We start from the raw sequence: 54,578 nt of genomic DNA, 5'->3' as shown, positions 1-54,578 counted from the left end.
TCCGGTCGGGAAAGCCCGTGCAGCCAACGGAAGTTGAACCGGTGCGCCGGCGAAACACCCTGCGCCCGGATGTCCGGCCCCAGGCCGAGCCGGGTGAGCAGCTCCATGCTGCGGCCGTTGAGGAAGTCCATCTTGGGATGCCGGGACGCGGTCGCGGTCCGCTCGACCACGACACTGTCCACTCCGGACGCGGCCAGCTGCAGCGCCATGACGGCGCCGACCGGGCCCGCGCCGACGATCACCACGGGTACGTCGTGCTCGGCCACGCTCATTCGTTTCCCCCCACGGGATTCGGTGTGCACACGGTGCCGATTCGACTGTGCCCGCCGATGATCCCCGGCCGCATCACGCCTTTGCGTGATCCTGGCCCATGGTGTGCTCCATGACCTTGCGGGTGAGCTCGACCCGCGTGGACACGCTCAGCTTGGCGAAGGCATGGCGCAGGTGGGTGTCCACGGTGTGCGGCGACAGGAACAGCTGCGCGGCGACCTTGCGGTTGGTCAGGCCCTGCGCGACCAGCCGCACGACCCGTTGCTCCGCCTCGGTCAGGCTGTCCCAGCCGGTCTTCCTGGCCGCCGGCCGGGTCACCTGGCCACGGCGGCCGCCGAGTGCTCGCAGCGCCTGCTCGACCCGGGCGTGATCGCGCTGGGCGCCGCAGCGTCCGTAGATGTCCAACGCCTCGTCCAGCAGCAGCTGGGCCGCGGGTTTGGCGCCGGCGGCCTGTTCGGCCCGCGCGGCGTCCTCGGCGGCAGCCGCCCGGGCCAGCACCCGTGGACTGGACCGGTAGGCGCGGACCGCCGCGGTGAGCAGCACCCGGTCGTCGCGCAGCAGGCCGTTGGCGTGGGCCTCGGCACCGGCCAGCGAGGCGATGTCGGGGTTGCGGGCGGCAAGCCGGGACATCGCCGTGGCCGCCCGCGAGGCCACCGCGGGCGCACCGGCAGCCAGGGCCAGTCGCACCAGCTGCGGGGCCACCCCGGGATCCTGGGTGAACAGCAGAAGACGGTCGGGCAGCGCGTCAGACACCGGGGCCAGCCGGGCCAGCGCGGCCGCATTGTCGCCCTCGGCGACGGTCACCGAGGCCAGCGCCCAGTTCAGGTCCTCCGGCGCCTCTCCGATGCCGGCGGAGGTCAGTGTCCTGGCCCGGTCCAGGAATCCGGTGGCCTCGGGCAGCCGGTCCCGGCGCAGCGCCACCTGGGCGAGCGTGCCCAGCAGTGCGATGGCCAGGGCGTGCGCCCCGAATCGCTCGGTGACCAACAGACCGGCCTCGGCCTCGACCTCGGCCTCGTCCAACCGCCCGGCGGCCAGCCGCAGTTCGGCACGGTAGAAGTGCCACAGCGGCAGCGACCAGACCACGCCGACCTGGCGCGCGTCGCGTTCCCCGGCCTCCAGCAACGCGTCGGCCTCGGTGAAGCGGTCCGCCGCGCCGAGCGCGCGGGCCAACCACAGCGTCGGCTGCTTGCGTTGCGCGGCACCACCCGCACGGGCCGCCAGCCCGACAGCGTCGCGCGCCAGCTGGATGGCGGTGTCCACCTCGCCTCGGCTCAGCGACACCATCGTGCGCGCGGCCAGCCCGAACACCACCGCGTCCTGCTGGTCGGTGGCCTGGCCTGCGGACATCGCCCCGGCGCCCGCGGCCTCGGCCTCGTCCATTCGGCCCGAGAACAGCAGCGCGTGCGCCCGCACGGCGAGCAGATGAGCCCGAGCCGGGCCGGGCACCGCGTCCCGGTCCAGCGCGCACCCGGTGATGTCCAGGACGGCGGCGTGCTCGCCGACGTGTTTGAGCGCCTCGGTCAGCCCGACCAGGATCGAGCCCTGGCTGGTGGGATCCAGTCCCGGGATGAGTGCGGTGCCGGCGAGTTCCCTGGCCTCGGCCAGCCGTCCGACCGAGGCGAGCAGCCGGACCGCGTCGGCCGACACCCGGATCCGCTCCTCGTCCTGCTCGTCCATCACCTCCAGGGCGCGCAGCAGCAGCCCGGCCGCGGTGTCGGGGGTCCGCTGCTCGATCGACGCGGCCGCGTCCAGCAGCACGCCGATCGCCCGGCGATCCCCCTTGCGCGCGCCGCGCACCACGTGTTTGGCCACCTCGGTGACCGGGCGGCTCTCGGCGAGCAGCACGGTCACGGCCTCGCGGTGCAACGCGTGCCGCACCGGACCCGGGAGCCGTTCGTACACCGCTTCCCGCACGATGTCGTGCCGGAACGCCAACTCGAAACCCGCGTGCACCAACACATCGGCGCGGACCGCTTCCTCGGCGGCGTCGAACAGCTGCACGGCCGGCACGCCGATGAGCCCGGCCGCCTCGTGCAGCGTGACCGGGCCGCCCACCACCGACACGGCGTCGACCAGCCGCCGCGCTTCCGGGCTCAGCGAACGCAGCCGCTGGTCGACGATGTTGAGGAAGACTCGCGGCAGCTCGGTGGCCGCCAGCTCGGCCCGGCCGCCGTCGATCGCCACCCGGCCGTCGTCGAGCAGCGCCCGCAGGAGTTGCTCGACCAGGAAAGGGTTTCCGCCGGACCGCCGGACCAGCTCCAACAGCGCGTCGTCCGGAACCGCGCCCAACGCCAGCTCGCACAGCCGCGCGATGCCGGCCTCGGCCAGCGGCGGCAGGGTCAGGGTGTCGGCGCCCTCGGCGGCCAGCCGGTCGACCGCCTGTCGCGTCGGCCCGTCCCCGGTGTCCAGCCGGCGCGCCAGCAGCCACAGCACCGGCGAGCTGCGCAGGGCCGGCACGAGGATCCGCAGCGCCAGCGCGCTGAGTTCGTCCGCCCAGTGGATGTCGTCGAGAATCACCAGCAGCGGCCGGGTCGCGGTGTACTCCTCGATCAGGTCGCCGAGCCGGTCGAGCACCCAGAACCGGCTGCTCTTCTCGTCGGCCAGCTCGGCGATGGCCGCGTCGTCCAGCACCGGCGGGTCGGCGGCGCGCAACGCCCGCAGCAGCGCGCTCAGCGGGGCGATCCGGTCCAGCTCGGCCGCGGCCGCCCTGGCCACCGCGAGGCCCTGCTCGCCGGCATGCACGGCGATCTCGGCCAGCAGCCGCGTCTTGCCGATGCCGGCCGGCCCGTCCACCAGGACGCAGCCACCCGTGCCGTCGGCCACCGCCGCCATCGCCACACGCAATCGCCGCACGGCGGCCTCGCGGCCGACCAACGGATTGCCAGGCACCATGCCCGCAGTCCTCCCCCGGATGCCGACAGAACGCATGAACGCCCTCGTGTCCTCCACCGAGCCTACCCGGCCGCTCCAGTGCAAATCCCGGATTCCGGTCAGCGCAGCACCGCCACCCGGGTCCAGGCCTCGACCAACCCGAGCGCCTGCTGGGTGTTCAACCTGGGGTCGCACAGCGTCGTGTACGGGCCGTTCGCATCGTCCTGTTCGGACTCAAGGCACTCACGCACCGGCAACGGCGTGGTCTCCAGATGCAGACCGCCCGCGTCGACACCCTGCGCGGCGAGCACCCGCTGGAACTCGGTGACCTCGTGGCGCAGCGCGGGCAGCAGCCGAGTCTTGCGGCCGCCGACGCTGATCGTGTTGCCGTGCATGGGATCGCACAGCCAGATCACCGGACGGCCGGCCGCCCGCATCGCGGCCACCAGGTCAGGCAGCCGGTCGGCGACCAGGTTCGCCCCCATCCGGGCGATGAACGTCAGCCTGCCCGGAATCCGGTCCGGGTCCAGGGCCGCGGCCAGCGCGACGGCCTCCGCGGGCGAGACGCCCGGGCCGATCTTGCAGGCGACCGGGTTTGCGACCGAGGCGAGCAGGCCGACGTGCGCGCCGTCCAGCCGCCGGGTGCGATCGCCGATCCACGGCCAGTGCGTCGAGGTCAGCAGCGGCCGGCCGGCGTGGTCCCGGTGGACCTGGGGCAGCTCGTAGTCCAGCACCAGCGCCTCGTGACTGGCCCACACCGCCGGCTCCCCCGGCACTACGGTGCCGCTGCGCAGGAAGTCCAGGGTCCGCGCGGCCGCGTGGTGACAGGTGAGCATGCGTCGCGGATCCGGTCGACGGCTGGCCCGGTCGAACTCCGGGCCGTTGACCAGCAGCCCCCGAAAGGCCGGCAGCTCGACGTCGCCCCGTCGTTCGGTCGGGTTCGACCGCGGCTTCGCGAACTGCCCGGCGATCCGCCCCACCCGGATGACCGGTTTCCCGGAGTTGGCCCGCATCAGTCCGGCCAGCGAATCCAGCAACCCGACCTTTCGGCTGACGAAATCCGGCTCGCACTCCCGGAGGTCCTCCGCGCAGTCGCCGGCCTGAATGACCTGGAGTTCGCCCGCCGCCACCTCGGCGAGCAGTTTTCCCAGCGTCGCGACCTCGTCCAGGCCGACAAGCGGCGGAAGGGCCGCGAGTTCGGCGCGCACGGCGGCGACGGCGGAATCCTCCTCCCATTCCGGCTGCTGTCCCGCCGATGAAGAAGATAATCTTCCGTCGACAACACCGGGTGGATCAGAAATATTGTTCGCAGTTTCCCGTGATAGGTCGCGGGCCACCGGTTCCCCCCTTGAATGCTCCGACCATGATCGTCGTGCATGCGCCGAATTCGGCCTGCATTACCAAACTAGCCGAAGCGGAGCGGGGGCCGCACTACTCGTGCGGGTAGTGCTGGATCGGCAGCGGGGCCGGCGTCGAGGTCGACGCCGGCCCCGGTCGGCCGAGCTCAGGACTTCGCCGCGTACTCCCACAGCCCGACCGTGTTGTTCTCGGTGTCGGTGAAGTAGGCGACGAAGCCGAAGTCGCCGACCGGCGTCTTCGCCTGAACCCGTCGGCCGCCGTGGGCCTCGACGCGCTCCAGGGTCTTCTCGATGTCGTCGACGCCGATCGTGACCACCGGCACGGTGATCGGCGCCTGCCGCGCGGCGAACGCGCCGTTGATGGCGCCGGCGTCGGTCGGCTGGCCGTACTCGTCGCTCGGCGCCGTCCGCGCCAGCGCGGACCCCGGCCCGGTCGGGATCAGGCCCCAGCCGAACACCTCGCCGTAGAAGCTCGTCGCCCGGGCCAGCTCGTCCGCCGGCAATTCGAAATGCACTACACGTCCGGTCACCGTCGTGCCTTTCCTCGTGTTCGTTGCTGCGCAGGCGAGCCCATTGTCGAGAACAACGGGCTCCTAACGGTCGATCAGCTGCTGGTTCAGCTCCGCGTACAGCAGCGTGGTGTTCACCGTCGCGCGGGCGGTGTCGTAGAACAGCAGGTCGTTCTCGGCGATGAAGCCGGGTTCCCGGCGGCTGCGCTCCAGACCGGCGGGGGACAGCACGGCGCCGAAGGTGAAGGTCAGCCGGCCGGCCTCGTCGGCGCCGATCTCGTTCGTGATGACGGCCAGATCCGGATTGTCCAGCTGCTCGAACACGATGCGGTTCGGGGGCTCCAGGCGAACCCGCTCCCGAACCGTGAAAGCACCCCGGAGCACGATTTCCCGAACGAACTCGTCCCCCCGGTCCTCGATCACTCGCGCCGCCGTGATGGACGGCACGTAGCGCACCGGATTTCTTGCCTTGCCGACCAGGATTTCCCAGAACGTGTCCGCCGAGAGCCGCACGCCCTCGGACTCCTCGACCAGGACGGTATGGTTGAACGACACCATACGAATCAGCCCTCCAGGGATATATGTTGCGGCGCCTACCGTCCCGGACCGGCCGAGCGAGGCGCGTCGCGCGTTTCCGATGTGATGGTGCCCAATTGACCCGGGATGCCGCATCACGGGAACACGTGATGTCGATGGCCTTCGACAGCTCCATTATCGATACGCGCGCGGCTTGTGAACGCGCAGGCCCACCCGACTTCGGAAGCGAGCTCACTCGAATGGACAGTCAGATCAATGGAGGGCGGCCCGCGACCGCGGAGCCCGCGCGGCCCGCCGCCGGCGGCGGGCCCTGGCGGGTCTTTTGGGTCCTGGCCCTGATCGAGTTCATGTCGGTGATGGACGCGTCGGTGGTCAACATCGCGCTGCCGTCCATCCAGCACAACCTCGGTTTCTCGCCCACCACCATCGCCTGGGTGGTCAACGGCTACGTGGTGGGCTTCGCCGGCTTCATGCTGCTGGCCGGCAAGGCCACCGACATCGTCGGCCGCAAGCGGCTGTTCGTGGCCGGCGTCGCGATGTTCGCCGTGTTCTCGCTGGCCTGCGCGGCGGCCCAACAGCCGTGGCAACTCGTGTTGTTCCGACTGCTGCAGGGCATCGGCGCGGCGCTGGTCACCCCGGCGGCGCTGGCCCTGATCACCGACATCTTTCCCGAAGGCCCCCAGCGCAACAAGGCGATCGGCATGTTCAGCGGCATGGCCGGCGTGGCCGCGCCGGTCGGCCTCGTGCTCGGCGGACTGCTGACCACGGCGGCCTGGCAGTGGATCTTCCTGATCAACGGGCCGATCGGCCTGATCGTGCTGGTGGCGGCGATCCGGCTGCTGCCATCGACGGTGCCGTCCGGCGGGGGTTCGCTCGACGTGATCGGCGCGGTGACCGCGACCGGCGGCCTGGTGCTGCTGATCCTGGCCACCGTCGGCGGCAGCGCGCAGGGCTGGACGTCGGCGGCGACGCTAGGCGAGTACGCCGGGGCGCTGGTGCTGCTGGTGGCGTTCGTGGTGCGGCAGCGGACGGCCGCCCGGCCGATGATCCCCACGGTGCTGCTGGGCAGGCGTTCCATCGTGTTCGGCAACACGATCTTCGCGCTGGTCGGCACCATCCTGATCGGGACGTTCTTCCTGATCACGCTGTTCCTGCAGAAGGTGGAGGGCTTCGGCTCGACCGAGGCGGCACTGATCTACCTGCCGGTGCCGATCGGCATGCTGCTCGGCACCCAGGTGGCGCCGCGGCTGCTGGGGCGCGGCCCGCACAACGTGCTGATGCTCGGTCTGCTGGTGCAGACGGTGGCGCTGGCCGCGTGGGCGTTGACGATCAGCGAGCACGGATCCGTCGTGATGACGTTCGTGGTGCCGGCGACGGTCTGGTCGTTCGGCCTCGGCATGTCGATCGTGTCGTCGTTCGTGGTGTGCACCATGGGGCTGGACGGCCCGATCGCCGGCGCCGCCTCGGGCCTGGCCACCACCACCTACCAGGCGGGCGGGGCACTCGGCCTGGCGGTCCTGGCCGTGGTCGCGGACAGCCGCACCGAGCACAACCTCGCGATCGGCGCGCCGGACGGTCCGTTGCACGCCTTGGTGGTCGGCTACTCGACCGCGTTGTGGTGCGCCGCGGGAGTGGCACTGGTCGGTGCGTTGCTCACGCGGCTGATCATGCGCCGCAGCGCCGCTGCCGCCTGATCGCGGAGTGGACGACCGACGATCGCGGCCGCCGGGCTCACACCCGGCGGCCGCGACGTCCGGTCAGGCCGTTTCGACCGACAGCGCGTGCCGGAACCGGTTGCCCGGGTCCCACTTGCTCTTCACCTGGCGCAGCCTCGGGTAGTTCCCGCCGTAGTACAGCGTCGACCAGGGCACGCCGGAGGTGTTCCAGGCCGGATCGGCCAGGTCGACGTCGGCGTAGTTGATGTACGCGCCGTCCTGCCGGTCGTTCGACACGGGCACGCCGCCGGTGCCGGCGAACACGTCGCGGTACAGCTCCCGCACCCACGCGATGTTGGCCGCGTCGTCCCCGTCGTTCCAGAACGTCACGAACTGCGGCTTGAGCACCGAGTCCCGCTGGACGACCGCGGTCGCGTCCGGCGCCACGGTGTTGACCTGTCCGCCGTAGGACGTGATCAGCAGCAGGGAGAACGGGTTCTGGTGGTCGGTGCGGGTCAGGTGGTGGTGTATCGCGGCGATCTGGCCGTCGGTGAAGCCGGTCTTCAGATAGGCCGACTTGATCTTGAACCGGAACGTCGGGTTGCGCCCGCCGGTGAAGCCGGGCCATTCCACCCCGTGCAGCCAGGGCAGGCGGCGGCGCTCGTTGACGATCGGGGTGGCGCCGGTGCCGGCCGACATCGCGGCCAGGAAGCCGTCGAGCGTCTGGTCGGCGTTCGGTCTGGAGCCGTCGACCAGGGTGGTCAGCGCGAACGAGCCGGCCACCTGGTGCTGGGGCTTGAGCTGGCTGAACAGTCCCTGGTCGGACGGGTCGAGTCCACTGTGGTCGGTCATCCAGTCGCCGTAGTTGCGCAGCAACCGCGCGAAACCCTGCTCGGTGAGCGAACTCCAGGGGAATGACACGTCCGACACGAGCACCTCGGCGGGCGGTCTGGGTAACAGCCCGCCGGGGTCACCGGTGCCGGCCCCGGGCGAGCGGAACCAGTACTTGGTGACGATGCCGAAGTTGCCACCGCCACCACCGGTGTGGGCCCACCACAGATCCCGGTTCGGATCGTTGTCCTCACGAGTGGCCACCACCGTCCGGACCGTCCCACCCTGATCCACCACGACAACCTCGACGGCGTACAGATGATCCACCGTCAGACCGTGCAACCGGGACAGCGCGCCATATCCGCCGCCCGCGATGTGGCCCCCCACTCCGACCGACGGGCAGGTGCCGCCGGGAATCGTCACCCCCCAGCCTCGGAACAACGCCTTGTACACCTTCTCCAACGTCGCGCCGGGCTGGGCGTAGAAGGCGCACCGCACCGGGTCGTAGCCGACGTCGGACAGCTGGGCGAGATCCAGCACCACCTGCACGGCCGGATCGGCCACGAAGTTCTCGTAGCAGTGCCCGCCACTGCGCACCGCCACCCGCTTGCCCACCGCCACGGCCTCGCGCACAACCGGCACGACCTGGTCGGCGCTCGTGACGATCCGCACGGACTGCGGCTGACCGGTGAACCTCAGGTTCGTGCCCCGCACCAGGTCCCCGTAGCGCGGATCGGTCGGGCCTACGGTCAGCGCGCTCGGCGCGACGGTGTCGCCGGTCGCCGCCTCGGCGACCGGCGACATCAGACCGTTGGCCAATGCCACACCACCCCCCGCCGCGAGTCCCGTCAGGAACCGGCGGCGTGTGACTCCGAACATGTGCAATTCCTCCCCTGAATCACATGAATGTCCGGCGGATTCCCTAGTTGAAGCCGCCGTCGACGTAGATGGTCTGGCCGGTGATCCAGCCGGCGTCCGCGCCGGTCAGGAAGGACACCACGCCGGCGACGTCGGCCGGCAGGCCGAGCCGGCCCAGCGGGGTGCCGTTCACGATCATGGCCAGGTTGGCCCGGGCGTCGGGACCGAGCATGTCGGTGTCCGTCGGGCCGGGTCCCACCGCGTTCACCGTGATGCCCCGGCCGCCCAGCTGGTGGGCCAGCGACCGGGTCAGCACCTCCACCCCGGCCTTGGTGGCGCCGTACACGCCCAGCATCGAGACGGCGGCGGCCGGCACCCTGGCGCCCACGTTCACGATCCGGCCGCCGTCGGCGAGGTGCCGGACGGCCTCCTGACCGGACAGGAACACACTGCGCAGGTTGACCGCCACCACGCGGTCGAACTCGGCTTCCGACATGTACTCGATCGGCCCGCCCGCACCCATCGCGGCGTTGTTGACGACGATGTCCACGCCGCCGAACTCGGTTCGGGCCGCCTCGTACACGGCGCGCACGTCGGCGGCCGACGAGACGTCGCCGGCCACCGACATCGCCCGCCCGCCGGCCTTCCGCACCGCCGCGACGACCTCCTCGGCGCCCTCCTTGTTCTTCTGGTAATGCACGACGAGCTGGGCGCCGTCACGGCCGAGCCGCTCGGCGATCGCGCGTCCGATGCCCCGTGAGGCGCCCGTGACGATCGCGGTCTTTCCCTCTGCCGACACGTTTCGTATCCTTTCGATCACACAGTGGTTTCCGCACACTTCGGCCGGCCAGAACATCCGGCATCCGATAATCTATTCAGTCTTGATCAGCAAGAAATCACGTGAACACGTGATGCCGGCGATGCGCGGCCCTGCGAGGCTCGTCACATGGCCGCCTCGTTGGGCTGATCCATGCTCGGCCACGGCGGCCCGTGACACATGATCGTCGCCAAGAAAGGCTGAAATCAGTGCGAAACCTGGTTTCAACGCTTCCCGTACAGCTCAGCGTGGAAGAACTGTGGACCGGCCTGCGGAACAAGGCAGAGAATCCGGTCGGCTACATTCCCGCGATCACCGCATGCTCCGTGCTCGAAAAGACCGAGGCCGGTTTCGTCCGCGAGATCACCATCGCGGACACCGTTCGACAACAGGAGCGCGTGACGTTCGAACCGAAGCGGAGGGTCGTTTTCGAACAGCTCACCGACCCAGACCTCGAAACGATCATCAATCAGATCTCCGTTGACGGACAAGGGGTTTCGCTCACCCTGACGATCGTGCTGTCCCCGGCCGGAGCGGAACGCGCGGAGCGTGAACCGGAATTCCTGTCGAAAACAGAGGCGTACTTCGCTGGTACACTGGTCACGATAGTCGACGAGCTGCACCGCACCGCGACCGAACAGAAAACGGTTACAGGCAAGACGGGGAACAAGGGGGACGCCGCGGTCGGCGGCGGTGAATGACCAGCTCGCACAAGGCTGTACCTGGGTGATTCTTGGGGGGGAATCATGTCCGATTCGACCGATCCTGCGCGTCCCGACGACAGTCCGGCCGCCGAGCGGGTCTCGAACCAATCCGGCCAATCTCCGGCGCTTTCCCTGGACTGCGAGTACTTCTTGCAGGTGGCCGCCGTCGTTGGCACGGCCTTCGTTCCGGGCGAGGTCGCCCTGCTGCTGCGACAACCGGTGGCAGCGCTGTTGCCGGTCATCAACGAGGCACTACGCAACCGGGTCCTGTGCCAGGGCGACGACACCCTGTTCTTCCGGGACGGGACGGCGCGGCAGGACATCCTGGAACGCATTCCGGTGTCCGTGCTGCGGCAGCTGCGCACCGAGGTCCGGACGATCCAGCTGCGGCTGCCAGCCCAGCGGGTCGGTCGACCCGGCCCGGCCCGCACCGGTTCGGACACCGCCCAGCTCGGCTGCCTCACCGACACCGAGCGGGTGATCGCCCAGCTGGTCGGCACGGGCATGACCAACCGGCAGGTGGCCACCCGGGTCAGCCTGTCGCCGCACACGGTGAACTACCACCTGCGGCGGATCTTCAGAAAGCTGGACATCCGGTCACGCGTCGAGCTGGCCCGGATCCTGCCCGGAGAGGAGTTGACCGCGTGAGCGGCCAGCAGATCAGCCGCCGCCGGATACTGGCGAGCGCACCAGCCACCGCCTTGTTGGCCGGCCTGCCCGGCCGGGCCGCGGCGGCCGAGCAACCGGGGGCCACCGCCGGGCCGGGTGACACCGTGGTCGTGCGTCCCGACGATTCCCGCTACCCGGCACTGGTGGTGGGCAACAACACCCGGTGGCAGGCCCGTCCGGACCAGGTCGTGCTGCCCACCACGACCGAGCAGGTGGCGCACGCCGTGCAGGACGCGGTGCGCGGCGGCCGGCGGCTCACCGTGCGCAGCGGCGGCCACTGCTACGAGAACTTCGTGTACGACGACAACACCCGAGTGATACTCGACCTGTCGCTGCTCGACCAGGTCGACTTCGACCCGGCCATGCGCGCGTTCGCCGTGCGGCCCGGGGCGAAGCTGTCCCAGGTGTACGACACCTTGCTGCGCCACTGGTCGGTGACCATCCCCGGAGGTTCGTGTCCCTCCGTGGGCGCGGGAGGTCACATCATGGGCGGCGGCTACGGCCTGCTGTCCCGGTTGCACGGTCTGACGGTGGATCATCTGTACGCCGTCGAAGTTGTTGTGGTCGATCAGAGCGGGACGGTCCGCACAGTGGTCGCCACTCGTGAGGACAACGACCCGAACCGGGATCTGTGGTGGGCCCACACCGGTGGTGGCGGCGGAAACTTCGGCATCGTCACCAAATACTGGATGCGGTCGCCCAACGCTGTCGGCAGCAGTCCGCAGTCGCTGCTTCCCCGACCCCCGGCGACCGTGTTGGTGAACATGGTCGGTCTGGACTGGGCGAGCATGGATCGCGCCACCTTCACCCGACTCCTGCGCAACTTCGGCCGCTGGCACGAGGCGAACAGCGAGCCGGACAGTCCTTCCCGTGTGGTGTCGTCGATCCTGGCGCTCAACCACCGCAACGCCGGCGCCCTCGGGATGCTGATCCTGGTGAACAGCGACGCACCGGACGCCGGCACCCGGCTGGCCGAGTTCCGCGCCGCCATCCTGGACGGCGTCGGCGCCTCGATTCCGGCCACCGGGCGGATCGGCGACATCGCCGCCTCCCCGGAACTGGCGCAGCCAAGGCGTTTGCCGTGGCTGCAGGCCACCCGGCTGCTCGGCGTCAGCACGCCGCCGCTGATCGATCCGACCCTGCGCGGCAAGCACAAGGCCGCGTACTTCCGCCGCGCCCTGCGCGACGAGCAGGCCGGTGCCCTCTACGACCAGCTCACCCGCACCGACGTCGCCAACCCCGCCTCCGGCGCCGTGCTGTTCGGTTACGGCGGCCAGGTCAACGCCGCCGGGCCGGACTCGACCGCCGCGGTCCAGCGCGACTCCGTGCAAAAACTGCTGATCCAGTCATTCTGGAGCGACCCCGCCGCCGACCCCGCGAACATCGGCTGGGTGCGCGACGCCTACTCCGGCGTCTTCCCCGACACCGGCGGCGTGCCCGTGGCCAACGAGCTCACCGACGGCTGCTACATCAACTACCCCGACGTCGACCTGGGCGACCCCACCTGGAACCGCTCCGGCGTGCCGTGGCCGACGTTGTACTACGGAGCGCACTACCCGCGCCTCCAGCAGGTCAAGGCCCGCTGGGATCCGCTGGACACCTTCCACCACGCCCAGTCGATCCGCCTACCCGGAAGCTGACCGCCCGCTCGTCAGCGGCTGTCCCCCTGGGTGATGGACGCAGTCACGAATGCCCCGCCCCGGAAACGGGCCACAAGATAAAACCCCCAGGTCATTGACCTGGGGGTTTGGCTCCTCCAGCTGGACTCGAACCAGCAACCCTGCGATTTGCCGTTTGATCTTGCTGACGTTTGCCATTGTCACCCACCCCCTTGCGGCACTTGGGAAATCTCTCTGCCGTCGTTGCTGACGCTTACCATCATCTGCGGGTGCCTGCCGCCCAATTACACGGGTAAAGCATGGCGTTGATCTTGATCCCGCTACTCCGACAGCCCCGCGGTCGGCCCCTCCGGCCCGTCCGGCTCCGGCAGCCGCCGCAGCACCTCCCCCACCATCTGCGTGAGGCTCCGCAACTGGGCGTCCACCGAGTCGAACCGCCCGGTGTGGGCCGCCAGCGTCTCCGTGTGCTCAGTCTGCGTCGCCGCGATCTCCGCCAGGTCCCGGTCCACCCGGCCCGTGTACCAGCGCGTCAGCCGGTGGTCGTGCTCCAGCTGCCGTACGCGCTGCTCAAGCTCGTCATCATCAGGCACGAGCCAACGGTACCGCCTTGCACTGATGGCTAGCTATCTTCAGCTGGGGAGCAGTTGCCGTAGGTTGACAAGGCGCGATCAGGGCGACATCACGATTCACTGCTATCGGCGATACTGACTACATTCCCCCAACGGCCTTCACGCCCCAAGGGATGAGATGACTCCTCACCCACCTCGACAGTGTAGCCGTCCGGCCAAATACGCTCCACCGTAGATGAAGTATCCAACCGAACGATCGCTTGGTCAAATTTGACATACTCGCCAAATGTTGCCCCGCCAAATTTAACGCCAGCGTCAAATTGAACATCATCAAAAAAGGCCACGTCGCCAAACTTCGCCTCACCAAACCCTACATAATCCCTAAACTGCGCTTCAGAAAAGTTCGCGCTTCCCTCAAATCTCGCACCAACAAACACCGCCATCCCATTGAACGCCGCCCCACCAAACCAAGCGTAACCGTCAACCTCTACGCCCCGAAACCACGTCGCGCCAACGAAAGTCGTCCCCGTGAAGTTGGCAGTGCGCACCCGACAATAGGCTAGATTGAAGTCCAGGAGTGTGGCCCCAGTTAGGTCCAAATCAACGCCCTCCCACAACGCTTCACCAGAGCGAGCGCCGAGATGCGCGGCAATGATACGCTGTGCGGTTAGCCGCACTTGCCGTTCTTGTTCGCACTCGGATTGCGTCGCCTGTGTCACATTGTCGCCAACAACGCTCCCCAGTCCAAATGTCAATGCACCACCGGAAACTACCTTCGCAGAATCGACCAAATTTTCCGAGAATGAGAAATCTGGCGGAGCATAAGGCATTCGCAGATATGCACACAACACATTAACAATGGTCTGACGTTGCGTTGACGCGCCCTGCGCCAGACCTTCTAGTGCATACATTCCCGCCAGCCGCACCGGAGCCTTGTCCGAACCCAATTGGTCGGCAGCTTTGGTAAATCGCTCTGCAAAGAGCTTTGCATCTTCACGACGCTCGGCAGCCTCACTAAGATGCTGCCTACGGTAGGCAACAACAAGGGCAACGACCGCTCCAATCCCGCCGGCAACGGAAAGTACAATCTTGGCGAGATCGAAACTGTTACTAGTCGTCCACGTACCGCTTTCCAGCAATGGCCGCCCCAGGGCGAACCATATAAGGATTCCAATGAACGCGGTAGAGGCCATAGCCACCACGAGCACGAGCGCTATGTGAATTCCCAGGGGCAGCAGGAAGACACTGTCTCGTTTACGGCGACGCATCAGTGAGTGGGGTAGGGGCATGACGGACAGTCCTACCGCACCATAGCGAAATCGAATGCGTCATTTGACACATTCACTCCAGGCATGCAAGATCCTTCTCCCTTACTCGTCGCCGTCCGCCGTCGTAAAGGCGCAGCCGCACGCGCCGCAGGTGATCGGGGCCTCGGCCAGCGTGGTGCGGGCGACACGGATCTTGCGGGAGCAGGCGCATACGGCGACGGCCAAGTTGGTGCTCTTCTTCTTGCCGGTCGCGTTCACCTCGGCGTAGCGCCAGGCGACAAGGGCAGCGCCCAGCTCGTCCAGTTCCGCCGCGTATGCGTTGGCGGTCGTCTCCGGGACGGTCGTGAGGCTCCACCCGATGGTCATGTCCTCGGCGAGCGTGAGGCCCAGCTCCTCGCCCAGCGCCTTGAACTTGGCGTTGTGGTACCGGCCCTGCCGGGAGGTGTCCTTGATCTCGCGAACGTGGGCCAGGCCGTGAGCGGCCTCGTGAAGCAGCGTTCCGAGCACCTCCAGCGCGCCCCGCTGCAAGCCCTCGCCGGAGATGAACAACTCCGGGAGTTGCTGCTCCCCGTGCTGCCAGCGCGCGGCCGCGAAGTGTCCGAGGCGGGTCTGGCCGGCCTTCATGCCCAGCGTCCCCGAGCCGAAGGTCACGACCACTTCGGGCACGTCGGGGTGGCGCTGCTGGATAGCGCGCCAGGCTGCTTCGAATGCGGACACGAGTTGCGTGGTAATGGTGGTGAGCGTAGCGGCTGGTGCGGACATCGCTGGCGCCTCCCCTACCTTGCTTGTTGTATCTCCATTCTAGCTCTTTGACACTTAATCGTCAAGATATATCCGCAGGTAAACCGCCATTTCCGAGAACTCCTCACCCACAAGGGAGGGCCTCCGTGCCATCCCGTCGACCTGGCGCAGCCCGATCACGCGTGTCAAGGGGGCACTTACCCGCTGTCCGGTGGCTTGGGCTGGGTCGGCCCCCTTGACGCGTGTGATTGCCCTCGGGGAGGTCGATGGGATGGCACGGTCAAGGTCACGCCCGAACCGCAGCCGGCTCTACTCCCCCGCCATCCTGTTGGCCTGCCTAGCGGCGAGCGTCCTCTTTGGACTGGACACCTTCCCGCGGCTTGCCGCTGCGGGCTCCTCGCGGGGGGATCTTCCGCTGGTCGTCTATGCCGGCCGCGTGCCCCCGGCCTACGCGGCGCGCCGGGGGCCGGAGGTCCCCTTGGCGCGACCGCAAAGTGACGAGGCCGGATAAGGGCTGAGCGGCCGGCTTGGGCATGGACGACCAGCGGCCCCCGTGAGGGGGCCGCCTTGATGGAGAAAAGAAACTATGAACGAGTGCCTAGGCACGTGACGTCCGCCTAGTCGCCAGCGACCGCGAGGGCAAGCGGTTCGAGCGTTGTGACCACGGCATCGGCACCGGCGTCGGCCAGCTTCTGGACCTTCTCCACACGATTGGCATAGCCGACGGACCGCGCGGAGACAGACTTCGCCGCGACCACATCCGTGACACTGTCACCTACCAGTAAGCAATCATGAGGCGACAAATTCAGGCCATCAGCGGCGACACACAGTGAATTCGGATGTGGTTTCATCAGATCCGGCCTAGCGAATTCACGCCCTGAAATTACTGCTACATACCGCAAAAGATCTCGGGATTCGAGGTATAGACGAATTGCACCCGCCGAGTTATTACTCACGATGGCAACCGGCCTGCCACTCCGAAAAGAAGACCTTATCAGAGCATCGGAATAGTTCGCAGGTTCGGCAGTACGTACCGCAGATTCTTCCGCAAGGCACAACCAGGTTTCAACCGACTCAACAAGGTCAGGATGCCGCTCGCCGATCCAAACAAGGATAGCGAGCGGATCCGATTCTACGTCTACAGGGCGTACATCCACGCCTTGCTTGGCGATACGGTCACGAAGGTGCGCAGCGACGTCACACGCTGCCCAGCCAGCAAAAACGGAGCAGACGGGTCCATCAAAGTCGAGAAGAAGACCTTGCGCCGCAAGCATGAGGTCGCCAGCTGATGTCATTCGGCGTACTCGCGACTGATCGTGTCCCACACAGAGTTGAACCAAGTTTGCGCTTCCTCCACATAGCTCTTGCCCGGCAAACCGCTGTCGTCGGCGACCGAGAAATGAAAGAGTGCAGCATCTTTGCCCATAGGATCGAAGATCGGCACGGGCTTTTTGTCGATGGTGACAGTGTGCTTAAGAACAGGATAGAAGCCAAAGAAGGCTTCTTCGCCATTAATGATGTAGAGCTTAAAAAGAGGCGAGGCACTGTGCACACGAACCTCAGCCTTGGTTGAATTCAGCAAGCCGAGGTCTTCAAGTTCCGCTACGGCTTCGACAATCCCTTCGACCGCCCGGCGCGTAATACGACCCGAACGCTTTCGAACAGCGGGGTCGTCTTCCTCAATATCGCTTCGCCGAGGCAGCGCAAGCGGCACGTTAGTGTCAGAAAGCAAGATTCGAACAGCAAGAGTTTGAGGAGTAAGACGCCCCGCACGAACCTTGTCGAGAATCTCAGCAATCGTGTTGTTCAGTGTCTCCCCTGAGAAGCCAGCGAAGTCAATCGTGACGTCCTCTCGCTCGAACGCCGCTTCGATGTGCGGCCGCAGACCTACCGGCTTCTGGGTCTGCGCACGGACGTAGGCCCCACTCCCCTGGCGACTGATGATCAGCCGTTCCGACTGGAGAGGCTCAAGCGAGCGCTTGACGGTCTCGCGTGCGACGCCGTACCGCTGAGCGAGGGCGGGCTGCGAAGGCAACTTGTCCCCCGGCTCGAACTTGCGCGTGAGGATCGCAGCCCGCAACAAGCTCGTGAGCTGCTCCGACACGGGACGCGTGTCGTCTGGGTCCAGGTCGTCCAGGTCGTCCACATCAGCAGGCATGCAGGTCAGAGTACACCTGACTAGCCAAGACGGGTGACTTTACAGTCCGGTGTTGACATGGCTAGCCAGGTAAGGCAGATTGGTCATCACACCGCCTGGCTAGCCAGGAAGTACAACTGAGGAGATGACATCCGATGCTGAAGAACATCCCCGCCATCCTGGACGGCTACCGCCTGATGATCGTGGAGGCGCCCGAGATGAAGATGCGCAAGACCAAGGAGAACGGCCGGGAGATCCTGATCCCGGACACGATCTTCGGCACCGACGACCCCAAGTACACGGTGACGCTGTTCTGCAAGAAGAAGGCCTCGGCGGACGGCTACCGACAGAAGGGCGAGGAAGTCAAGGTCACCCTGACCAGCGACCCCGGCTCGGACTTCGAGGAAGGCCAGTACGTGAGCCTGCGGAACCTGTCGGTGAGCATCACCGCGATGCCGCACCGCAACGCCCGCCGGGACACCGGCACCGAGGACGCGATCGGCTACGTCGGCTGGTCCTTCGTCGCCGAGGGCCTGACGCCCGAGTCCCCCCACATGGCGGCCCGCACCGCCGCCTGACAGCTTCGCCTGTGCCCCCAGGAGATCGCGGTGGGGCCGCCCCGTTCAAGTCGGGCCACAGGCACTAGCACAGCGTTGGAAGGCGTCTTCTCGCGATGACGCGCGCCGTAAACCGTTGCGCTTCTTGTTCTTTGAGAACTCCACAGTGGATAGAGCCATGCCTAAATCCGGCTGATCTCAGGCGCACGAAGTCGTTGTGCGCCGGGGGATTCGGTCGCCCCCGGACCACGTGTCTACACGAGCGTGTGCCCGGGGCCGGCCGTGTTTCCGCAACTGGAATGGAGAAAAAGGATGGCACGCACCACGTTGACGCTCGTCCGCATCACCCCGGCTGCGGGGGACGAGGACGCGCCCAACCCGTACCGGGTCGCCGGACTGCTCACCACGCGGACCGGCAACAAGGTTGTGGCCTTGTCGACCCGCCGCAACCCGAACCGGCCGCCGTACACCAACCCGACCGGAAAGGACGCGGCGTGAACATCGACAACCCTGACGAGGCGTTGCACTTCGCCCGGGGCTTCCTGCGGTCCGCGCTGCGGCGCGTGGTCGAGAACTGGCCCGAGCTCATGAGCACCAGCGACGGCAGGGACACGGTCCTGAACGAGGTGACGGTGGCCGTGTCGCTGCTGGAGATGGACGGCCCGTCGCTGGTCCTGTGGGCCAACGTCGTGGGCGACATGACGGGAGGTGACGGTCGTGAGTGAGGACCTGTTCGGCAACACGATCGAGGACACGTCGACCGCCAAGAAACCGCCGAAGGTGGTCAACAACATGGAGACCATCAAGAAGGTGTTGGAGTACGCGATCAGCTCGCGTCCGTACGTGCTGATCGGCCCGACCGGTCAGCCGCACCGCCTCGGCGAGGACGGCATCGTCCGGCCGCTGATCTTCTGGGAGGCCGACGCGCTGCACCAGCTGATCACCAAGAAGCTGGTCACGGTCGGTGGCAACCACCGGTTCCAGACCCGCTACGGCGAGAAGACCGGCCAGTCGGTCCTGGTGCCCAGGAACACCCGAATCATGCTCAGTCGATGGAACGCCCTCAAGCCGTTGCCCAGCAACGGAAACGCAACACGAAGGAGCGCATAGCACCATGCCGAAGAAGACCGTGAAACAGATGATGCTGCGGCGGGCCAAGCGCAAGTACGACACCATGCTGACCTGCGTTGAGGTCCTGGTGTCCACACTGCCGGTGGCGGAGCGCGAGATCCGGCGGATGAACCCTCGCGTCAAGGGCCGGACGTACCGCCTGGCCAGCCAGGACGACTTGCTCAAGCTCGTCAAGGGTGTCCGGGACAAGCTCGTCGGATTCTCCGAGGACTGCAAGAGGCACGAGACGACGCTGACGACCAAAGATTGGACGGTGTGACCGATGAACAGCATCGACCGGCTCACGACGGAGATGGACGAGGCCATGGCCCAGCTCAAGCGCTCGATGCGGGGAATCCCGGTCGCGGCGTTCGCTGGCAGCCACAAGGTTCTCGCTCGCGCGCTGGCCACGCTGCACACCGAGCTGCGCTGGGCCCGTCACGCGGCCATCGACGAGTAGCAGACCGCAGAACACTCCCACCGCTTGACGCTTAAGTGTCAGACGGTCGGTGTTGGCGCTGTCCCTGGACGCCCTCACGGTCACGTCCAGGTACGGCGGGAGCACCGTCCACACAGGAAGGAACGCCAGTGAGCAAGCTGACCACAAGCACGGAGAACAGGATCTCCATCCTGACCCAACAGATCCAGGCCGCGTACGAGCACGCGTTTCCGACCGCCGAAGACCGCAGCAACGGCGTCGGTCACTGGGTCACGATGGACATCGCTCACACCGTCGGTGAGCTGACCCGCTTGGCCATCTTGGTCGAGTACGGCCACTTCGACGACAAGTAGCTACGACTTCGGTTCCGGTGCTGGCGCTGTCCTTGGACACCCCCCACCGAACCGTTGGGCCTGTCCAGGGACGGCGGGATCACCGAGATCCGCAACCACCCGTTTGCCCTGGGAGGGAACGACAATGAGCAAGAACACCAACAACGGCTCGCGGCGGGGGATCGGTCCGGAGATCCGCGCGATCCGCTGGGCCATCCGCCACCCCAGCATGGTCGCCATGCCCACCATGTTCGGAACCGGCGAGCTGGAGTTGCTGAGCCACTTCGGCTCGATCGGGGCCGGCTCGGTGACCGGCGCATTGGCGCTGGGAGTCACGGCCTGGTACCGGGGACACCCGGACTCGTTCGACAGCATCGCCGCCCCGCGTGTCCGGGCCGCCTGGCGACGGTGGGCCGGGCCGTACATGGGCGTGAAGTGGCGGGACCTGTGCGACGCCACGGACCTGTCCAAGGAGCATCGCCGCAAGGGCATCACGATGTACCCGCGTGTGGTGAAGGTGCAGGCGTTCAGCCCGCACGTCGACCTCGTGCACGTCCACCCCGCCAAGGGCCAGTCCATCCGGGCGTTCGAGTCCCGTTTGGACGACATCACGGCGAGCCTGCGGGCGGAGCGGGTCGCACTGGAGCCGCTCACGCGGGGCCGGTTCGTGATGATCGTGCAGCGCACCGAGCCGTTCACCGAGGTCATCCCCGCACCAGAGATGCCACAGCACTCCAAAGAGGTCGACCCCGCCCGGCTGTACGTGGGTGAGGACGAGTTCGGCAACGAGTGGACCGAGTCGCTGGTGGGCACCTCGTCGTTCCTGCTCGTGGCCGGCGCGGTCGGCTCCGGCAAGAACTCCATCCCGCTCGCACTGCTGCGGGGCCTGGCCCCGATGATCCGCGACGGCCTGTGCAAGGTCTGGATCATCGACCCGAAACAGCTGGAGTTCGCCGCGCTCAAGCCGATCACGGTCAACGGCCACGCCTACGCCACCGTGGAGAAGGGCGGCGACGGCGGAGCGTGCCTTGAACTGTTGGACGACTACATCACCGACATGGAGCGCACCCAGCGCCGCATCATGGAGATGGGCGTGCGGTCGGTGCCAATCAGTGAGGAGTTTCCGCTCAACGTGCTGATCGTGGACGAGGTGGCGTCGCTGGTCGCGTTCACCGAGGACTCCAGCGCTCGGGGCATCAGCTCCAAGCTGGCCCGGATCGCGTCCATGGGCCGCACCACGCACCACTCCATGGTGGTGACCACGGTGGACCCGGGCAAAGACGTGATCGAGTTCCGGGACCTGTTCCCGTCGCGGATCTGCCTGCGGGTCTCCTCCCCGACGCAACCGAACATGGTGCTCGGTGAGGACGCCCGCGAGCGGGGCGCGGTGGCCGATGACATCCCGCTGGGTGATGAGTTCATCGGGATCGGCTACGCGCAAGGGGAGAAGACCAAGACCCCGCGCCGTGTCCGGGCCGCCTACACCAGCGACCGGGACATCACCGAGCTGATCGAGTTCGTCACCGGCAGCCGAGGCCACCTGCGCTCGGTTGCCTGACCTTCCCGCGGCTTACTGTCCCCGCCCCGTGATGAACGTGGTCGGGCCGTCCATTCGAGTTGGACCGGGGATACCAGAACCTGTTGCACACCAACCACTCTCACCCTCTGGAAGGGGGCTGATCGTCATGCGCGCACTTCTTGCCCATCAGTCGGGCACCCGGCACATGGACCGCCTGTTGTGGCGGCTGCGGTCGCACATCCGCTCGCAGAACCTGCCGCGCCCCAACACCATCACCCTGTCGGACATCGGGCCCACGGTCGCGATCGACTACGGCGCGGGTCAGGGACGCCAGCGCGTGCGCAACCTGATGGCCTGGATCCCGAACCTGGATGGCGTGTCACTGCGCTGGGTGCTGTGGCCCTCGGGCTACCTCGCGGTGATCCTGTCGGCCCGGATGGGCGCCGCAACCCTGGAGATCTCGGCCGGCGCGGACATCCGCGAGTTGGGCGGCACCATGGACTACCAGCGGCACACGGTGTCGGGTCACCTGGCCGGCCACCTGGTCCCGACCGAGGTCGTCAGCCCGGTCACCGAGACGGTCCTGAACGCGGTCCTGTCGGCCCCCAGCGTCTCCTCCCTGGGGGTGGCGGCATGAACAACGTGGACGCCCGTTACGCGGGCCACAAGGCCCTGATGATGGCGTTGTTCGGCCGCTCCGGACGGCAGCCCGCCTGGCGCACCGACGCCGCCTGCACCGGCACCGATCCGGAGATGTTCGAGGACCAGCACCGCATCGGCGAGGCCCAGCAGGTGTGCGCCGGCTGCCCCGTGCGAGACCTGTGCGGCACCGATCAGCTGGCCTGGGAGTCGCACACCGGCAACCGTCGCCGCTTCCCCTCCGGCGTCGTCGGCGGGCTGACCGCCGCCGCGCGGCACGCCATCCACTACCCGCCCAAGCCTGCGGCCGAGGCCGCGTGATGACCGCCCTGTTGAGCACTACCACCGTCACCCCGCATCCCCTGAGTTGATCGGAGAACCTGCCATGAAGTTGCTCCTGATGTTCGAGCTGTCCTGGCGCGCGGTCGGCCGGCTGATCGGGGTCGGCATGCTCGCGCTGGCCGCCCTCGGCGTGGTCGCCCTGATCGCGAGCCCCGGAATCGCCGTCGCTGCCGGCATCGTGCTGGTGATCCTCGTGACGGCTGTGGTCAAGGCGCTGAAGAGCGATGAGTGACACACCACCACTGCCGGCGACCCGCGACGAGATCGCGTTCGTCACCAACCGTCTGGTGTGGACGAACGCGGTCCGCTACTTCATCCCCACCTCGGCCACCGGCCCGCCGTACCTGCGGACCGACATCACCGCCACCCGCGCGCCCCGCACGCACGAGCAGTGCCTGGTGGAGCTCATGGCCAGCGGATGCGTCACCACCGACGCGCCCGACACCGAGTGCAGGCTGCCGGTCCCCGAACGCGGCCGGGTCGCCATGGTGCCGCTGAACCTGACCCCACGTGGCCGCCGCTACCTGCGGCAGCTGCTCGACGCGCAGTCCCTGGAAGGCCCACAAAGTGAACGCTCGTAAGGAGAAGAAGAACGCCATGCCGAACGTGTCGACGGTGTACGAACTGTCCAAGAAGGACTTCTGGCAGCACCAACGGAACCTGATCGCGCAAATCTCGCGGCACTGGCTGGGGCGCGGCAAGAACGGCCGAGACGCCGTGTACCGCATCGACGGCCAGCACCGCAAGGCCGTGCCCTGCTCCGCACTGGACGCCGAACAGGTGTCCATCATGATCAACCTCGGCTACATCACCGAGGAGACCGGGACGATCACCCGCTACCTGGACTTCAAGAAGACCGAGCCCGTCACCGTGCACCTGCTGACGGTCACCAAACAGGGCTACGACTTCATGCGCGACATCTACGCGCCCCGCAACCAGGGCTGAGCCCGCAACCAGTTGTCATCCCCGTCCACGTCACCAGGGAGGTGAAGCGTCATGTCCCACCGCACCAGCACCGAACAGTCCACACCGGACGAGACCGACCGGGTCCGCAAGCTCCGGGCCGAACTGCACGAGGCGCACGACTTGCACGCGCTGTCGGAGGACCCGCTCCGCCACATCGTCGCCCTGGAAAGGCTCCGCGTGTCCGTCACCCGCTCCATGTGGTGGGGCCTGGCGGCCGGGCTCGGGTTCACCACCGTCGGTGTCCACGACTTCCTGGCCGGCGACAAGCCGATCAGCGACCCGATGTGGTGGGGCTGCTGGCTGGTTGAACCCGCGCTCGCCGCGCTGCTGATTACCCTGCTGCGCTGGGAATCGGAGATGCTCAGCCGAGGCGTCGCGATCCCCACCGGCCGGCCGGACAAGACCACCGGCCCCGTGCAATGGCTCAAGCGGGTCCTGCTCGGGTCCACGCTGGTGATGAACGTCGTGCCCACCCTGTGGCCGAGGGCCGGCTCTGGGGAGCAGGTGACGCCCGGCTCGGTGTTCGTGCACATCGTGATTCCGATCGTGGTGTTCCTCGTCGCCGAGGTCATGCCCTTGATCCAGACGGGGTTCACCAAGGCCAAGGAACGCCACACCCCCAAGGCGGCTGCCGGAGTCACGGCCGCAGTGGTCCGGGAGAGCAATCCGCGCCTTCCCCAGACGACCACCTCGCCCGCCATCGAACCGGTGTCGGCCACCACGCCCGCGCCCGCACGACCGGCCGTGGCTGCTGCGGCTACGCCGTCGCGGTCTGCGATCCCGGACGCGATGCGAACCAAGCTGGTCGACCTTCGCGCTGACCTCGGCCGGTCCCTCACGCCTGAGGACATCCGGTCCGCGTTGCGGGTTCCCGAGGGTTACGCGGCCCAACTCGCGGCGTCTCTGGCCGACGCGGCCTGATCGGTCCACATCAGACATACCAGCGGGGCGCAGCCACACCCGGTTGCGCCCCGCCTTCCTCGACGACAGAAAAGGAATGGTAATGGCACTGAAACTGGCACTGTCCAGCGCCTTGATCGCACTCGCGGTCGGCGGCACGGCCCACGCCTGCAACGCCATCGGCACCACGAGCCCGACCGGACCTGGCGCGCAGGTCCCGCTGACCTCAGGGCAGGCCGTGTACGACGGCGACGGCATTCACGTGGAGTGCAGGGGCGCGACACCCATGGTCGTGAAGCCGCTCAGCAACGCCAACGTCACCCGAGCCAACCAGGTCTGCGCCGAACTCGCGCACGACTACAGCTTGCTGGAGTCCGCCGTCCAGAACTCGCACTGACAACAGCAGATCACGGGGCACGGTCCACACCGGATCGTGCCCCGAACCGTCTCTCACCCCACCGAAAAGGGCTCGTGATGACGACCACCCAGGACGCCCCAGAACTACTCATCCACCCCGACGGCACCGTCTGGGAACGCTGGTACGACCGCGACGACGGCGGATGGCAACAGGCCCGCGCGGTGTTCTGGACCGACGAGGGCGTCATCGGCAGCCTTCCCGACGTCGTGATCGACACCGCCGACGTGCCGGTCCATCGCAACTCGGGCCGGGCGCTGGAGGGCTGCCGCTGGGCCACCCCCGACGACGCCCGCAACGCCATGGGCGCCACACCGCAGGCACCCGCGCCGGTCGACCCACCGCTGATGGTCGGGGAAGTCATCCCAGCCTTCCTCGCCGCCTCCTGCTCCACCGTGCGCGAACGCGTGCTCGTCGACATCGGCCACCAGGCCGTCCCCGACGGACCGGTCTTCAGGCTCACGATCTCCGCCGACGTCCGGGCCGCGATCGAGCTGTACCGCAGCCTGTCCGGCGCGCTGCGCTACCTCGGTGTCGACACCGACGCCCTGTGGCCGGCCACGGTAACCATGACCGACCGTCACTGATCCATCCCGCAAGTCCTTGTCCCGCAACAACTGGGGGTACACCATGACGTCCACACTGGACGACCGCTTGGCCGGGCGGATCCGCCGCGCCGACTTCGGAACCTGGCGCGATAAGGTCACCGCCGTGCGGGGCTGCGCCCGCCCGATCCACCTCACCGGCTCGACCACGATCCTGGCCACGCCGCAGTCCAACCCGTTCCCGCTCTCGCCCACCACCAAGGCACATGCGCTGGCGCATCGGTCCGGGCACATCTTCGTGCCCTGTGGCACCCGCCGTGCCTCGGTCTGCCCGGCCTGCGCCGACCGGTACGCGGCCGACGCGTTCCACCTGATGCACTCCGGGTTGGCCGGCGACGAGGGCAAGGGCGTCCCGGTCTCGGTGACTGCCAAGCCCCGCCAGTTCGTCACCCTCACCGCCCCCAGCTTCGGCACCGTCCACGGCCGCCGGACCTCCCGCCGTGGACGTCAGATCCCGTGCCGCTGCGGGGAGTTCCACCACCCCGATGACACCCGGCTCGGGACCGCCGTCGACCCGGACACCTACGACTACGAAGGCGCGGTCCTGTGGCAGGCCCACGCCGGAGCGCTGTGGCACCGGTTCGTGATCACCCTGCGCCGCCATCTGGCCCGCGCCGGCAACCTGTCCGAGGCGGCCCTGACCGCGCAACTGCGGGTCTCCTACGCCAAGGTGGCCGAGTACCAGCGCCGGGGCCTGGTCCACTTCCACGCGGTGATCCGCATCGACGGCCACGACGGCGCACACGACCCGACCCCGAAGTGGGTCACCCACGAGCTCGTGGACGGCTGCGTGCGCTCCGCTGCGGCGGCCGTGCTGGTCGAGTCCTGGCGGCCCTGCGGCACCGTCCTGCCGCTCACCTGGGGCTCCCAAGTCGACGTTCGGGAGATCCGCCCGGACCAGGCCGGGCAGTTCGAGGACCAGGCCGGTCAGGTCAGCGAGACCAAGCTGGCCGGCTACATCGCGAAGTACGCCACCAAGTCCACCGGCAGCACCGTGGACGGCATTGACCGCCGATTGTTGTCCCAAGGCGCGATCGACATGCTGACCGGCATCACCGAGCACCACCGCCGGATGATTCAAACGGCCTGGGACCTCGGCGGGCTGGAGATGTACAACGATCCCAAGGACGGGCTCAAACTGCGCCGCTGGGCGCACATGCTCGGATTCCGAGGCCACTTCCTCACCAAGTCCCGCCGCTACTCCACGACCTTCCGGGAGATCCGCCACACCCAAGCCGCGTTCCGACGCACGGAAACGCTGGCAGCACTGGGAATCGAGGACGACGAGGGCGTCGAGTACCTCGGCTTGGACGGCAGCAAGATCTACGTCACCCCGACCGCGCTGGTCGTCAACTCATGGAACTTCGTCTCGGTCGGCTACGACTCCGACGAGGAACGAGAACTCGCAGCGGCAATCGCCGAGGGACTGCGCAACATCATCTCGCCAACACAGGAAGGGAGGTAGCGACATGGATGACAAGACGTGGGGACCGAAAGAGGTCGCCGAGTATCTCGACATCCCCGTACAGACGATCTACCAGTGGAGGACTAAGAACTACGGTCCGCCCGGCCGGCGGGTCGGCAAGCACGTCCGTTACCTCCCCGACGAGGTGCGGGAGTGGTTTCGGGACCTATCGACGGACGTGGCGTGATGGGCCGGCCAAGGCTGCCTATCGGCACGTACGGCGAGATCTGGACGCAGCCGACGGAATCGGGCAAGGTCCGGGCCGTTACGAACTATCGCGACTTCGACGGTGTCACTCGGCCGGTTGAACGGGTCGGCAGGTCGAAGGCGGCTGCGATCGCCAGTCTCAAGGAGGCGCTCAGGGACCGCAAGCGCGTTGACTTCGAGAACGAGATCACTTCGGAGAGCAAGTTCGCTGCGGTCGCGGAGATGTGGTTCGCGGCGATTCAGACTGAGGTGGACGAGGGGCATAAGTCGCCTGGCACGGCCCGGCTCTACAGGGACCGATTGAACAACCAGGTCCTCCCGGCGCTCGGTCAGCTGGCCCTCGGTGAGGTCACGGTGTCTCGTGTGGACAAGGTCGTGAAAGCGGTCAAAGACAAGCACGGCAGCGGAACGGCGAAACTCGCCCGAACCGTGATCAGTGGGGTGTTGGGCCTCGCAACGCGCCACGATGTGTACGACCACAACCCTGCGCACGAGATCGAGCGGATCCGCGCGGCAAAGAACAAGAAGGCTGCACGGGCGCTGGAACTCGATCAGGCGCAGGATCTGCGAGCCTGGATCGCGGCCGACGAAGTCGCCATTCGGCGGGATCTACCGGACCTCGCTGACATGATGTTGGGCACCGGAATGCGCATCGGAGAGGCGGCGGCCGTCGTCTGGGACGCCCTGGACCTGGATTCCGCACCTGCCGAGGTCGAGATTCGGGGAACGGTGGTTCGCGTGACCGGGCAGGGCCTGTACATCAAGCCCGCGCCCAAGAGCGACGAGGGCTTCCGGACGCTGGAGTTGCCGAACTGGCTGCGTGAGCAGTTGCGCCGCCGTAAGCCTGCGAACGCGTCGCCGGCCGACGTCGTCTTCACCGCGCCCATGGGCGGGCTGCGTGATCCGTCCAACACCAGCGCAGACCTGAAAGAGGCGTTCGAGGCTGCCGGCTACCCGTGGATGAACAGCCATGTGTGGCGCAAGACGGTGGCCTCGATGATGGACGACGCCGGTCTGTCCGCGCGGGCCGCCGCTGACCAGCTGGGCCACGCGAAGGTGTCGATGACCCAGGACAACTACTTCAAGCGGCGGGTCCGGCGTACCGGCGCAGCGGAGGTCATGGAGCAGGTGGTCCCGCCCACGGACCCCGCCGGCAATCACAAGGGTTAAGGAAGGGATGGTCCCGAACGGCGAAGGGCCCGTCCACTGTGGACGGGCCCTCACCTGCTATAACAGCTCCTCCAGCTGGACTCGAACCAGCAACCCTGCGATTAACAGTCGCATGCTCTGCCAATTGAGCTATGGAGGAATGTTCTGTTGTTCGCCGTCGTTCGGTCTCCCGCTCGACTGAGATAACTCTAGCGCATGCCGGCGAGGGGGTTTCACACACCCCCCTCCAGCGGGTACGCACAGGGGGTCAGCTCGGCGTGACGGCGATGCGGAGGAACCGACCATGAAGGCTTTCCTGCTGGGTGTTGCTGTCGGCTACGTGCTGGGAGCTCGCGCAGGTAGAGAGCGGTACGACCAGCTGGTGCGGGCGTACCGCCGACTCAAGGACCACCCGGCGGTGCAGGGGGTCGCGGGTGTGGTCAGGGCCAAGCTGGGCAACGACGGGGAGTGATCAAGATCGCACCCGGGCCACGGCGAACACGCGGCGGAACGGGAACCAGGTGGTGCCGTCGGCCCGGGGCGGGTAGGCCTTGCGCAGCTCGACGGCCAGCTCGGCACGGAATTCCTGCCAGTGGTCCTCGTCGAGGGTGGACTTGATCGGCCGCAAGGCCGTGCCGGTCACCCATTCGAGCACGGGGTCGGGCCCGGACAGCCGCTGGAGGTAGGTCGTCTCCCACGCGTCGACCTCGCAGCCGGCCTCGACCAGCACGTCGGCGTAGCCGGCCGGGTCCAGCACCGCCAGCGGCTCGCGCAGCGTGAGCTCCGCCAGCTCACGCTGCCACTGCGGGCGGCCGGCGACCTCACGGATGGTCGTGTGCGACGGGGAGAAGTGGTTGCCGGGCACCTGCATCGCCAGCCATGCCCCAGCCGGCAGCTCGCGGGCCCACCGGCTCAGCAGGGCCGCGTGGCCGGGCACCCACTGCAAGACCGCGTTCGTCACGACCACGTCGGTGTCGGCCCGCGGCTTCCAGTCGTTGACATCCATCACCGCGGCGTCGATTCCCCGCTCCCGCGCGGCCGCGACCATCTCCGGCGAGGAGTCCGACGCCTCCAGCGCCGCACCGGGCCAGCGCTCACCGAGCGTCACCGTGAGGTTGCCCGGCCCGCAGCCCAGGTCGACGACCCGGCGCGGCGCCTCGGCCCCGATCCGCGCGACGAGGTCATGGAACGGCCGGGCCCGGTGGTCGCCGAACGCCAGGTACTTGTCGGGATCCCACATCGCCGCCTCCTCGCAAACCGTACGTACGTCTTTTATAGCGCACCTACGGCTCCGCCACCAGACCTCGTGTCCGATCGGGCAGCCTCAGACCAGCCGGGCGGCGACCTTCTCCGCCAATGCGGCCACCGCCGCCGGATCGGCGCCGGCATCGGGCCTGACCTGGAGAATCGTCCCGTCCCGGCCGGGCACCCGACGGCGCACGAACCACGCGCCGCCGCCCGGCAGCTCATGCCGGTGCCGGTCCACGACCGACTGCGTCACCCGCCGCTGCACGGCCTGCGGCAGCTTGCCCGGCTGCTCCAGCGGGAGCCGCCGCGGCGGCTGGTCGGCCAGCAGGACGGCCGACCCGGCCGTGCCGGTCTCCACGGCCGCGATGACGGTCAGCGCGCTGCCGTCCCACGTCGCCTTGCTGATCAGATGCCAGCCGAGCCGCTCGGCGCCGGGCAGCCACAGCCCCAGCGACGTCGCCACCACCAGCTCACCGCCGGACGTGCCGCTGGCCGCCACGCTCTCGTTCGGGTCGAGCTGGCCGGCGAAGCCCTCGGGCAGGCCGGTCAGCTTGCGGCGCAGCCAGCTCAATACGCACCGATCCCTTGCTCGCGCAACGCCTTCCGGTACTGCTCCAGCGCCACCAGGTCGCCGAACAGCTCCCGGTACTCGGCCTCGTGCTCCACCGGCGACAGCCGCTGCAACCGCGACTTCAGCTCGGCGACCTGCTTGGCCACCAACGTCTCCTGCAGCCGCGCGACGATCACCTCGACATAGCGGATGTCCACTTCGGACTTCACCTGGACGGGATCGACCGCCAGCTCGGTCAGCAGCGACCGCAGGCTCTGGTGCTGCAGCTGCTGCCCCACGGCGTCCACGAACGCCGGCCCGGAGATGCCGCACGAGGCCCCGCCGGCGGCGATGATCGCCCGGTGCACCTCAAGGTAGGCCGGATCGGCGAAGGCGTCCTCGGGGAGCGAGTCGTAGTACGGCCCGGCCAGTGCCGGCGCCTGCAAGGCGATCTTGAGCGCCTCCCGCTGCGACCACAGCGCCGGATCGTCCCGTCGCGGCCGCGCCGGCCCGGCGACGTCCAGCCCGAGGGCACTCTGGTCCGGGTCGGGCTGCTGCACCCGGCGACCCCGGCGCACCGGCTCGGCACCGCCCGCCGACTCCCGCACCCGCCGCACGACGGTGTTGGTGTCCTCCCAACCCACCCAGCCGGCGAGCTGCCGCGCGTACTCGTCCCGCAGCGAGTGGTTCTTGATCCGGGCGACCAGCGGCACCGCCCGGCGCAGCCCCTCGACGCGTCCCTCGGCGGTGTCCAGGTCGTGCTCGGTGAGCAAGGCCTTGATGGCGAAGGTGAACAGCGGCTGACGGCGGGCCACCAGGTCCCGGACGGCCGCCTCGCCCTTCTGCTGCCGCAGCTCGCACGGGTCCATGCCGTCCGGCGCGACACAGACGTAGGTGTTGGCGGAGAACTGCTGGTCGTCGTCGAACGCCTTGAGCGCCGCCTTCTGGCCGGCCGCGTCGCCGTCGAAGGTGAAGATGACCTCGGCGCGGAACTCGAAGTCGTCCATCAGCAGCCGGCGCAGCACCGAGATGTGGTCGCTGCCGAACGCCGTGCCGCACGAGGCGACGGCCGTCGGCACGCCCGAGGCGTGCATGGCCATCACGTCCGTGTAGCCCTCGACCACCACCACCTGGTGTCGCCGCGCGATCTCCCGCTTGGCCATGTCGATGCCGAACAGCACCTGCGACTTCTTGAAGATCGGCGTCTCCGCCGTGTTGACGTACTTCGCCTCGATCCGGTCGTCGTCGAACAGCCGCCGCGCGCCGAAACCCACCACGTCGCCGCCGAGATCCTTCAACGGCCACAGCAGCCGGCGGTGGAACCGGTCGATCGGGCCGCGCTGGCCCTCCCGCGACAGGCCCGCCTTGTACAGCTCCTCCAGCACGAAGCCGCGGCCCAGCAGGTGCTTGGTCAGCAGGTCCCAGCCGGCCGGCGCGAAACCACAGCCGAACAGGGTCGCCGTCGCCTCGTCGAAATCCCGCTCCGCGAGGTACTCCCGCGCCTTGAGGGCGTCCGGCGTACGCAGCTGCTCCATGTAGAACTCCGACGCCGCGCGGTGCGCCTCCAGCAGCCGGCTGCGGGTGCCACGGTCCCGCTGCACGCTGGCGCCGCCGCCCTCGTACGTCAGCTGCAGGCCCACCCGCTCCGCGAGCCGCTCCACCGACTCGACGAAGCTGAGGTGATCGATCTTCATGACGAAGGCGATCACGTCCCCGCCCTCGCCACAGCCGAAGCAGTGGAAGGTGCCGTGCGTCGACCGCACGTTGAACGAGGGGGTCTTCTCGTCGTGGAACGGGCACAGCCCCTTCAGCGCGCCGCCGCCGGCCCTGCTCAGTGCGACGTACTCGCCGACCACCTCGTCGATCCGATTGCGGTCGCGCACCTCGGCGATGTCACTGTCCCGGATGCGTCCTGCCACAACACCCGAGTGTAGGCGGCCACCCATGCGGCAGGATCCACGGCATGTCCGTCCCCGACGACCTGGCCGCCGCGTTCACCGCCCACCGCACCCACCTGGTCGGCGTCGCGTACCGCATCACCGGCCGGTTCGGCGACGCCGAGGACGCCGTCCAGGAGGCGTGGCTGCGCCTGTCCGCGCACCCAGAGGGCATCCGCGACCTGCGCGCGTGGCTCACGACGGTCGTCGGCCGGATCTGCCTCGACCAGCTCAAGTCCGCCGCCTCGCAACGGGAGCGCTACGTCGGCTCGTGGCTGCCCGAGCCGCTCGTCACACCCGCCGAGGGCAGCGATCCCCTGGACGTCATCGTGCGCGACGACGGCATGCGCATGGCCGCCCTTGTCGTCCTGCACACCCTCACCCCCGAACAGCGGGTCGCCTTCGTCCTGCACGACGCCTTCGGCGTGCCCTTCCCGGAGATCGCCGACACCCTCGGCTGCACCCCCGCCACCGCCCGCCAGCACGCCTCACGGGCCCGCCGCATCGTCGAGGACGCCGACGTGCCCCCGCGCGTCGACCTCGACACCCAGCGCACCGTCCTCGCCGAGTTCCTGGCCGCCGTCGCCACCGGCGACCTCGACCAGCTGCTCCGCGTCCTGCACCCCTCCGCCGCCTTCACCGGCGACGGCGGCGGCCGCGCCCGCACCACCCTCAACGTCATCACCGGCCACGACAAGATCGCCCGCTTCCTGCTCGGGCTCCGCGCCATGTACGGCCCGCAAACGCTTGCCGCCTACCGCTTCGGCCTGGTCAACGGGGACCTCGGCCTGGTGTTGCCGGCCGGCCACGGTCCTGATCCCCGCGTCAGCGCCTTCGCCATCCGCGACGGCCGGATCGTCGCCATGTACGACATCGCCAACCCCGACAAGCTCACGCACATCGAGTTCGACGAGACGCCCCAGCCCTGATCTCACACGCGCGGCACGCGGCAGGCCTCACCCGAGGTGAAACCCTGGTCGACGATGCCCAGCGCGTGGTTGAGCCGGCTGCGCTGGTTCTCCAGCGCGATCAGGTACGTCAGCTCGATCGCGCCGACGTGCCCCAGCTCGGCGTCCAGCTCCGCCACCTGCTCATCGGTGACCGTGGTCGGCGTGGCGGTCATCGCGTCGGCATAGGCCAGCGCCTTGCGCTCGATGTCGGTGTAACGCGGCGACGTCTCATAGGCGTCGATCTCGCGCAGCCGGTCGATGTCCAGCCCGTCCAGCCGTTGCAGCATGGTGCCGAAGTCGATGCACCACGAGCAGCCCAGCACCACCGCGACGCGGTACTGCACCAGGTGCCGCAAGCTCACCGGTAGCTTCGTCGCGGTCCGCTCGACCGCGAGCTCGTGCACGGCCCCGGCCGTGAGCAGCCCTCGATGCCGGGCAATGACGCCGAACGGCTCGGGCACCGCTCCGTAGCGGCGCTTGGCCATCCAGAACACGCCACGGGCCAGCAGTCCCGCCTTGTCCTTGCTCACCACAGGAATCCTCGTCATGTCCAGGGGACGAGGAGCCGGCGGCAAGTGTGACAGTTACGGATGCACGACCCGCGCGACGAAGTACGGCACCCCGGTCTCCCGGTGCCGCACGACGACCAGGAACGGCCGGTCCACGTCCACGACGATCGGGTCCGTCGGCACGGACATGGACATCGACCGCATGATCATGGCGGTCGCGGCGGCCCCTTCGAGGCCCTGCTCGTCGAACTTCAGCACCGACTCGTGCAGCACGTCGTCCACGTACAGCCGAGGATCGGGGCACAGCCGCGTCAGCCCGGCCTGCCCGGGCTTGAACAGCAGGTGCACGCCCAGGTCCAGCAGCGGGTGCTTGATGCTGGCCCGGGTGCTGACGTTGATCTTCGGCATGGTCAGCTGCACCCGCTGCGACGACGCCGTGCCGAGCAGCTCGGCCAGCCTGGCGCCGTCGAGCGCCGGCTCGGCCTCGGTCAGCGGCGCGTCCGGCACCAGCAGCACGGCGTCCACGCCGCCGGCCGCCGGCAGCACGACAACCTGCCAGCCGTCACGGTGGCCATAGCCGAGGCGCTTGGTCTGCCGCATGCTCGGCGGCTCGTACGTGCCGGTCGGCGCGTGGAACGGCCGGGGCGTGGTGGCCCCCTCGGTGAACGGGTGGTGCCAGGCGACCTTCAGGTACAGGGCGTTGACCAGTGCGGCGACCGTCATCGGCTTGATGCTGCCCGGCGGGATCAGCTCCGGGATCAGGCCGCGCGTGGTCTCCGCGACGTCGGTGTTGATCAGTTTCCTGGCGTCCTCGGGCGCGTCGGCGAACGGCGCGCCTTTCACCGAGCCGTTGGGCCAGCGCGTGAGCTCCTCGGCGAACTCGCGCCGGATCGGCAGGTCCTCCACCGCCCACAGCGTGTTGGACACGGCCAGCACCGGCGGATCGCCCTGCCCCGTGTCGTCCAGTTCGGCCGCCGCCGCCAGCTGCGCGGCCTGCGCCCGCAACTCGCCCGCGCGGTCGCCAGCCTTGGCGCCGGCCGCCGGGTCACCGAGCAGAGCGCCGACGAGTTCGTCGCGGCTGACGCCCTCGGCTGCCTCCGCGGTCAGTCCGAGCGCGGACAGCACCGAGAACGGCGACCAACACAGATCGTTGTCCGGATCGGGGTCGACCGCACGGTGCAGGGCGAGGGTGAACGCCAGGTCCACGACACCTCCTGAAGTGGGGGGTGTCCCGAGTCTGCCATCCGCCCGGCGCTAACGCCGGGGGTCGCGCAATTTGACGTTCGCAGATTCCTCCGGAAGTGGTCGCGCCCCGGCCCCACGCGGTCCGTCCGGCCGCGGAACCCGCGGCTCACGGACGCCCGCGGCGCCGCCGCCCTCCGCCCCGCCACCCCTTCGGGTGACACCTGCCGACACCCGGCGACCGAACAGCCGCCGCAGGCCCCGTCGCACTGCTCCAGCTATGCCCATGACACCGAGAGTCCCACCGGCCGGCCGGTTCGGCCTCTCGGTTCACCGCAGGCAGAACCGGTCGTACCAGGCAACTGCTTGAGCATCGGTCAGCGAGGCCAACTGGTCGACAACCACCCGCAGCCGCGCGGCATCGTCACCGGCCGTTAGCCACGCCGGCCGGAACGCCGGGTCCAGCGCGTCCGGAGCACGCTCGGACAGCACCTCGGCCAGCTCCATGAGCTGCTGCCGCTGCACCCGCTGGAGGGCCAGCCGGTGCGGATCGCTCATCACGTAGTGCAGCGCGACGGCCTTGAGCAGCGCCACCTCGGCCGCGACCAGCGACGGCACCGCCAGGTCGGCGGCGTACCGGCACAGCGCCCCGTCGCCGTGCAGCCGCCGCGTCTCGGTGATCGCCGCCGCGGCGAACCGGCCGACCAGCTCACTGGTCAGCACCTTCAGCGCCACCTGCGCGCCCAGCGACCCGTCGTAGTCGTGCTCGGCCAGGGCGGCCACGGCCGGCAGCCGCAGCAGCTCGGTCGCCGCATCCTCCAACGCGCCGACCGGCTCGTCGGAGAAGTGCTTGGCGGCCAGCTCCGCGACCGCGGCCCCCTCCACCGGGCTGGCCAGCTCGCTGAGCGAGATGCGCCCGGACAGCACGCCGTCCTCCACGTCGTGCACCGAGTAGGCGACGTCGTCGGCCCAGTCCATGACCTGCGCCTCCAGGCAGCGCCGACGCTCCGGCGCCCCCTCACGCACCCAGTCGAAGACGGCCACGTCGTCCTCGTACACGCCGAACTTGACCACGCCGGCAGTCCGCGGCCACGGATACTTCGTGGCAGCGTCCAGCGACGCCCGGGTCAGGTTCAGCCCGTAGCCGCGCCCCTCGGCCAGCACCTTCGGCTCCAGCCGGGTCAGGATGCGCAGCGTCTGCGCGTTGCCCTCGAAGCCGCCACACGGCTCCGCGATCACGTGCAGCGCCCGCTCCCCGTTGTGCCCGAACGGCGGGTGCCCGATGTCGTGGGCCAGCCCGGCCGTGTCCACCACATCCGGATCGCAGCCCAGCTCGCCGCCGATGCCCCGGCCGATCTGGGCGACCTCCAGCGAGTGCGTCAGCCGCGTCCGCGGCACGTCGCCCTCGCCCGGCCCGACCACCTGCGTTTTGCCAGCCAGCCGGCGCAGCGCCGCCGAGTGCAGCACCCGCGCCCGGTCCCTGGAGAACGCGCTGCGCTGTTCGGCCAGCGAACCCGGCAGGGCTGCCCGCTTCGGCTCGTCCGGCAGTAGGCGAGCGGTGTCGTGCCCGGTGTAGCCGCCGGTCAACTGGCGCTCGCGCCGAACTCGTCGGCCGGGGCCCTGGACAGCCGGTAGAACAGCAGCGCCCCGGTCTCCCGGACGATCTGGCTGAACTGCGTCTCCCGCGTGCGCACCATCGGACCGGTGTGCGTCGGCGAAACCCCGGCGTCGATGCCACTGTCCCGCGCCATGGTCTGCGCCCGGAACGAGTGCCAGGGATCGCTCACCAGCACCGCCGTGGTCCACCCGTGGTTGCGGTACACCGGCGCCACCGCACGGAGGCTCTCCAGCGTGTCGCTGCCGGTGCCCACGGAGATGATCCGGTCCTGCGGAACCCCGTTGTCGGCCAACCACATCTGGCCCGACTCGGCCTCGGTGTAGTGGTCGCCCGGCTGCCGGCCGCCGACGGTGAGCACGTACTTCACCACACCGTCGTCGTACAGCGTCTTGGCGTGCTGGAGCCTGGCCTCGAGCGCGTCCGACGGCGTGCCGTCGTACTGCGCCGCGCCGAGCACGATCGCCACGTCCACGGGCGACCGCTCGTCCAGCCGCGCCACCTGCCAGACCCGCACGGCGGTGCCGCCGATCACCAGTCCGGCGACGAGGAGCGCGCCCAGCACGACCCGCAGAAACATCCGGCGCACGGTCGACCCACTCACGGGGCCCATGGTGTCACAGCCAGCCGCGGTCCTCCGCGAGACGGGCCGCCTCGGCCCGGGTCCTGGCCCCGGTCTTGCCGATGGCCGACGACAGATGGTTGCGCACCGTGCCCTCCGACAGGTGCAGCGTCTTGGCCACGTCCGACACCGTGCCGCCGTCACTGGCGGCGAGCAGCACCTCCCTCTCCCGTTCGGTCAGCGGGCTCGCCCCGCTGGCCAGCGACTCCGCGGCGAGCGCGGGATCGACCACCCGCAACCCGGCGTGCACCCGCCGGACCGCCTCCACCAACTGCTCCGGCGGCGCGTCCTTGACCACGAACCCGGCCGCACCCGCGGCCATCGCCCGCGCCAGGTAGCCGGGCCGGCCGAACGTGGTGCACACCACCACCCGGCAGCCGGGCATCGCCCGGCGCAGCTCCGCGGCCGCGGTCAACCCGTCCATGCCGGGCATCTGCACGTCCAGCAACGCGACATCCGGACTGGTGCGCTGCGCCGCCGGCACCACCTCGTCGCCCGAGCCCACCTCGGCGACGACCTCGATGTCCGACTCGATGCTGAGCATCGCGGCCAGCGCGCCGCGCACCAGCGCCTGATCGTCGGCCAGCAGAACCCTGATCACGACGGCACCGCCACTCTCAACCGAAAACCTCCTTCCGCGCACGGCCCGGTGTCGATCCGACCACCGATGCCCGCCACGCGTTCGACGAGACCGCTATCCACCACAGCACTGTCCGCGACCGGCACCACGGCCGTGCCGTTGTCGCGAACCTCCAGCCAGGACTCACCCAGCCGGACCTCGCACCGCGTCGCGCCGCTCGCGCGCCGCAGCACCGCCGTGACGCCGTCGCGCAGCGCGTACGCGAAGGCCTCCCGGTAAGCAGGCGCCACCCGGTCCACCGCCGTCGGCAGGTCGGCCACGATGCCGGCCGCCTCCAACGCCGCCCGTGCGCCGACGACCTCCGCGGCCAGTGACGCCGTGCGGTAACCCGACACGGTCGCCCGCACCTGCGTCACCGCCTCACGGGCCAGGTCCTCCACCTCGCGCACGTTCTCCATCGGCGTGCCACCCCGCTCCAGCTCGGCGCACACCGCACCGGCCTTCGCGGTGATCGCGGCCAGGCTGTGCCCGAGATGCTCGCGTAACTCCTCGGCCAGCCGCGCCCGCTCCTGGGCGGCGGCCAGCCGGGCGATCTCCTCCTGCGCCGACGCCAGCGCGTAGTTGGCCCGGATGAGCCGGCCCATGAACCAGGTGGCCGCGAACACCGAGGCCAGCACCACCCAGTCGGTGAACAACTCGGCGAAGCCCAGGTTCGCGACGATGAGCACCGCGGTCACGGCCAGCGTCGGCAGGCCGATCGAGAAGGCCAGGACGGTCGGCAGCATCATGGCGGTCAGCGACAGGCCGTAGACGAACACCCAGGTGGACGTCAGCCCGACCAGCCACACCAACGCCGTCGGCAGTGCGAGCAACGCCGCCGTCAGCATCAGCTTCGGCCCCAGGCCCAGGTTCCACATCTTCATGGACGCCAGCACGTACAGGGCCGCGTAGACGGCGAACACCGTCAGGGCGGAGGCGACGCGCCAGGTCGGCGTCCCGCTGGTGACCAGCTGGTACAGGCTCGGCACCGCGAACAACAGGAAGAAACAGCTGACGGGCCAGCCCAGTTCGGGATCGAAGCGACGTGGCGTCACGCCGGCACCTCCACCCGGAGCCGGAACCCCTGGCTGGGCAGCGGTCCTGCCTCCAGTCGGGCGCCGATTCCGCCCAGGCGCTGGGAAAGCCCGGTCAGGCCGTTGCCCCCGCCGTCGACCCGGGACGGGTTGGCCGCGGCCGGCACGGGGTCGCCGTCGTCACGGACCTCCAGCCAGCTGCCGCCGAGCCTCACCTCGCACCGCGTCGCGCCCGCACTGTGGCGCAACACATTGGTCACGCCTTCGCGCAGCGCGAACGCGAACGCCTCCTGGTACTCGGGGGCGACATCGTCCACCGCCAGCGGGAAATCGGCGTCGATCCCGGCCGCCCTCAGCACCTCCTTGGCGCCGACCAGCTCCGCGGCCAGCGACGCCGCCCGTTCCCCCGACACCGTGGCCGTGATGTCGGCCAAAGCCTGCTGGGACAACCGTTCCACGTCCCGCATCTCGGCCAGCGCGCGGTCGATCCCCACCCCGGCTTCGAGCATCCGACGGGCCAGTCCGGCCTTCACGGTCACCGTCGTGAGGCTGTGCCCGAGCACGTCGTGCAGGTCCCGCGCGATGCGACCGCGCTCGTCGGCCACGGCCAACGCGGTGACCTGGTCCCGGGCCAGCCGAAGTTCGCGGTTGACATCGATCATGTGCACCACGGCTCGACACAGCAGTGTGACCGACAGCAGGATGACCAGCAGTCCCATGTAGCTGCCCGGCAGCACGATCACCAGCACCAGGAACGTCACGCCGTGGACGGGAATCATCCACCAGCCCGGCACGATCACCGCGCACAGCGCGAAGGCCCAGATGAAGATGTACGGCGTGGCCACTGTGGACAGCGCGGCAGCCGCGCCCATGTAGGCCACGCCGACGGAGACCTGCCAACTCGTCGACGCACGCCAGACCGCGACCGGCAGCAGCACGTAGCCGACGCCGTAGAGCACCAGGCCGCCGACCGCCAGCCCGGTCGCCCACACCGGCCGGTCGACGCCGAACTGCCCCACCATCGCCGGCAGCATGAACAACACGAAGAAGGACGCCGACGCGATCCATCCCCGGTGGTTGTCCCGGACGATCTGATCGGTCATGCCGGCACCGGCCTCGCCACGCTGGCCCGCAGCAGGAAACCGCCGCCCGGCACCGGGCCCGCGTCGATCCGGCCGCCGATCGAGGCCAGCCGGTCGGCCAGCCCGGTCAGACCGGCCCCGCCGCCGTCCACACGCGACGCCCCCGCGTCCGCGAGGGCCGAGCCGTTGTCCCGAACCTCCAGCCAGGACTCGCCCAGCCGCACCTCGCAGTTGGTCGCGCCGCTGTGCCGCAACACGTTGGTGACCCCCTCTCGCAGCACGTAGGCGAACGACTCCTGGTATTCGGGCAGCACGTTGTCCACCGCCCTGGGCAGGTCGGCGGCGATGCCGGCGGACGCCAGCGCCGCACGGGCCCCAGCGACCTCGGCGCTCAGCGACGCGCTCCGGTACCCCGACAGCGTGGCACGCACCTCCGACAACGCCTGCCGTGACAACTGCTCGGCCTCCCCCACCTCGATGATCAACCGCTCCACCTCCCCCGGTCTCGTCTCCAGCAGCCTGCGGATCAGCCCCAGCTTCAGCGTCACCGTGGTCAGGCTGTGCCCCAGCACGTCGTGCACGTCGCGGGCCACCCTGGCCCGTTCCTCCGCGACGGCGAGCCTGGCCACCTCCCGGTTGGCCGCCTTCAGGTCGCCGCCAACCTTGCTGAAGGTGGTGATGCCGATGGTCAGGGCGATCATCAGCGCCAGGTTGCCCCACGCGGGGCCGTCCGGCGCCAGCGCCGAGGCGATGAACGCCACGGCGGTGAGTCCGCTGGCCACCACGATCGACGCGGGCCTGGTCAACAGAATGGCACTGAGCGCGAGCGCATAGATGAGCAAGATCGAATTGTCGGGCCGGTCGAGCCACACCGTGGCCAGGCCAAGGGCCGTGGCCAGGGCCACATACCACATCTTCAGCCGGGGCCGCCCGTATCCGGACAGCCAGGTGCCGAGCGGATAGCTGAGCAGGTACGCGATCGTGACGGACAGCTGGGCCGCCTTCGGGCCGGCCGGGGCGGCCGACTGTGCGATGTCCACCACAACCGGCACCGACCAGGACAGGAACACGAAGGAGAAGGCGGTCGCGCCCACGCGACGGCGGCGTTCGGCCTTGTCGCCGCCCGCCTTGTCCGAAGTGCACCCGTCGGCCATGCCCCTCACGTTAGGGCAGGAGGCGGACAGTCCCCCATGACAACTGGCACGGATGCCGCCGCGGCTGCCAGGATCCGAGCATGGCAGCCGATCGACCGACCATCGTGGCGACCTCGGGCGGATGGGTCCGGGGCGAGTACACCGAACTGGAGTTCGGGCCGCTGATCCGGCTCGCTCTGGATCTGTCCGGGGCGACCGGCCGGCCGAGGCTGTGCCACGTCGGCACGGCCAACGGGGACAGCCGTGGCACCAACGCGATGGTGAACGAGGCCGGCCGGGTCGCCGGCGTCGAGGTGTCCAACCTGAACCTGTTCCCGATGCCGCCGACCGAGGATCTGGCCGGCTTCGTGCTCGACCACGACGTGGTGTGGGTCAACGGCGGCTCCGTGGCCAACCTGCTCGCGGTCTGGCAGGTGCACGGGCTCGGCGAGGTCATGCGCACGGCCTGGGAGGCCGGTGTCGTGCTCGGCGGCGTCTCGGCCGGCTCGATCTGCTGGTACACCGGCGGCGTCACCGACTCCTTCGGCCCGAACCTGAGGGTCGTGACCAACGGCCTCGGCCTGCTGCCCTATTCCAGCGGCGTGCACCTGGACTCCGAGGCCCAGCGCCGTCCCACCATCCACGAGGCGGTGGCCTCCGGGAAGCTGGGCGAGACGCACTGCACGGACGACGGCGCGGGCCTCGTCTATCACGGCACCGAGCTGGTCGAGGCCGTTTCGGAGCGGCGGCGTGGCGGCGCCTACCTGGTGCGCCGGGACGAGGCGACCGGCGAGGTCGTCGAGACGGCCTTCGACGTCCGCCGGCTTTGACTCACACCTGTGCCGGCTCGGCGACACGCTGCGCCGAGTCCGGCACGATCCGCTCCAGCATCAGCATGCCGGCCAGGGCGGCCAGGTTGAGGACGCCCAGCGCCAGCCACGGCAGGGACCGGTGCAGCTCGAACAGGATGGTGAAGAAGGCCGGGGCGATCATGCTGGCGATGGTGAACGAGTACTGGAAGACGGCCAGGTAGCGGCCGCGGGCGGCGGCCGGCGACAGGGCCGTGGCCAGCCCCATGGAGACGGGTGCGTGGATCACGTCCGCCGCCGTGTACAGCAGGGTGGCGATGATCAGCGCCGGAATCACCCAGCCGAGCTGGTTCGGCACGAGGCCCGCGAACGCCAGGCACCACGCCGCCCACAGGCCCCCGGCCACGACCAGCACCCTCGTCCGTCGATACGGCTCGACCAGCTTGATCGCGGGCGCGCCCAGCAGGGCCAGCAGGATCGTGTTGCCGGCCAGCACGATCGGCGCCAGCCAGGCCGGACCACCGAGGCCCTCCTTCACGAAGACCAGCAGTCCGAGCGCGAGCATGCCGGTCGAGAGAGCGAAAACCGTGTTGATTGCGGCAAACGCAACGAAAGGCCGATCTCGTAGCATCGTGGCGTAGCCGACGGCCTCGCCCGTCTCATGGGCACGGCGCGGAGCTCGCACGAACAGGCCGATCGCCAGCGCGGCCGCCAGATAACAGGCGGCGGAACCGTTGGACAGCACCCGGTAGAACGTGTCAGTGCCGTCGGCGACGGCCAGGCTCGTGACCAGGCCGCCGATGCCCAGGCCACCCGTTCGCGTCATGTTGGCCCACGCGTACCAACCGTCCTTGCTCATCGTGGACGCGCTGCCGTCGGAGAAGTCGGCGATCGCGGTGAACACGCTCGACCAGAAGAACCGCACGCCGATCGTGACCAGGGCCGATGTCACGAAGATGCCGACCGGGCCCTGCACGTGGCCGAACGCGAGAAATCCGATGCCCTGCGCGACCTGCGACGCGACGACCAGCGGCAGCGGGCCGACCCGGTCGGCCAGCCAACCTGCCACCAGCGGGATCGGCAGTGACAGGGCGGTCGCGACGCTGGCCAGAATGCCGATCAGCGTCAGCGGCACCGGGGTCAGCTGGTGGAAGTAGTTGAGCGAGAGCGGCATGAACATGCCGCTGCCGACGGAGTCGAGGACGAGCGCGGACAGCAGAATGACGCCGCCGCGGCTGCGGTCGACCGACACGAAACCCCCCTTGGTCGCGCGTGATGCAAGCAAACACGCGTTGACCAACCACCATCTCGGGGATACGAGGTGTCGTCAACTCCATTGCGGCAAACCGACCAGGGTAGCGCAGGGCGCCACGGAAACCCGTCGATGTGGATCTTCGAACGCCGAGTTGTCCACAGAGCCCGAGTTGTCCACAGATCGGCCCTTCGCGGCCACGGGCGGTGGGGCGGACGCGGCAGGCTTGCCCCATGCCCACATGCATCACGAGCGGGACACACGTTTCGGTCGACAAGCTCTACGGCCTGTTCCCGCACCATGTCGCCCGCGCCGAAGCGCTGATCAAACTGGGATTGTCCGCCAGCACCGTGTATCGGAGATGCCAGCCGGCAGGTCCCTGGCGGCGTGTCCTGCCCGGCGTGGTGATGTTCGGCAAGTCGCCGCCGACAGTGTCGCAACGGGTCCAGGCGGCGCTGTGTTACGCCGATCCCGACGGGTTGGTCACCGGCCACCACGCCCTGGTGCTGCACGGCATGAAGATCCCTCCACCGCCGCCGCTCAGCGCCGTGCACGTGCTCGTCCCGAAAGGACGGTCGCTGAAGTCGACGCCCGAGGTGTCGGTGGAACGCACGATCCGAATGCCGAAAGCCATGATGCGCAAGGGATACCTGGTCGCGCCGCTGGAACGGGCGTTGCTGGACACGGTCCGCGGCTTCGGCAACACCGAGCAGGTCCGCTCCCTGCTCGCCGAAGCGATCTGGGAGCACGGCCTGCCGCCCAAGCTGATCACCGCGGAGCTCGACGCCGGCAACGGCCGGGGCAGCGCACTGCCCCGGCGTGTGCTGGCCGAAGTGGTCAACGGCATCCGGACCGAGGCCGAGGCGCTGGCCGCCACGCTCGTCGGCGCCGCCCGGCTGCCGAGACCGCAGTGGAGCATGCAGGTCGACGATGAGAACAACGCCTACCTCGGACCGGTCAGCGCCTGGTGGGACGACGTGGCGATGGCCCTGGACATTGACGTGTCAGAGCATCCGTTCGAACGCACCGAGGACCAGCACGACAACTTTCTTGCCGCCAGTGTCGTGGTGGTGCGCACCACACCGAGGCAGATGCGGGCCTCCCCCAGGGCGTTCGTCGACCGGCTCAGGCAGGCCTACCAGCGCGCATCCAAGCGCGACCGCCCACTGGTGACCGCCACCGCTCAGCACCCGAGGAGCTGAGGTGCCAGGTACGCCTCCAACCGGTCCATCGACACCCGCTCCTGGGTCATCGAGTCGCGCTCCCGCACCGTCACCGCGTGGTCGGTCAGCGTGTCGAAGTCCACCGTCACGCAGAACGGCGTGCCGATCTCGTCCTGCCGGCGGTAGCGGCGGCCGATGGCGCCGGCGTCGTCGAAATCGGTGTTCCAGTTGCGGCGCAGCGCCGCCGCCAGGTCCTTGGCCTTCGGCGACAGGTCGGCGTTGCGGGACAGCGGCAGCACCGCCACCTTCACCGGCGCGAGCCGGCGGTCCAGGCGCAGCACCAGTCGCTTGTCCACGCCGCCCTTGGCGTTGGGCGCCTCGTCCTCGGTGTAGGCGTCCAGCAGGAACGCCATCATCGGGCGGCCGACGCCGGCGGCCGGCTCGATCACGAACGGCCGGTAGCGGGAGTTGGTGGCCTGGTCGAAGTAGGACAGGTCGACGCCCGAGTGGTTGGCGTGCGTGGTCAGGTCGAAGTCGGTGCGGTTGGCGATGCCCTCCAGCTCGCCCCACTCCTGGCCGGCGAAGAAGAACCGGTACTCGATGTCCACGGTCCGCTTGGAGTAGTGCGACAGCTTCTCCTGCGGGTGCTCGTACATCCGCAGGTTGTCGCGGGCGATGCCGAGATCGGTGTACCAGCGCAGGCGCTCGTCGATCCAGTACTGGTGCCATTCCTCGTCGCTGCCCGGCTCGACGAAGAACTCCATCTCCATCTGCTCGAACTCGCGGGTGCGGAAGATGAAGTTGCCGGGGGTGATCTCGTTGCGGAACGACTTGCCGATCTGGCCGATGCCGAACGGCGGCTTCTTGCGGGAGGTGGTGATGACGTTGAGGAAGTTCACGAAGATGCCCTGCGCGGTCTCCGGGCGCAGGTAGTGCAGGCCCTCCGCGGACTCCACCGGGCCGAGGTGGGTCTTGAGCAGGCCGTTGAACATCTTCGGCTCGGTGTACTGGCCGCGGTTGCCGCAGTTGGGGCACGGCACGTCCGAGAGGTCGTTGTCCGCCAGCGGCTTGCCGGTGCGCTCGGCGTACTCCTCGGCGAGGTGGTCGGCGCGGAACCGGCGGTGGCAGGAGTTGCACTCCACCAACGGGTCCACGAACGCGTCGATGTGGCCGGACGCGGCCCACACCTCGCGCGGCAGGATCACCGAGGAGTCCAGGCCGACCACGTCGTCGCGGCCCTGCACCATGGTGCGCCACCAGGCCCGCTTGATGTTGTCCTTGAGCTCGACACCCAGCGGCCCGTAGTCCCACGCCGACCTGGTGCCCCCGTAGATCTCTCCGCACGGGTACACGAAACCCCTGCGCTTGCAGAGGCTGACGACGGCGTCGATGCGGTCCGCGGGCACGCCAAACTCCATCCGGCCGAGACTCGAACTGACAGGAAATTCCTGGGAAGGGAGCAAGAATAGTCGCCCCGTCCACCGCGTCGGCGAGGCAGGGCCGCTACGGACGGGTGACCAGCTCGGCCACCGCGAACCGGTTGTCGTCGTAGCCCTCGTTGCCGCCGACGAACTCTCCGCCGCAGGTGGCGAGCACCAGCCGGTGGCTGCCGTCCAGGCCGTAGAGCTGGTTGGCCCGGTTGGGCAGATCGGCCTTGGGCACGGTGACCAACTGGGTTATCCGGTACACCCAGTTGCGGCCCTTGTTGTCCACCACGGTGACCTGCTGGCCGACCTTGTCCTGCCACAGCTCGGCGAACGGGCCGGTGTGGCCCTGCCAGTTCACGTGGCCGGCGAGCAGGGTCGCTCCTTCCGGGGCGCCGAGAGTGGCGCCCCACCAGGTCGCCTGGTCGAGCCGCTCCGGCACGGACATGGAGCCGTCCTTGCTCACCTGGGCGGCGATCAGCTCGGCGATGCCGCCGCCGGGCAGGTGCACCGAGCCGGTGGTCGGCACGCCGGTGGGCTTGGTGGGAGATGTGGTGCCGGCGTCGGCGCCCAGCGGTCCCGACCCCGTGGTCGCCGGTGCGGCCGCGATGTGCGACGAGTCGTCCGATGGGACGAAGAACAGGAGACCCACCACGACTGCGACAACAGCGACGGCAGCCGAGGCGAGCAGCACCACCCGTCGACTCGGCATGGCCAATCCCTCCCACCGGCTACCGCTGATTGTCCCTCAGCGGGGGCTGGCCGGCCCGGCCGCTTCGCCGAGTCGGACCGTGCCGGCGTCGCCGGCCAGCAGGCTCACGTGCTCGTCGGCGTGGCCGTCGGCGGCCGAGACCGTCAGCTCGAAGGCGGCCGGCTCGTCGGCGAGCGCGCGGGACAGCAGCGGGACCACGACCTCGCGGACCGGGAACGGCGACATGGCGCGCCGGTAGGCGACCACCGAGTCGAACTCGACCACCAGGACCCAGCGGTCCGCCGCGTCGGTCGCCCGGCCCAGCCGGCCGGTGCGGCAGCCGGGCTGCGCGGTGAGCAGCTCGAGGGCGTGGCGGGCGGTGGCGGTGAACTCGGCCGCCTCGGCCTCGGGCACCTCGAACCGGCAGACCAGCAGCACGGTCGGACTCCTCAGGTCGTCTCGGCGGTCGGTTATGGTGGCGCATCCTCGCATCAGCGGGGGCTCGCCCGCCGCCGGGGTGCGGCCGGGCGTGGCGACGTCGGCGGATCGAGTGGGGACATGGCCGGAGGACAGCAACCGGGTCGAGGCCGCGGGCGGCGTGATCTGAAGACGCCGCTGCTGCCGGGCAACGGGCCGCTGGCCCGGGTGCCGGCGGCGGCCGTGTTCGGGCTCGTGCTGGTGCTGTTCGTGGTCGGTGTCGTGGTCCGCGGGCCGGTCGGCGCCGGTCTGCTCGGCGCCTTGGCGCTGATCGTGCTCGGGCTGCTCGGGGCCACCTGGCGGGTGCTGTCGCCCGCCGACCGGGCGCTGCGCGTCCTGGTGGCCGTGATCCTGGTCGCGGTGCTGGTCTCCGTGCTCCGCTAGCAGCTCCGGCCACACCTGCTTCGATAACCATTGTCAGCACCGCCGGCAGCGGACGACCTCGTTCGCCTACCATGGTGGTTACGACCGCCTGGTCTTCCGCCCATTGCCTGCTGTGCCGGAGAGGACGATGCCCCCAGTGAGCCCGGACGCCGCGACCCCCGTCCCGGAGCGTCCGGACGGCCGCGCCGGGGGCGTCACCGCATTGGCCGACGCCCATGACCACGCGCCGCGTGAGCTGGGCACCAGCACCGCCGCACGGCATGCGGCCGGCACCCTGACCAGCGCCGGCGACCTCCTGCGGGCGCTCGCCGCGCCCGTGCGCATCGCCATCGTGCTTCAGCTGCGTGAGGGTGAGCGCTGCGTGCATGAGCTCGTGGACGCCCTGGCCGTGGCCCAGCCGCTGATCAGCCAGCATCTGCGGGTGCTCAAGTCGGCCGGCGTCGTGCACGGTGAGCGACACGGCCGCGAGGTCATGTACCGGCTGGTCGACGAGCATCTGGCGCACATCGTGGTGGACGCCGTCACCCACGTCGAGGAGGGCGGCTCGGCCGTCCGGGGCGAGCACCGGGAGGAAGCGTGACGACCAGCGAACGCCCGTCGGCCACCGTGCCCGGGCTTCGGGCCACCAAGCAGCGAGCCGCCGTGTCCAAGCTCCTCGACCAGCTCGACGACTTCCGCTCCGCCCAGGAGCTGCACGAGGAGCTGCGCCGTCGGGGCGAGGGCATCGGCCTCACCACGGTCTACCGCACCCTCCAGTCCCTCGCCGACGCCGGCGAGGTCGACGTCCTGCGCACCGACAGCGGCGAGGCCATCTACCGCCGCTGCTCCAGCCACCACCACCATCACCTGGTGTGCCGCCGCTGCGGCCGGACCGTCGAAGTCGAGGGCCCCGCGGTGGAGAAGTGGGCCGACCGCATCGCCGCCGAGAACGGCTTCAGCGAGGTCAGCCACACCGTGGAGATCTTCGGCACCTGCGCCGGCTGCACCGCCTGACCAGGCTGGACACACCGGTCCACGCTGAGGCGTGGTGAGACGGCCGCGTCGTCAGGCGGGCCTTCATTCCATGATCGGGCGGACCTCGACCCGGCCGAAGCGGGCGTCAGGGAAGCGCGCGGCCAGTTCGGTGGCGCGGTCGATGTCGACGCAGTCGAGCACGAAAAAGCCGGCCATCTGCTCCTTGGACTCGGCGAAGGGGCCGTCGGTGGTCATCGTGTCGCCATCCTGCACGCGGACCGTCCGGGTCGTCGCGGGCTCGGCCAGCGGGGTGCCGGAGACGAGCTCGCCGGACTCGGAGATCTCACGCATGAGGTCGCCGAACTGGGTGTCCATGGCGGCGCGTTCCTCGGGCGACGCGCAGCGGTAGTAGTCGGAGTGCTCGAACGTGGGATGCGCCCAGGTGGTGGGATTGCTGTAGATCAGGACCAGGTACTTCACGGCGGCGCTCCTCGGGTTGGGCTGGGCAGGAACCAGGTTGGGGCAGACAGCGAAACTCGGCCAGGCGAGCTGGGTCGAGGGCCGATGCAGGTCGGGGCGCGAGTAGGTCGAAGGCACGAGTGGCTGAAAGGGCAAGGCGAGGTCGGAAGGTCCAAGAGTGGACAGGGTCGAAGGGCGGGGCGGGGCCGAAGACCGTGGGAGTCGGGACCGGACTGGTCAGGGGCGGAGCTGGGCGAAGAATTGGCGGATGTCGTTGAGATACAGGTCGGGGGCCTGCTGGGAGGCGTAGTGGCCGCCGCGGTCGTAGACGTTCCAGGAGACGATGTTGGCGTGGTCGCGGCGGGCGTAGGTGGGGATGGCCTGGGCGTCGTAGGGGAACTGGGCCAGGCCGAGGGGCACGGTGGTGGGGGCGGTGGGCACGGGGTGGCGATGATCCTCGAGGTAGATCCGAGGGGCGGTGCCGGCGGTGTGGGTGAGCCAGTGGATGCAGACGTGGGTGAGCAGGGCATCGGGGTCGAGGCCGCCCATGACCTGGCTGTTCCACGCGAGGAGGCCGACGGGGGAATCGGTGAGGGCGTAGGCGAGCGTCTGGGGCTGCTCGGCGTGCACATGGTGGTACGAGGCCATGGTGCGCTGGAAATGGCGAAGACCGGCGACGAGGGCCTGCTCGTCGGGAGGCAGCAGGGCGACGCTGGCGGGTTCGACACTGGGTGGGTAGAAGGGCACATCGCCCTCGGGGCCGGAGAAGATCTGGGTCACGTGCACGCCGACGACGGAATCCGGTGCGGTGCGACCGATCTCGGGTGAGATGACGGAGCCCCAGTCGTTGCCGGCGGCGCCGTAACGGGCGTAGCCGAGGCGGTCCATGAGCACGGTCCACGCGGCGGCGATGCGGCGAGGGCCCCAGCCGGAGTCGGTGGTGGGACCGGACCAGGCGAAGCCGGGTAGCGAGGGAATCACCAGGTGGAAGGCGACGGCGGGGTCGAGGCCGTGGGCTCGGGGGTCGGTGAGCGGGCCGATGACGTCGAGGTATTCGGCGACGGAACCGGGCCAGCCGTGGGTGAGGACCAGCGGCAGCGCATGGGGTTCGGGCGAGCGGACGTGCAGGAAGTGCAGGGTGGCGCCGTCGATGGTGGTGGTGAACTGGGGATGGGCGTTGAGCCGGGCCTCTACGGCCCGCCAGTCGTAGCCGTCACGCCAGTGCTCGACCAGCTTGCGCACGTCTGCGCCGGAGACGCCGTAGTCGTCGCCGGGCGGCTCGGGGGCCCACCGGACCCGAGCCAGCCGATCACGCAGGTCGGCCAGCTCGGCGTCGGGTACCGCGATGCGAAACGTCTCCATGCCCGGCTCCTCGGCCTCGGGTGCTCTCACACCCCACGGTCGGAGCCGCCGGCCGTTTCTCTACATCAGTACTCGTACGGATCGCCGGGCGTGCCGATCTTCTTCACGGTGGTCACGTCGAACACCGGCACGTAGTTGTCGGCCTGCACGGCGGAGTCGGGGCGCACCCGGCCGGTGACGGTGATCCACTCGTCGTCGGAGAGGCCCTCGGCTCCGACCATACGGGCCTTGACCGGCATGGCGTCGGCGGCGCAGCAGGTGATCACCAGTCGCGCCACGTAGACGCCGGCGGGATCGTGCACGACGAAGCCGGTGAGCTCCAATGTCCGGCCGTTCAGGGAGTTCGTGGCGTCCCAGGCCGCGCGGGTGGCGACGTCGGCCATCCGCATCGGCACCACCGAGCCGGCCGGCAGCGGCGGGAACTTGGTCTTGATCACCTGGTCCTGCCGCTGCTCACTGGCCACGGTCCGCCCGCCGGCCCGGTTGACGGAGTCGGCGCCGAGGGCCGGCGGGGCGATGAGGAAGATCGCCAGCACCGGCATCAGCAGCATCCACGCGCTGCGGGCGGCGCCGTGGGAGTGGCCGTGGTCGTCGCTGTGTACAGCGGCAAGGTCGCCGGAATACCCATGGTCATGGCCGGCAGGAGCGAGGTCGCCGTGGTCGGGGGCAGCGCCGTCGAGCGTCAGAACGGCAGCCGGGACACGGGCGGCAGAGCCGTCGGCCTCCACACCGGCGACAGCGCCCGGGGCAGCCGCGCGGCGGGACCTGACGATGTCGGTGACGATGGCGATGCCGGCCAGCAGGACCATGATCCCGCCGGAGAGGACGAGATAGGGCTGCAGGCCGGGCTTGACGTAGTTCAGGTACGTGCCGTTGAGGGCGATCTTGAGCAGGGCGCCGCCGAGCAGCACGAGCAGGATGTTCTGGGTTTCCCGCCTCATGCCACGCCTCCCAGCAGGACGAGGCCGGCGACGGTGCCGGAGAGGACGGCGACGGCGAAGGCCAAGGGGGCGAAGCGCAGTGCGAAGGCCTTGCCGAAGGTGCCGACCTGCAGGGCGATGAGCTTGACGTCGACGGCGGGGCCGACGACGAGGAAGACCAGGCGGGGCAACAGGGGCAGGGCGGACAGGGAGGCGGCGACGAAGGCGTCGGCCTCGCTGCAGATGGCCAGCACGACAGCGAGCAGGGCCATGACGATGATGCCCAGCACCCACTGCCCGGAAAGGGACTCCAGCAGGGAGGACGGCACGAGCACGTTCAGGGCGGCGGCGGTGAGGCCGCCGATGACGAGGAAGCCGCCGGCCTCGACGAGGTCGTGACGGGCGGTCTCGGCGAACACGGCCCACCGGGACGAGCCGCCGGTGGGCAGCCGTTCGAGGGCTCGGGAGGCGATCCACGAGAGCTTGCCGAAGCGGGCCCACAGCCAGCCGGTGACGACGGCGGTCAGCATCGATCCGGCGAAGCGGGCCAGGACCATCTCCGGCCGGCCGGGGAACGCCACGGCGGTGGCCACCAGCACGACGGGGTTCACGGCCGGGGCGGCCAGCAGGAACGCCAGGGCCACCGAGGGGGCGACGCCCTGCTGCATGAGCCGGCGGGCGACGGGCACGGAGGCGCACTCGCAGCCGGGCAGGGCGACGCCGGCCAGCCCGGCGACGGGCACGGCGAAGGCGGACCGCCGGGGCAGGACCCGCCGCAGCGCCTCCGCCGGCAGGAAGGCGGCGATGGCCCCGCTGATCAGGGTGCCGAGCACCAGGAACGGCATGGCCTGCACACACACGGCGACGAACACGGTGGACCCGGTCCGCAGCGCGGGGACGTCCAGGGCGTCGACGAGCTGGCCCTGAAGCACCAGGGCCAGCACGAGCACGACGCACAGCATCTCCAGCGAGGTGATGCGGCGGCGCGGTGGAGAGACAGTGGGCTGTTCGGTGGTGGTGGTCATGCCGCACCCGCCAGCAGTCCCGACACCGCAGACACACCCAACGCCAGCGAGGTGGTGGACCGCTCCGAGGTGGTGGTCATGCGGCGCCCGCCCATCGCCGCGGCCTGGTCTCCGTGGTGGCCGTCATCCTTCGACGCTGGCCAGGAGGTCGGCCCGCAGCTGGGACGCGGTGGAGACGACCAGCATGAGGATGGTCGACAGCGGCGAGGGCTCGAGGTTGTCGGCGGGGAAGGCGTACCGGAGGGTGACGTCCATGCCCCGCTCGGTGTGCACGACCCCGAGGGTGCCGAACAGCCCCTGGCCGGCCCGCTCGGCGGCGGAGACGGCGAGGGCGGGGTCGTCGGGGAGGTCCCAGGCGACCACGCAGGTGAGGCTGAGCATGGTGAGGCCCTCGGCGAACTGCATGGCCTGCACGGCGCAGGGCACGTCGCCGTGGCGGAAGCTGAGGGCGCCGTCATCGTCGACGTGCACCTCGTGGAACAGCTCCAGCGCCTCACGGGCGGAGGTGAGCAGCCGGGCGGTGGTCTGCGCCTCGTCGTCGGTCATCGGGCGGCCTCCTGGAGGTCGTCGGTGGGGGCGTCCTCGGCGCCGCCGAAGCGCCGGTCCCTACGGGCATACGCCTCACAGGCCCGCCAGAGGTCACGGCGGTCGAAGTCGGGCCACAGGATGTCCTGGAACACGAGCTCGGCGTAGGCGGACTGCCACAGCATGAAGTTGGAGATGCGCTGTTCGCCGGAAGGCCGGATGAACAGGTCCACGTCGGGCATGTCGGCGTGGTAGAGGTGCTTGGCCAGGGTGCGCTCGTCCACCTTGTCGGGGTTGATCTTGCCGGCGGCGACCAGGCGGGCCACCTCGCGGGCGGCGTCGCCGATCTCGGCCCGGCCGCCGTAGTTGACGCACATGGTCAGGTTGAGCACATCGTTGTTCCGGGTGCGCTCCTCGGCCTTCTGCAGCTCGTTGACGACGCTGGGCCACAGCCGGGGCTTGCGCCCGGCCCACCGGATCCGCACGCCCATCTCGTCGAGCTCGTCGGTGCGCCGGTGGATGACGTCCCGGTTGAAGTTCATCAGGAACTTCACCTCGTCGGGGCTGCGCTTCCAGTTCTCGGTGGAGAAGGCGTACAGCGAGATCCACTTGACGCCGAGCTCGATCGCGCCCCTGGCCACGTCGAGCACGACAGCCTCGCCGCGCTTGTGGCCCTCCACGCGGGGCAGGCCCCGCATGTTGGCCCAGCGGCCGTTGCCGTCCATCACCAGTGCCACGTGTTTGGGCACGAACTCCAGCGGAATCTTCGGCGGACGCTCGCCGCTGGAGTGGGGGTCGGGCGGCCTCACGGTGGGGTCGTTGCGTCCGCGCAGCTGCCTACGCAGCATCAGGGCTGCTCCTCACGATCGGGACGGGGGTGCCTCCATCCTGCCCGAACCGTCGAAGCGAAGTCCCATCACGGTGCCGGCGCCGGGCCGATCCAGGACCTCGAAGTCCAATTTGTGGTAGAAGGCGATGGCCCGGGTGTTGGTGGCGGACGTGCTCAGATGCACGCCCGGCGACCCGCCGGCCCGCAGCCGGTCGAACAGGGCGTCCAGCAGTTTGGTGCCCCAGCCCTGCCTCCGCGTGCGGGCGTCGAGGTTGATGTGCAGGTGGGACGGATACTCGGCAGCAGCGGCCGGCAGGTAGCGCTCCGGGTTGTGCAGCGACAGCACGAGCGCGGAGTGCCGGTCGGTCTCCTGCGCCGGTTTCGGGTACAGGTCGGCGAACCTGGGTGTCCATTCGGCCCGCCAGCGGCGGTAGAAATCCACTGTGTCCAGTGCGCCCACGGCATAGCCGGCCACGCCCTCGTCATCCTCGATGACGAAGCAGAACTCGGGCGCCAGCGTCAGGTACGGGTCGGCGAAGACGTAGCCGATCAGGTCCAGATCGTCGAGCTCGCGCTTGGTGGCCGTGTCGAGGCAGATGTCGTGCACGGCCTTGAGATCGCGGGGCTCAGCCGGTCGCAGGATCAAGGTTCTCCCCCGTTGTCCGGCGATCAGCCACCACCGTCCGGATCTGGGCGGCGAGCCGGTCGATGGCGGTGGCCGACACACGGCGCTCCACCAGCGGCAGCGAGTGCAGCTGCCGTTCCAGATGCCATTGCAGGTGCGCGGCGACCAGGCCGCTGGCCTCGCGCTTGCTGGACAACTGGGTGCGCTCGACCAGGGCCCAGTCACCGTGGGTGAGGGCGTCGAGCAGGCTCAGGGTCTCGCCGGCGGGGCTGGCCGAGCCGGGCGGGCGGCAGGTGCCGCACACGGAGCCGCCGGCGGGCACGCTGAACGCGGCGTGCGGGCCGGGCGTGCCGCAGCGCGCGCATTCGGTGACGGCCGGCGCCCAGCCGGCGAAACCCATGGCGCGCAACAGGAAGGCGTCGAGCACGAGGCCTGCGTCACGCTGTCGGTCGGCCAGCGCCCGCAATGCGCCGACGACGAGCATGTACAGCCGCAGCACCGGCTCGCCCTCCTCGGCGGTGAGCCGGTCGGCGGTCTCCAGCACCGCGCAGGCCGCCGTGTACCGGGCGTAGTCGTCGACCAGGCCGATACCGAAGGCGTCGAGGGTGTCCACCTGGGTGATCACGTCGAGCGTGCGCCCGGTGTAGAACTGCACGTCGACGTGGCAGAACGGCTCCAGCCGGGCGCCGAAACGGGAAGAGGTGCGGCGCACACCCTTGGCCACGGCGCGGATCTTGCCGTGCCGCTGGGACAGCAGCGTGATGATCCGGTCGGCCTCGCCGAGCTTCTGCACCCGCAGCACGACGCAGGTGTCTCGGTACAGGCTCACCCGTCGATTATCTCAGACCTGGAGCCCGGGGAACGCGACGTCGCGGACCAGCCACCACGCGACGGTGGCGATGCCCAACGCGACCAGCGCGTTGCGGCGAACCGCCCAGCACGGAATCCGCAGGCCCAGCTCCGTGCGCCCGAGCAGGACCAGCGCGGCCACGGCGGCCGGCAGCAGAACGAGGACGGCGAAGGCGTTGAAGCGCAGCGCGCCCGCCACGTCGCCGTGCAGCAGCGCGCCCAGCGCTCGACTGCCCCCGCAGAAGGGGCAGTCGGCGCCGGTCATCGCATGGAACCAGCACGGGATGCTGA

The 54,578-nt window shown here is 69.3% G+C and carries 66 protein-coding genes and 1 tRNA gene (2 of these 67 cut by a window edge); 30 read left to right on the top strand and 37 right to left on the bottom strand.

What is annotated here, in order from left to right; genetic code table 11:
- The 5 genes from AB0M73_RS12205 to AB0M73_RS12185 form a co-directional block, all read right to left on the bottom strand.
- Positions 1-272 carry the start of an FAD-dependent monooxygenase gene (locus tag AB0M73_RS12205; RefSeq protein WP_363890227.1) on the bottom strand. It extends 1,318 nt beyond the left edge of the window, so 272 of the gene's 1,590 nt are visible here — the first part of the coding sequence; the start codon lies at positions 270-272; the stop codon falls past the left edge of the window.
- 73 nt (positions 273-345) lie between these two features.
- Positions 346-3,162 (bottom strand): AAA family ATPase, encoded by a 2,817-nt coding sequence (locus AB0M73_RS12200; RefSeq protein ID WP_363890225.1) that lies wholly within the window; start codon positions 3,160-3,162, stop codon positions 346-348.
- 98 nt (positions 3,163-3,260) lie between these two features.
- Positions 3,261-4,442: a 3-deoxy-7-phosphoheptulonate synthase gene (locus AB0M73_RS12195; RefSeq protein WP_363890280.1), complete on the bottom strand. Its 1,182-nt coding sequence runs from the start codon at positions 4,440-4,442 to the stop codon at positions 3,261-3,263.
- Positions 4,443-4,645: 203 nt separating this feature from the next.
- A complete protein-coding gene (locus tag AB0M73_RS12190) occupies positions 4,646-5,029 on the bottom strand; it encodes a VOC family protein (protein ID WP_363890222.1) in 384 nt (127 codons plus the stop codon).
- 63 nt (positions 5,030-5,092) lie between these two features.
- Positions 5,093-5,566, bottom strand: coding sequence for an AtaL-like protein (locus AB0M73_RS12185; RefSeq protein WP_363890219.1), 474 nt, complete (start codon positions 5,564-5,566; stop codon positions 5,093-5,095).
- Positions 5,567-5,784: 218 nt separating this feature from the next.
- Here AB0M73_RS12185 and AB0M73_RS12180 point away from each other — a divergent pair, with 218 nt between their 5' ends.
- Positions 5,785-7,239 carry an MFS transporter gene (locus tag AB0M73_RS12180; protein ID WP_363890216.1) on the top strand — a complete coding sequence of 485 codons (1,455 nt, stop codon included), beginning with the start codon at positions 5,785-5,787 and terminating at the stop codon, positions 7,237-7,239.
- Positions 7,240-7,302: 63 nt separating this feature from the next.
- Here the strand turns inward: AB0M73_RS12180 and AB0M73_RS12175 are convergent, their stop codons facing one another.
- Positions 7,303-8,910, bottom strand: coding sequence for an FAD-binding protein (locus tag AB0M73_RS12175; protein WP_363890214.1), 1,608 nt, complete (start codon positions 8,908-8,910; stop codon positions 7,303-7,305).
- Positions 8,911-8,953: 43 nt separating this feature from the next.
- Positions 8,954-9,688: a glucose 1-dehydrogenase gene (locus AB0M73_RS12170; RefSeq protein WP_363890212.1), complete on the bottom strand. Its 735-nt coding sequence runs from the start codon at positions 9,686-9,688 to the stop codon at positions 8,954-8,956.
- A gap of 227 nt (positions 9,689-9,915) precedes the next feature.
- Between AB0M73_RS12170 and AB0M73_RS12165 the strand changes: the two genes are divergently transcribed.
- From AB0M73_RS12165 to AB0M73_RS12155, 3 genes are read left to right on the top strand one after another with little or no spacing between them, the layout of a single operon-like run.
- The gene (locus AB0M73_RS12165; protein ID WP_363890210.1) at positions 9,916-10,407 is read left to right on the top strand and encodes an AtaL-like protein; all 492 of its coding nucleotides are present in this window, start codon (positions 9,916-9,918) and stop codon (positions 10,405-10,407) included.
- A 45-nt stretch (positions 10,408-10,452) separates the two neighbouring features.
- Positions 10,453-11,058 carry a helix-turn-helix transcriptional regulator gene (locus tag AB0M73_RS12160; RefSeq protein ID WP_363890208.1) on the top strand — a complete coding sequence of 202 codons (606 nt, stop codon included), beginning with the start codon at positions 10,453-10,455 and terminating at the stop codon, positions 11,056-11,058.
- Positions 11,055-12,719 (top strand): FAD-binding oxidoreductase, encoded by a 1,665-nt coding sequence (locus AB0M73_RS12155; RefSeq protein WP_363890206.1) that lies wholly within the window; start codon positions 11,055-11,057, stop codon positions 12,717-12,719. Before AB0M73_RS12160 ends, AB0M73_RS12155 begins: the two co-directional genes overlap by 4 nt.
- Positions 12,720-13,018: 299 nt before the next feature.
- On the opposite strand, the gene AB0M73_RS12150 is transcribed toward AB0M73_RS12155, so the two are convergent.
- From AB0M73_RS12150 to AB0M73_RS12130, 5 genes are all read right to left on the bottom strand, one after another.
- Positions 13,019-13,288: a hypothetical protein gene (locus tag AB0M73_RS12150; protein ID WP_363890203.1), complete on the bottom strand. Its 270-nt coding sequence runs from the start codon at positions 13,286-13,288 to the stop codon at positions 13,019-13,021.
- A gap of 89 nt (positions 13,289-13,377) precedes the next feature.
- Complete coding sequence (locus AB0M73_RS12145) at positions 13,378-14,460, bottom strand: pentapeptide repeat-containing protein (RefSeq protein ID WP_363890201.1); 1,083 nt, start codon at positions 14,458-14,460, stop codon at positions 13,378-13,380.
- A 177-nt stretch (positions 14,461-14,637) separates the two neighbouring features.
- Positions 14,638-15,252, bottom strand: a complete 615-nt coding sequence (locus tag AB0M73_RS12140; protein WP_363890198.1) for a hypothetical protein — start codon at positions 15,250-15,252, stop codon at positions 14,638-14,640.
- Positions 15,253-15,893: 641 nt separating this feature from the next.
- A complete protein-coding gene (locus AB0M73_RS12135) occupies positions 15,894-16,571 on the bottom strand; it encodes an HAD family phosphatase (protein WP_363890195.1) in 678 nt (225 codons plus the stop codon).
- Positions 16,568-17,434, bottom strand: a complete 867-nt coding sequence (locus AB0M73_RS12130) for a GntR family transcriptional regulator (protein WP_363890192.1) — start codon at positions 17,432-17,434, stop codon at positions 16,568-16,570. The genes AB0M73_RS12135 and AB0M73_RS12130 overlap by 4 nt, the downstream gene beginning before the upstream one ends.
- A 134-nt stretch (positions 17,435-17,568) precedes the next feature.
- Between AB0M73_RS12130 and AB0M73_RS12125 the strand changes: the two genes are divergently transcribed.
- From AB0M73_RS12125 to AB0M73_RS12035, 19 genes are all read left to right on the top strand, one after another.
- Positions 17,569-17,991: a hypothetical protein gene (locus AB0M73_RS12125; protein ID WP_363890190.1), complete on the top strand. Its 423-nt coding sequence runs from the start codon at positions 17,569-17,571 to the stop codon at positions 17,989-17,991.
- Between the two features lie 291 nt (positions 17,992-18,282).
- Positions 18,283-18,468, top strand: a complete 186-nt coding sequence (locus tag AB0M73_RS12120; RefSeq protein WP_363890187.1) for a hypothetical protein — start codon at positions 18,283-18,285, stop codon at positions 18,466-18,468.
- Positions 18,465-18,695 (top strand): hypothetical protein, encoded by a 231-nt coding sequence (locus AB0M73_RS12115; RefSeq protein ID WP_363890184.1) that lies wholly within the window; start codon positions 18,465-18,467, stop codon positions 18,693-18,695. The genes AB0M73_RS12120 and AB0M73_RS12115 overlap by 4 nt, the downstream gene beginning before the upstream one ends.
- The gene (locus AB0M73_RS12110; RefSeq protein WP_363890181.1) at positions 18,688-19,080 is read left to right on the top strand and encodes a hypothetical protein; all 393 of its coding nucleotides are present in this window, start codon (positions 18,688-18,690) and stop codon (positions 19,078-19,080) included. The genes AB0M73_RS12115 and AB0M73_RS12110 overlap by 8 nt, the downstream gene beginning before the upstream one ends.
- A gap of 4 nt (positions 19,081-19,084) precedes the next feature.
- Entirely contained in the window at positions 19,085-19,360 is a 276-nt protein-coding gene (locus AB0M73_RS12105; protein ID WP_363890179.1) for a hypothetical protein, read from the top strand.
- A 3-nt stretch (positions 19,361-19,363) separates the two neighbouring features.
- On the top strand, positions 19,364-19,540 hold the full coding sequence (locus AB0M73_RS12100; RefSeq protein WP_363890176.1) for a hypothetical protein: 177 nt from the start codon (positions 19,364-19,366) through the stop codon (positions 19,538-19,540).
- A gap of 128 nt (positions 19,541-19,668) precedes the next feature.
- Positions 19,669-19,872 (top strand): hypothetical protein, encoded by a 204-nt coding sequence (locus AB0M73_RS12095; protein WP_363890173.1) that lies wholly within the window; start codon positions 19,669-19,671, stop codon positions 19,870-19,872.
- A gap of 124 nt (positions 19,873-19,996) precedes the next feature.
- Positions 19,997-21,409: an FtsK/SpoIIIE domain-containing protein gene (locus tag AB0M73_RS12090; protein ID WP_363890170.1), complete on the top strand. Its 1,413-nt coding sequence runs from the start codon at positions 19,997-19,999 to the stop codon at positions 21,407-21,409.
- 127 nt (positions 21,410-21,536) lie between these two features.
- Positions 21,537-22,007: a hypothetical protein gene (locus tag AB0M73_RS12085; protein ID WP_363890168.1), complete on the top strand. Its 471-nt coding sequence runs from the start codon at positions 21,537-21,539 to the stop codon at positions 22,005-22,007.
- Entirely contained in the window at positions 22,004-22,330 is a 327-nt protein-coding gene (locus tag AB0M73_RS12080; protein WP_363890167.1) for a WhiB family transcriptional regulator, read from the top strand. Before AB0M73_RS12085 ends, AB0M73_RS12080 begins: the two co-directional genes overlap by 4 nt.
- 64 nt (positions 22,331-22,394) lie before the next feature.
- Entirely contained in the window at positions 22,395-22,583 is a 189-nt protein-coding gene (locus tag AB0M73_RS12075; protein WP_363890164.1) for a hypothetical protein, read from the top strand.
- The gene (locus tag AB0M73_RS12070; RefSeq protein ID WP_363890161.1) at positions 22,576-22,932 is read left to right on the top strand and encodes a hypothetical protein; all 357 of its coding nucleotides are present in this window, start codon (positions 22,576-22,578) and stop codon (positions 22,930-22,932) included. The genes AB0M73_RS12075 and AB0M73_RS12070 overlap by 8 nt, the downstream gene beginning before the upstream one ends.
- Positions 22,919-23,296 (top strand): hypothetical protein, encoded by a 378-nt coding sequence (locus AB0M73_RS12065; protein ID WP_363890159.1) that lies wholly within the window; start codon positions 22,919-22,921, stop codon positions 23,294-23,296. The genes AB0M73_RS12070 and AB0M73_RS12065 overlap by 14 nt, the downstream gene beginning before the upstream one ends.
- 51 nt (positions 23,297-23,347) lie before the next feature.
- The gene (locus AB0M73_RS12060) at positions 23,348-24,238 is read left to right on the top strand and encodes a hypothetical protein (protein ID WP_363890157.1); all 891 of its coding nucleotides are present in this window, start codon (positions 23,348-23,350) and stop codon (positions 24,236-24,238) included.
- Positions 24,239-24,320: 82 nt separating this feature from the next.
- On the top strand, positions 24,321-24,614 hold the full coding sequence (locus AB0M73_RS12055; RefSeq protein ID WP_363890155.1) for a hypothetical protein: 294 nt from the start codon (positions 24,321-24,323) through the stop codon (positions 24,612-24,614).
- 77 nt (positions 24,615-24,691) lie between these two features.
- The gene (locus AB0M73_RS12050) at positions 24,692-25,219 is read left to right on the top strand and encodes a hypothetical protein (protein ID WP_363890153.1); all 528 of its coding nucleotides are present in this window, start codon (positions 24,692-24,694) and stop codon (positions 25,217-25,219) included.
- Between the two features lie 43 nt (positions 25,220-25,262).
- The gene (locus AB0M73_RS12045) at positions 25,263-26,702 is read left to right on the top strand and encodes a replication initiator (protein ID WP_363890151.1); all 1,440 of its coding nucleotides are present in this window, start codon (positions 25,263-25,265) and stop codon (positions 26,700-26,702) included.
- A gap of 4 nt (positions 26,703-26,706) precedes the next feature.
- Positions 26,707-26,889, top strand: a complete 183-nt coding sequence (locus AB0M73_RS12040) for a helix-turn-helix domain-containing protein (RefSeq protein ID WP_363890149.1) — start codon at positions 26,707-26,709, stop codon at positions 26,887-26,889.
- A complete protein-coding gene (locus AB0M73_RS12035) occupies positions 26,856-28,079 on the top strand; it encodes a site-specific integrase (RefSeq protein WP_363890147.1) in 1,224 nt (407 codons plus the stop codon). Before AB0M73_RS12040 ends, AB0M73_RS12035 begins: the two co-directional genes overlap by 34 nt.
- Before the next feature lie 66 nt (positions 28,080-28,145).
- Here AB0M73_RS12035 and AB0M73_RS12030 read toward each other — a convergent pair.
- Positions 28,146-28,218 (bottom strand) — tRNA-Asn (locus tag AB0M73_RS12030).
- 144 nt (positions 28,219-28,362) lie between these two features.
- Here AB0M73_RS12030 and AB0M73_RS12025 point away from each other — a divergent pair.
- Positions 28,363-28,530 (top strand): hypothetical protein, encoded by a 168-nt coding sequence (locus AB0M73_RS12025; protein WP_157494573.1) that lies wholly within the window; start codon positions 28,363-28,365, stop codon positions 28,528-28,530.
- Here AB0M73_RS12025 and AB0M73_RS12020 read toward each other — a convergent pair whose 3' ends face one another.
- From AB0M73_RS12020 to dnaG, 3 genes are all read right to left on the bottom strand, one after another.
- Positions 28,531-29,298 carry a trans-aconitate 2-methyltransferase gene (locus tag AB0M73_RS12020; protein ID WP_363890146.1) on the bottom strand — a complete coding sequence of 256 codons (768 nt, stop codon included), beginning with the start codon at positions 29,296-29,298 and terminating at the stop codon, positions 28,531-28,533. It lies immediately after the preceding gene.
- An 84-nt stretch (positions 29,299-29,382) separates the two neighbouring features.
- Complete coding sequence (locus AB0M73_RS12015) at positions 29,383-29,877, bottom strand: hypothetical protein (protein ID WP_363890145.1); 495 nt, start codon at positions 29,875-29,877, stop codon at positions 29,383-29,385.
- Positions 29,874-31,775 (bottom strand): DNA primase, encoded by a 1,902-nt coding sequence (gene dnaG, locus AB0M73_RS12010; protein WP_363890144.1) that lies wholly within the window; start codon positions 31,773-31,775, stop codon positions 29,874-29,876. The genes AB0M73_RS12015 and dnaG overlap by 4 nt, the downstream gene beginning before the upstream one ends.
- Positions 31,776-31,819: 44 nt before the next feature.
- On the opposite strand from dnaG, the gene AB0M73_RS12005 reads away from it, so the two are divergent.
- On the top strand, positions 31,820-32,722 hold the full coding sequence (locus AB0M73_RS12005) for a sigma-70 family RNA polymerase sigma factor (protein WP_363890141.1): 903 nt from the start codon (positions 31,820-31,822) through the stop codon (positions 32,720-32,722).
- Between the two features lie 2 nt (positions 32,723-32,724).
- Here AB0M73_RS12005 and AB0M73_RS12000 read toward each other — a convergent pair whose 3' ends face one another.
- From AB0M73_RS12000 to AB0M73_RS11965, 8 genes are all read right to left on the bottom strand, one after another.
- Positions 32,725-33,291 carry a carboxymuconolactone decarboxylase family protein gene (locus AB0M73_RS12000; protein WP_363890139.1) on the bottom strand — a complete coding sequence of 189 codons (567 nt, stop codon included), beginning with the start codon at positions 33,289-33,291 and terminating at the stop codon, positions 32,725-32,727.
- A gap of 36 nt (positions 33,292-33,327) precedes the next feature.
- Positions 33,328-34,458: a serpin family protein gene (locus AB0M73_RS11995; protein ID WP_363890137.1), complete on the bottom strand. Its 1,131-nt coding sequence runs from the start codon at positions 34,456-34,458 to the stop codon at positions 33,328-33,330.
- A gap of 306 nt (positions 34,459-34,764) precedes the next feature.
- Complete coding sequence (locus tag AB0M73_RS11990; protein WP_363890136.1) at positions 34,765-36,021, bottom strand: deoxyguanosinetriphosphate triphosphohydrolase; 1,257 nt, start codon at positions 36,019-36,021, stop codon at positions 34,765-34,767.
- A complete protein-coding gene (locus AB0M73_RS11985) occupies positions 36,018-36,662 on the bottom strand; it encodes a YdcF family protein (protein ID WP_157494574.1) in 645 nt (214 codons plus the stop codon). The genes AB0M73_RS11990 and AB0M73_RS11985 overlap by 4 nt, the downstream gene beginning before the upstream one ends.
- A 4-nt stretch (positions 36,663-36,666) precedes the next feature.
- Entirely contained in the window at positions 36,667-37,272 is a 606-nt protein-coding gene (locus tag AB0M73_RS11980; protein ID WP_363890134.1) for a response regulator transcription factor, read from the bottom strand.
- A complete protein-coding gene (locus AB0M73_RS11975; protein WP_363890133.1) occupies positions 37,269-38,345 on the bottom strand; it encodes a histidine kinase in 1,077 nt (358 codons plus the stop codon). Before AB0M73_RS11975 ends, AB0M73_RS11980 begins: the two co-directional genes overlap by 4 nt.
- Positions 38,342-39,427, bottom strand: coding sequence for a histidine kinase (locus AB0M73_RS11970; RefSeq protein ID WP_363890132.1), 1,086 nt, complete (start codon positions 39,425-39,427; stop codon positions 38,342-38,344). The genes AB0M73_RS11975 and AB0M73_RS11970 overlap by 4 nt, the downstream gene beginning before the upstream one ends.
- The gene (locus AB0M73_RS11965; protein WP_363890131.1) at positions 39,424-40,560 is read right to left on the bottom strand and encodes a histidine kinase; all 1,137 of its coding nucleotides are present in this window, start codon (positions 40,558-40,560) and stop codon (positions 39,424-39,426) included. The genes AB0M73_RS11970 and AB0M73_RS11965 overlap by 4 nt, the downstream gene beginning before the upstream one ends.
- An 80-nt stretch (positions 40,561-40,640) precedes the next feature.
- Between AB0M73_RS11965 and AB0M73_RS11960 the strand changes: the two genes are divergently transcribed.
- Complete coding sequence (locus AB0M73_RS11960) at positions 40,641-41,369, top strand: peptidase E (protein WP_363890129.1); 729 nt, start codon at positions 40,641-40,643, stop codon at positions 41,367-41,369.
- 1 nt (position 41,370) lies between these two features.
- On the opposite strand, the gene AB0M73_RS11955 is transcribed toward AB0M73_RS11960, so the two are convergent.
- Entirely contained in the window at positions 41,371-42,600 is a 1,230-nt protein-coding gene (locus AB0M73_RS11955) for an MFS transporter (protein ID WP_363890127.1), read from the bottom strand.
- Positions 42,601-42,833: 233 nt separating this feature from the next.
- Between AB0M73_RS11955 and AB0M73_RS11950 the strand changes: the two genes are divergently transcribed.
- Positions 42,834-43,802 (top strand): hypothetical protein, encoded by a 969-nt coding sequence (locus AB0M73_RS11950; protein WP_043717845.1) that lies wholly within the window; start codon positions 42,834-42,836, stop codon positions 43,800-43,802.
- Here AB0M73_RS11950 and AB0M73_RS11945 read toward each other — a convergent pair.
- The 3 genes from AB0M73_RS11945 to AB0M73_RS11935 all read right to left on the bottom strand — a co-directional run bounded on the left by AB0M73_RS11945 (position 43,784) and on the right by AB0M73_RS11935 (position 46,316).
- Complete coding sequence (locus AB0M73_RS11945; RefSeq protein ID WP_363890126.1) at positions 43,784-45,169, bottom strand: glycine--tRNA ligase; 1,386 nt, start codon at positions 45,167-45,169, stop codon at positions 43,784-43,786. The two genes, AB0M73_RS11950 and AB0M73_RS11945, sit on opposite strands and share 19 nt — an antisense overlap.
- Before the next feature lie 97 nt (positions 45,170-45,266).
- Entirely contained in the window at positions 45,267-45,899 is a 633-nt protein-coding gene (locus AB0M73_RS11940) for a class F sortase (RefSeq protein WP_363890124.1), read from the bottom strand.
- Between the two features lie 36 nt (positions 45,900-45,935).
- Entirely contained in the window at positions 45,936-46,316 is a 381-nt protein-coding gene (locus tag AB0M73_RS11935; RefSeq protein ID WP_363890123.1) for an antibiotic biosynthesis monooxygenase, read from the bottom strand.
- 120 nt (positions 46,317-46,436) lie between these two features.
- Here AB0M73_RS11935 and AB0M73_RS11930 point away from each other — a divergent pair, with 120 nt between their 5' ends.
- From AB0M73_RS11930 to AB0M73_RS11920, 3 genes are all read left to right on the top strand, one after another.
- Positions 46,437-46,739, top strand: coding sequence for a hypothetical protein (locus tag AB0M73_RS11930; RefSeq protein WP_363890121.1), 303 nt, complete (start codon positions 46,437-46,439; stop codon positions 46,737-46,739).
- 127 nt (positions 46,740-46,866) lie between these two features.
- Positions 46,867-47,319, top strand: a complete 453-nt coding sequence (locus AB0M73_RS11925; RefSeq protein WP_363890120.1) for a metalloregulator ArsR/SmtB family transcription factor — start codon at positions 46,867-46,869, stop codon at positions 47,317-47,319.
- The gene (locus AB0M73_RS11920) at positions 47,316-47,732 is read left to right on the top strand and encodes a Fur family transcriptional regulator (protein WP_043717853.1); all 417 of its coding nucleotides are present in this window, start codon (positions 47,316-47,318) and stop codon (positions 47,730-47,732) included. Before AB0M73_RS11925 ends, AB0M73_RS11920 begins: the two co-directional genes overlap by 4 nt.
- Positions 47,733-47,795: 63 nt before the next feature.
- Here the strand turns inward: AB0M73_RS11920 and AB0M73_RS11915 are convergent, their stop codons facing one another.
- From AB0M73_RS11915 to AB0M73_RS11875, 9 genes are all read right to left on the bottom strand, one after another.
- On the bottom strand, positions 47,796-48,173 hold the full coding sequence (locus AB0M73_RS11915; RefSeq protein ID WP_363890118.1) for a YciI family protein: 378 nt from the start codon (positions 48,171-48,173) through the stop codon (positions 47,796-47,798).
- A 216-nt stretch (positions 48,174-48,389) separates the two neighbouring features.
- Entirely contained in the window at positions 48,390-49,514 is a 1,125-nt protein-coding gene (locus AB0M73_RS11910; protein WP_363890115.1) for an epoxide hydrolase family protein, read from the bottom strand.
- A gap of 65 nt (positions 49,515-49,579) precedes the next feature.
- Positions 49,580-50,455 (bottom strand): TIGR03943 family protein, encoded by an 876-nt coding sequence (locus tag AB0M73_RS11905; protein ID WP_363890112.1) that lies wholly within the window; start codon positions 50,453-50,455, stop codon positions 49,580-49,582.
- The gene (locus AB0M73_RS11900) at positions 50,452-51,459 is read right to left on the bottom strand and encodes a permease (protein WP_363890109.1); all 1,008 of its coding nucleotides are present in this window, start codon (positions 51,457-51,459) and stop codon (positions 50,452-50,454) included. Before AB0M73_RS11900 ends, AB0M73_RS11905 begins: the two co-directional genes overlap by 4 nt.
- A gap of 123 nt (positions 51,460-51,582) precedes the next feature.
- Positions 51,583-52,005, bottom strand: coding sequence for a hypothetical protein (locus AB0M73_RS11895; protein ID WP_363890107.1), 423 nt, complete (start codon positions 52,003-52,005; stop codon positions 51,583-51,585).
- Positions 52,002-52,832: an isoprenyl transferase gene (locus AB0M73_RS11890; RefSeq protein WP_363890105.1), complete on the bottom strand. Its 831-nt coding sequence runs from the start codon at positions 52,830-52,832 to the stop codon at positions 52,002-52,004. The genes AB0M73_RS11895 and AB0M73_RS11890 overlap by 4 nt, the downstream gene beginning before the upstream one ends.
- A gap of 12 nt (positions 52,833-52,844) precedes the next feature.
- Entirely contained in the window at positions 52,845-53,459 is a 615-nt protein-coding gene (locus tag AB0M73_RS11885) for a GNAT family N-acetyltransferase (protein WP_363890103.1), read from the bottom strand.
- On the bottom strand, positions 53,440-54,267 hold the full coding sequence (recO, locus tag AB0M73_RS11880; RefSeq protein WP_363890101.1) for a DNA repair protein RecO: 828 nt from the start codon (positions 54,265-54,267) through the stop codon (positions 53,440-53,442). Before recO ends, AB0M73_RS11885 begins: the two co-directional genes overlap by 20 nt.
- 12 nt (positions 54,268-54,279) lie before the next feature.
- Positions 54,280-54,578 carry the 3' portion of a DUF2752 domain-containing protein gene (locus AB0M73_RS11875; RefSeq protein ID WP_363890098.1) on the bottom strand. Its footprint extends 85 nt past the window's final position, so the window shows 299 of its 384 coding nt (coding positions 86-384); the start codon falls outside the window, past its right edge; it ends in the stop codon at positions 54,280-54,282.

Source organism: Kutzneria sp. NPDC051319 (assembly GCF_040682195.1).
In the GTDB taxonomy this organism is placed as follows: domain Bacteria; phylum Actinomycetota; class Actinomycetes; order Mycobacteriales; family Pseudonocardiaceae; genus Kutzneria.
This window is presented reverse-complemented; position numbering and strand designations above follow the sequence as displayed.

Coding starts and splice junctions, on each gene's coding strand:
- AB0M73_RS12200 (WP_363890225.1), bottom strand. CDS start 3,162: ATGGTGCCTGGCAATCCGTTGGTCGGCCGCGAGGCCGCCGTGCGGCGA.
- AB0M73_RS12185 (WP_363890219.1), bottom strand. CDS start 5,566: ATGGTGTCGTTCAACCATACCGTCCTGGTCGAGGAGTCCGAGGGCGTG.
- AB0M73_RS12180 (WP_363890216.1), top strand. CDS start 5,785: ATGGACAGTCAGATCAATGGAGGGCGGCCCGCGACCGCGGAGCCCGCG.
- AB0M73_RS12175 (WP_363890214.1), bottom strand. CDS start 8,910: ATGTTCGGAGTCACACGCCGCCGGTTCCTGACGGGACTCGCGGCGGGG.
- AB0M73_RS12160 (WP_363890208.1), top strand. CDS start 10,453: ATGTCCGATTCGACCGATCCTGCGCGTCCCGACGACAGTCCGGCCGCC.
- AB0M73_RS12145 (WP_363890201.1), bottom strand. CDS start 14,460: ATGGCCTCTACCGCGTTCATTGGAATCCTTATATGGTTCGCCCTGGGG.
- AB0M73_RS12135 (WP_363890195.1), bottom strand. CDS start 16,571: ATGACATCAGCTGGCGACCTCATGCTTGCGGCGCAAGGTCTTCTTCTC.
- AB0M73_RS12130 (WP_363890192.1), bottom strand. CDS start 17,434: ATGCCTGCTGATGTGGACGACCTGGACGACCTGGACCCAGACGACACG.
- AB0M73_RS12125 (WP_363890190.1), top strand. CDS start 17,569: ATGCTGAAGAACATCCCCGCCATCCTGGACGGCTACCGCCTGATGATC.
- AB0M73_RS12120 (WP_363890187.1), top strand. CDS start 18,283: ATGGCACGCACCACGTTGACGCTCGTCCGCATCACCCCGGCTGCGGGG.
- AB0M73_RS12105 (WP_363890179.1), top strand. CDS start 19,085: ATGCCGAAGAAGACCGTGAAACAGATGATGCTGCGGCGGGCCAAGCGC.
- AB0M73_RS12100 (WP_363890176.1), top strand. CDS start 19,364: ATGAACAGCATCGACCGGCTCACGACGGAGATGGACGAGGCCATGGCC.
- AB0M73_RS12090 (WP_363890170.1), top strand. CDS start 19,997: ATGAGCAAGAACACCAACAACGGCTCGCGGCGGGGGATCGGTCCGGAG.
- AB0M73_RS12085 (WP_363890168.1), top strand. CDS start 21,537: ATGCGCGCACTTCTTGCCCATCAGTCGGGCACCCGGCACATGGACCGC.
- AB0M73_RS12080 (WP_363890167.1), top strand. CDS start 22,004: ATGAACAACGTGGACGCCCGTTACGCGGGCCACAAGGCCCTGATGATG.
- AB0M73_RS12075 (WP_363890164.1), top strand. CDS start 22,395: ATGAAGTTGCTCCTGATGTTCGAGCTGTCCTGGCGCGCGGTCGGCCGG.
- AB0M73_RS12070 (WP_363890161.1), top strand. CDS start 22,576: ATGAGTGACACACCACCACTGCCGGCGACCCGCGACGAGATCGCGTTC.
- AB0M73_RS12060 (WP_363890157.1), top strand. CDS start 23,348: ATGTCCCACCGCACCAGCACCGAACAGTCCACACCGGACGAGACCGAC.
- AB0M73_RS12055 (WP_363890155.1), top strand. CDS start 24,321: ATGGCACTGAAACTGGCACTGTCCAGCGCCTTGATCGCACTCGCGGTC.
- AB0M73_RS12050 (WP_363890153.1), top strand. CDS start 24,692: ATGACGACCACCCAGGACGCCCCAGAACTACTCATCCACCCCGACGGC.
- AB0M73_RS12045 (WP_363890151.1), top strand. CDS start 25,263: ATGACGTCCACACTGGACGACCGCTTGGCCGGGCGGATCCGCCGCGCC.
- AB0M73_RS12040 (WP_363890149.1), top strand. CDS start 26,707: ATGGATGACAAGACGTGGGGACCGAAAGAGGTCGCCGAGTATCTCGAC.
- AB0M73_RS12025 (WP_157494573.1), top strand. CDS start 28,363: ATGAAGGCTTTCCTGCTGGGTGTTGCTGTCGGCTACGTGCTGGGAGCT.
- AB0M73_RS12020 (WP_363890146.1), bottom strand. CDS start 29,298: ATGTGGGATCCCGACAAGTACCTGGCGTTCGGCGACCACCGGGCCCGG.
- AB0M73_RS12005 (WP_363890141.1), top strand. CDS start 31,820: ATGTCCGTCCCCGACGACCTGGCCGCCGCGTTCACCGCCCACCGCACC.
- AB0M73_RS12000 (WP_363890139.1), bottom strand. CDS start 33,291: ATGACGAGGATTCCTGTGGTGAGCAAGGACAAGGCGGGACTGCTGGCC.
- AB0M73_RS11985 (WP_157494574.1), bottom strand. CDS start 36,662: ATGGGCCCCGTGAGTGGGTCGACCGTGCGCCGGATGTTTCTGCGGGTC.
- AB0M73_RS11970 (WP_363890132.1), bottom strand. CDS start 39,427: ATGACCGATCAGATCGTCCGGGACAACCACCGGGGATGGATCGCGTCG.
- AB0M73_RS11965 (WP_363890131.1), bottom strand. CDS start 40,560: ATGGCCGACGGGTGCACTTCGGACAAGGCGGGCGGCGACAAGGCCGAA.
- AB0M73_RS11960 (WP_363890129.1), top strand. CDS start 40,641: ATGGCAGCCGATCGACCGACCATCGTGGCGACCTCGGGCGGATGGGTC.
- AB0M73_RS11950 (WP_043717845.1), top strand. CDS start 42,834: ATGCCCACATGCATCACGAGCGGGACACACGTTTCGGTCGACAAGCTC.
- AB0M73_RS11940 (WP_363890124.1), bottom strand. CDS start 45,899: ATGCCGAGTCGACGGGTGGTGCTGCTCGCCTCGGCTGCCGTCGCTGTT.
- AB0M73_RS11930 (WP_363890121.1), top strand. CDS start 46,437: ATGGCCGGAGGACAGCAACCGGGTCGAGGCCGCGGGCGGCGTGATCTG.
- AB0M73_RS11925 (WP_363890120.1), top strand. CDS start 46,867: ATGCCCCCAGTGAGCCCGGACGCCGCGACCCCCGTCCCGGAGCGTCCG.
- AB0M73_RS11910 (WP_363890115.1), bottom strand. CDS start 49,514: ATGGAGACGTTTCGCATCGCGGTACCCGACGCCGAGCTGGCCGACCTG.
- AB0M73_RS11905 (WP_363890112.1), bottom strand. CDS start 50,455: ATGAGGCGGGAAACCCAGAACATCCTGCTCGTGCTGCTCGGCGGCGCC.
- AB0M73_RS11900 (WP_363890109.1), bottom strand. CDS start 51,459: ATGACCACCACCACCGAACAGCCCACTGTCTCTCCACCGCGCCGCCGC.
- AB0M73_RS11895 (WP_363890107.1), bottom strand. CDS start 52,005: ATGACCGACGACGAGGCGCAGACCACCGCCCGGCTGCTCACCTCCGCC.
- AB0M73_RS11890 (WP_363890105.1), bottom strand. CDS start 52,832: ATGCTGCGTAGGCAGCTGCGCGGACGCAACGACCCCACCGTGAGGCCG.